The 57,671-nt window shown below is 47.2% G+C and carries 52 protein-coding genes (2 of these 52 cut by a window edge); 45 read left to right on the forward strand and 7 right to left on the reverse strand.

Annotation, left to right across the window (positions count from 1 at the left end):
* The 3 genes from ACWXW9_RS18060 to ACWXW9_RS18070 all read left to right on the forward strand — a co-directional run.
* Positions 1-440: the 3' end of a sensor histidine kinase gene (locus ACWXW9_RS18060; protein WP_494930517.1), read on the forward strand. 1,549 nt of this gene lie to the left of the window's left edge; the window shows 440 of its 1,989 coding nt (coding positions 1,550-1,989); the start codon falls outside the window, past its left edge; it ends in the stop codon at positions 438-440.
* On the forward strand, positions 430-1,257 hold the full coding sequence (locus tag ACWXW9_RS18065; protein ID WP_494930518.1) for a response regulator transcription factor: 828 nt from the start codon (positions 430-432) through the stop codon (positions 1,255-1,257). The genes ACWXW9_RS18060 and ACWXW9_RS18065 overlap by 11 nt, the downstream gene beginning before the upstream one ends.
* A gap of 132 nt (positions 1,258-1,389) precedes the next feature.
* The gene (locus tag ACWXW9_RS18070) at positions 1,390-2,202 is read left to right on the forward strand and encodes a DUF3891 family protein (protein ID WP_494930519.1); all 813 of its coding nucleotides are present in this window, start codon (positions 1,390-1,392) and stop codon (positions 2,200-2,202) included.
* Between the two features lie 114 nt (positions 2,203-2,316).
* Here the strand turns inward: ACWXW9_RS18070 and ACWXW9_RS18075 are convergent, their stop codons facing one another.
* On the reverse strand, positions 2,317-2,454 hold the full coding sequence (locus ACWXW9_RS18075) for a hypothetical protein (RefSeq protein WP_200893397.1): 138 nt from the start codon (positions 2,452-2,454) through the stop codon (positions 2,317-2,319).
* A 256-nt stretch (positions 2,455-2,710) separates the two neighbouring features.
* Here ACWXW9_RS18075 and ACWXW9_RS18080 point away from each other — a divergent pair, with 256 nt between their 5' ends.
* From ACWXW9_RS18080 to ACWXW9_RS18105, 6 genes are all read left to right on the forward strand, one after another.
* The gene (locus ACWXW9_RS18080) at positions 2,711-3,856 is read left to right on the forward strand and encodes a glucose-1-phosphate adenylyltransferase (RefSeq protein WP_494930520.1); all 1,146 of its coding nucleotides are present in this window, start codon (positions 2,711-2,713) and stop codon (positions 3,854-3,856) included.
* Positions 3,857-3,879: 23 nt separating this feature from the next.
* Positions 3,880-4,983 carry a glucose-1-phosphate adenylyltransferase subunit GlgD gene (glgD, locus tag ACWXW9_RS18085; RefSeq protein ID WP_494930521.1) on the forward strand — a complete coding sequence of 368 codons (1,104 nt, stop codon included), beginning with the start codon at positions 3,880-3,882 and terminating at the stop codon, positions 4,981-4,983.
* A gap of 43 nt (positions 4,984-5,026) precedes the next feature.
* On the forward strand, positions 5,027-7,480 hold the full coding sequence (locus ACWXW9_RS18090; protein WP_494930522.1) for a glycogen/starch/alpha-glucan phosphorylase: 2,454 nt from the start codon (positions 5,027-5,029) through the stop codon (positions 7,478-7,480).
* A 134-nt stretch (positions 7,481-7,614) separates the two neighbouring features.
* Positions 7,615-8,223 (forward strand): DUF2062 domain-containing protein, encoded by a 609-nt coding sequence (locus ACWXW9_RS18095; protein WP_431089200.1) that lies wholly within the window; start codon positions 7,615-7,617, stop codon positions 8,221-8,223.
* Positions 8,224-8,408: 185 nt separating this feature from the next.
* Positions 8,409-11,084, forward strand: coding sequence for a YhgE/Pip domain-containing protein (locus ACWXW9_RS18100; protein ID WP_494930610.1), 2,676 nt, complete (start codon positions 8,409-8,411; stop codon positions 11,082-11,084).
* A 448-nt stretch (positions 11,085-11,532) separates the two neighbouring features.
* Entirely contained in the window at positions 11,533-12,507 is a 975-nt protein-coding gene (locus tag ACWXW9_RS18105) for an aldo/keto reductase (protein ID WP_431089198.1), read from the forward strand.
* Between the two features lie 206 nt (positions 12,508-12,713).
* Here ACWXW9_RS18105 and ACWXW9_RS18110 read toward each other — a convergent pair whose 3' ends face one another.
* Complete coding sequence (locus tag ACWXW9_RS18110) at positions 12,714-13,694, reverse strand: DMT family transporter (protein WP_494930523.1); 981 nt, start codon at positions 13,692-13,694, stop codon at positions 12,714-12,716.
* A gap of 193 nt (positions 13,695-13,887) precedes the next feature.
* Between ACWXW9_RS18110 and ACWXW9_RS18115 the strand changes: the two genes are divergently transcribed.
* Positions 13,888-15,099 carry a GTP-binding protein gene (locus ACWXW9_RS18115; RefSeq protein WP_494930524.1) on the forward strand — a complete coding sequence of 404 codons (1,212 nt, stop codon included), beginning with the start codon at positions 13,888-13,890 and terminating at the stop codon, positions 15,097-15,099.
* Between the two features lie 40 nt (positions 15,100-15,139).
* Here the strand turns inward: ACWXW9_RS18115 and ACWXW9_RS18120 are convergent, their stop codons facing one another.
* The gene (locus tag ACWXW9_RS18120) at positions 15,140-16,009 is read right to left on the reverse strand and encodes a LysR family transcriptional regulator (protein ID WP_494930525.1); all 870 of its coding nucleotides are present in this window, start codon (positions 16,007-16,009) and stop codon (positions 15,140-15,142) included.
* A gap of 131 nt (positions 16,010-16,140) precedes the next feature.
* Here ACWXW9_RS18120 and ACWXW9_RS18125 point away from each other — a divergent pair, with 131 nt between their 5' ends.
* Positions 16,141-16,470: an antibiotic biosynthesis monooxygenase family protein gene (locus tag ACWXW9_RS18125; RefSeq protein WP_025685554.1), complete on the forward strand. Its 330-nt coding sequence runs from the start codon at positions 16,141-16,143 to the stop codon at positions 16,468-16,470.
* Positions 16,471-16,568: 98 nt separating this feature from the next.
* On the opposite strand, the gene ACWXW9_RS18130 is transcribed toward ACWXW9_RS18125, so the two are convergent.
* Complete coding sequence (locus ACWXW9_RS18130) at positions 16,569-17,438, reverse strand: DUF421 domain-containing protein (protein WP_494930526.1); 870 nt, start codon at positions 17,436-17,438, stop codon at positions 16,569-16,571.
* Between the two features lie 256 nt (positions 17,439-17,694).
* On the opposite strand from ACWXW9_RS18130, the gene ACWXW9_RS18135 reads away from it, so the two are divergent.
* The 19 genes from ACWXW9_RS18135 to ACWXW9_RS18225 all read left to right on the forward strand — a co-directional run bounded on the left by ACWXW9_RS18135 (position 17,695) and on the right by ACWXW9_RS18225 (position 38,083).
* A complete protein-coding gene (locus ACWXW9_RS18135; RefSeq protein ID WP_494930527.1) occupies positions 17,695-17,964 on the forward strand; it encodes a glutaredoxin family protein in 270 nt (89 codons plus the stop codon).
* A 146-nt stretch (positions 17,965-18,110) separates the two neighbouring features.
* Positions 18,111-19,451, forward strand: a complete 1,341-nt coding sequence (locus ACWXW9_RS18140; protein WP_149094133.1) for an LLM class flavin-dependent oxidoreductase — start codon at positions 18,111-18,113, stop codon at positions 19,449-19,451.
* Between the two features lie 17 nt (positions 19,452-19,468).
* On the forward strand, positions 19,469-19,999 hold the full coding sequence (gene ssuE / locus ACWXW9_RS18145) for an NADPH-dependent FMN reductase (protein WP_494930528.1): 531 nt from the start codon (positions 19,469-19,471) through the stop codon (positions 19,997-19,999).
* Positions 20,000-20,107: 108 nt separating this feature from the next.
* Positions 20,108-20,995, forward strand: a complete 888-nt coding sequence (locus tag ACWXW9_RS18150; protein ID WP_149094131.1) for a LysR family transcriptional regulator — start codon at positions 20,108-20,110, stop codon at positions 20,993-20,995.
* Positions 20,996-21,244: 249 nt separating this feature from the next.
* Positions 21,245-22,105 (forward strand): transporter substrate-binding domain-containing protein, encoded by an 861-nt coding sequence (locus ACWXW9_RS18155; protein WP_494930529.1) that lies wholly within the window; start codon positions 21,245-21,247, stop codon positions 22,103-22,105.
* Positions 22,106-22,182: 77 nt separating this feature from the next.
* Entirely contained in the window at positions 22,183-22,959 is a 777-nt protein-coding gene (locus ACWXW9_RS18160; protein ID WP_494930530.1) for an amino acid ABC transporter permease, read from the forward strand.
* Positions 22,956-23,666 (forward strand): amino acid ABC transporter permease, encoded by a 711-nt coding sequence (locus ACWXW9_RS18165; RefSeq protein ID WP_494930531.1) that lies wholly within the window; start codon positions 22,956-22,958, stop codon positions 23,664-23,666. The genes ACWXW9_RS18160 and ACWXW9_RS18165 overlap by 4 nt, the downstream gene beginning before the upstream one ends.
* Entirely contained in the window at positions 23,663-24,415 is a 753-nt protein-coding gene (locus tag ACWXW9_RS18170; RefSeq protein ID WP_134909884.1) for an amino acid ABC transporter ATP-binding protein, read from the forward strand. Before ACWXW9_RS18165 ends, ACWXW9_RS18170 begins: the two co-directional genes overlap by 4 nt.
* A 15-nt stretch (positions 24,416-24,430) precedes the next feature.
* Positions 24,431-25,447: an LLM class flavin-dependent oxidoreductase gene (locus tag ACWXW9_RS18175; protein ID WP_494930532.1), complete on the forward strand. Its 1,017-nt coding sequence runs from the start codon at positions 24,431-24,433 to the stop codon at positions 25,445-25,447.
* A 56-nt stretch (positions 25,448-25,503) separates the two neighbouring features.
* Positions 25,504-26,661 carry an amidohydrolase gene (locus ACWXW9_RS18180; RefSeq protein ID WP_494930533.1) on the forward strand — a complete coding sequence of 386 codons (1,158 nt, stop codon included), beginning with the start codon at positions 25,504-25,506 and terminating at the stop codon, positions 26,659-26,661.
* Positions 26,662-26,905: 244 nt separating this feature from the next.
* The gene (locus tag ACWXW9_RS18185) at positions 26,906-27,841 is read left to right on the forward strand and encodes a dockerin (protein ID WP_494930611.1); all 936 of its coding nucleotides are present in this window, start codon (positions 26,906-26,908) and stop codon (positions 27,839-27,841) included.
* 369 nt (positions 27,842-28,210) lie between these two features.
* Positions 28,211-29,617, forward strand: a complete 1,407-nt coding sequence (locus ACWXW9_RS18190; RefSeq protein ID WP_494930534.1) for a discoidin domain-containing protein — start codon at positions 28,211-28,213, stop codon at positions 29,615-29,617.
* A 34-nt stretch (positions 29,618-29,651) separates the two neighbouring features.
* Positions 29,652-31,058 (forward strand): discoidin domain-containing protein, encoded by a 1,407-nt coding sequence (locus ACWXW9_RS18195; RefSeq protein ID WP_494930535.1) that lies wholly within the window; start codon positions 29,652-29,654, stop codon positions 31,056-31,058.
* A 216-nt stretch (positions 31,059-31,274) separates the two neighbouring features.
* Positions 31,275-32,210 carry an ArsR family transcriptional regulator gene (locus ACWXW9_RS18200; RefSeq protein WP_494930612.1) on the forward strand — a complete coding sequence of 312 codons (936 nt, stop codon included), beginning with the start codon at positions 31,275-31,277 and terminating at the stop codon, positions 32,208-32,210.
* Positions 32,211-32,423: 213 nt separating this feature from the next.
* Complete coding sequence (locus ACWXW9_RS18205) at positions 32,424-34,145, forward strand: ABC transporter substrate-binding protein (protein ID WP_494930536.1); 1,722 nt, start codon at positions 32,424-32,426, stop codon at positions 34,143-34,145.
* A gap of 84 nt (positions 34,146-34,229) precedes the next feature.
* Positions 34,230-35,183, forward strand: coding sequence for an ABC transporter permease (locus tag ACWXW9_RS18210; RefSeq protein ID WP_494930537.1), 954 nt, complete (start codon positions 34,230-34,232; stop codon positions 35,181-35,183).
* Positions 35,184-35,198: 15 nt separating this feature from the next.
* Positions 35,199-36,125 (forward strand): oligopeptide ABC transporter permease, encoded by a 927-nt coding sequence (gene opp4C, locus ACWXW9_RS18215; RefSeq protein ID WP_494930538.1) that lies wholly within the window; start codon positions 35,199-35,201, stop codon positions 36,123-36,125.
* A 13-nt stretch (positions 36,126-36,138) separates the two neighbouring features.
* On the forward strand, positions 36,139-37,122 hold the full coding sequence (locus ACWXW9_RS18220) for an ABC transporter ATP-binding protein (protein WP_494930539.1): 984 nt from the start codon (positions 36,139-36,141) through the stop codon (positions 37,120-37,122).
* Positions 37,115-38,083 (forward strand): ABC transporter ATP-binding protein, encoded by a 969-nt coding sequence (locus ACWXW9_RS18225; protein WP_494930540.1) that lies wholly within the window; start codon positions 37,115-37,117, stop codon positions 38,081-38,083. Before ACWXW9_RS18220 ends, ACWXW9_RS18225 begins: the two co-directional genes overlap by 8 nt.
* 129 nt (positions 38,084-38,212) lie before the next feature.
* On the opposite strand, the gene ACWXW9_RS18230 is transcribed toward ACWXW9_RS18225, so the two are convergent.
* Positions 38,213-38,800: an LOG family protein gene (locus ACWXW9_RS18230; RefSeq protein ID WP_430039207.1), complete on the reverse strand. Its 588-nt coding sequence runs from the start codon at positions 38,798-38,800 to the stop codon at positions 38,213-38,215.
* Positions 38,801-38,894: 94 nt separating this feature from the next.
* Here ACWXW9_RS18230 and ACWXW9_RS18235 point away from each other — a divergent pair, with 94 nt between their 5' ends.
* The 9 genes from ACWXW9_RS18235 (at position 38,895) to ACWXW9_RS18275 (ending at position 49,858) form a co-directional block, all read left to right on the forward strand.
* Positions 38,895-39,215 carry a MazG nucleotide pyrophosphohydrolase domain-containing protein gene (locus ACWXW9_RS18235; protein WP_025685550.1) on the forward strand — a complete coding sequence of 107 codons (321 nt, stop codon included), beginning with the start codon at positions 38,895-38,897 and terminating at the stop codon, positions 39,213-39,215.
* A 299-nt stretch (positions 39,216-39,514) separates the two neighbouring features.
* Positions 39,515-39,784, forward strand: a complete 270-nt coding sequence (rpsN, locus tag ACWXW9_RS18240; RefSeq protein ID WP_494930541.1) for a 30S ribosomal protein S14 — start codon at positions 39,515-39,517, stop codon at positions 39,782-39,784.
* A 234-nt stretch (positions 39,785-40,018) separates the two neighbouring features.
* Positions 40,019-41,011, forward strand: a complete 993-nt coding sequence (locus ACWXW9_RS18245) for a cation diffusion facilitator family transporter (RefSeq protein ID WP_431089153.1) — start codon at positions 40,019-40,021, stop codon at positions 41,009-41,011.
* Positions 41,012-41,219: 208 nt separating this feature from the next.
* A complete protein-coding gene (locus ACWXW9_RS18250; RefSeq protein WP_494930542.1) occupies positions 41,220-43,133 on the forward strand; it encodes a heparinase II/III family protein in 1,914 nt (637 codons plus the stop codon).
* 16 nt (positions 43,134-43,149) lie between these two features.
* The gene (locus ACWXW9_RS18255; RefSeq protein WP_494930543.1) at positions 43,150-45,072 is read left to right on the forward strand and encodes a glycosyl hydrolase; all 1,923 of its coding nucleotides are present in this window, start codon (positions 43,150-43,152) and stop codon (positions 45,070-45,072) included.
* Positions 45,073-45,126: 54 nt separating this feature from the next.
* Positions 45,127-46,248: a glycoside hydrolase family 88 protein gene (locus tag ACWXW9_RS18260; protein ID WP_494930544.1), complete on the forward strand. Its 1,122-nt coding sequence runs from the start codon at positions 45,127-45,129 to the stop codon at positions 46,246-46,248.
* A gap of 414 nt (positions 46,249-46,662) precedes the next feature.
* Entirely contained in the window at positions 46,663-47,181 is a 519-nt protein-coding gene (locus tag ACWXW9_RS18265) for an RDD family protein (protein WP_494930545.1), read from the forward strand.
* A gap of 416 nt (positions 47,182-47,597) precedes the next feature.
* On the forward strand, positions 47,598-49,565 hold the full coding sequence (locus tag ACWXW9_RS18270) for an ATP-dependent DNA helicase (RefSeq protein WP_494930546.1): 1,968 nt from the start codon (positions 47,598-47,600) through the stop codon (positions 49,563-49,565).
* Positions 49,559-49,858, forward strand: a complete 300-nt coding sequence (locus ACWXW9_RS18275; protein WP_134909852.1) for a DUF6509 family protein — start codon at positions 49,559-49,561, stop codon at positions 49,856-49,858. Before ACWXW9_RS18270 ends, ACWXW9_RS18275 begins: the two co-directional genes overlap by 7 nt.
* Positions 49,859-49,971: 113 nt before the next feature.
* Here the strand turns inward: ACWXW9_RS18275 and ACWXW9_RS18280 are convergent, their stop codons facing one another.
* Entirely contained in the window at positions 49,972-50,334 is a 363-nt protein-coding gene (locus ACWXW9_RS18280) for a hypothetical protein (RefSeq protein ID WP_494930547.1), read from the reverse strand.
* 252 nt (positions 50,335-50,586) lie between these two features.
* Between ACWXW9_RS18280 and ACWXW9_RS18285 the strand changes: the two genes are divergently transcribed.
* From ACWXW9_RS18285 to ACWXW9_RS18295, 3 genes are all read left to right on the forward strand, one after another.
* Positions 50,587-51,510: a PLP-dependent cysteine synthase family protein gene (locus tag ACWXW9_RS18285; protein WP_494930548.1), complete on the forward strand. Its 924-nt coding sequence runs from the start codon at positions 50,587-50,589 to the stop codon at positions 51,508-51,510.
* A 1-nt stretch (position 51,511) separates the two neighbouring features.
* On the forward strand, positions 51,512-52,648 hold the full coding sequence (locus ACWXW9_RS18290; protein WP_494930549.1) for a bifunctional cystathionine gamma-lyase/homocysteine desulfhydrase: 1,137 nt from the start codon (positions 51,512-51,514) through the stop codon (positions 52,646-52,648).
* Between the two features lie 131 nt (positions 52,649-52,779).
* Positions 52,780-53,118: a hypothetical protein gene (locus ACWXW9_RS18295; RefSeq protein WP_494930550.1), complete on the forward strand. Its 339-nt coding sequence runs from the start codon at positions 52,780-52,782 to the stop codon at positions 53,116-53,118.
* Between the two features lie 115 nt (positions 53,119-53,233).
* On the opposite strand, the gene ACWXW9_RS18300 is transcribed toward ACWXW9_RS18295, so the two are convergent.
* Positions 53,234-53,446 (reverse strand): hypothetical protein, encoded by a 213-nt coding sequence (locus ACWXW9_RS18300; RefSeq protein ID WP_494930551.1) that lies wholly within the window; start codon positions 53,444-53,446, stop codon positions 53,234-53,236.
* A 297-nt stretch (positions 53,447-53,743) separates the two neighbouring features.
* Here ACWXW9_RS18300 and ACWXW9_RS18305 point away from each other — a divergent pair, with 297 nt between their 5' ends.
* The 3 genes from ACWXW9_RS18305 to fabG form a co-directional block, all read left to right on the forward strand.
* On the forward strand, positions 53,744-56,494 hold the full coding sequence (locus ACWXW9_RS18305; protein ID WP_494930552.1) for a PHB depolymerase family esterase: 2,751 nt from the start codon (positions 53,744-53,746) through the stop codon (positions 56,492-56,494).
* Between the two features lie 224 nt (positions 56,495-56,718).
* Positions 56,719-57,354: a TetR/AcrR family transcriptional regulator gene (locus ACWXW9_RS18310; RefSeq protein ID WP_494930553.1), complete on the forward strand. Its 636-nt coding sequence runs from the start codon at positions 56,719-56,721 to the stop codon at positions 57,352-57,354.
* Positions 57,355-57,409: 55 nt separating this feature from the next.
* Positions 57,410-57,671: the start of a 3-oxoacyl-ACP reductase FabG gene (gene fabG / locus ACWXW9_RS18315; protein WP_494930554.1), read on the forward strand. Its footprint extends 494 nt past the window's final position; 262 of the gene's 756 nt are visible here — the first part of the coding sequence; its start codon is at positions 57,410-57,412; the stop codon falls past the right edge of the window.

Consider the following 57,671-nt stretch of genomic DNA (forward strand, 5'->3'; position numbering starts at 1 on the left):
TTCATCTGCCGCCAGCGTATATGGAGCAGGAAGTGCTGAAAATGTCGCTACAGCCTGTGGTGGAAAATGCCATCAAGCACGGCTGGAGTGCATTACACAATGAAATGGATGGATGGGAACAGCCTGAACGGACATTCAGCATTACCATAGAAGCCTGCATGATGCAGGAACGATTTGAGCTGCGCATTCGGGATAATGGAGCAGGGATACTCGAGGAGAGAAGACAAGACATTATGTCAGGTCTGGGACAAAAAGATATGAATTCTCGTGAGCCGGGAGTGAATGGAGGGATCGGTTTGCGCAATGTGCATCGTCGCCTGAGTATGCATTATGGCGTCGGGTACGGCATCCGACTGGACAGTATCCTCGGACAATCGACGACAGTGACCCTGATTTTGCCCAGACGTCACATGATGAGAGGGGTGGACAATGGCGACTAGACTATTGATTGCGGATGACGAAAAGAACATTCGAATGGGCCTTCAGGCCATGATTGAACGGGAATTTTCCGGCTTATATGAATGTGCACTAGTCAAGGACGGAAGAGAGGCTTGGCAGCATGTACAGCACTATTCACCTGAGCTGGTCATTACGGATATCCGTATGCCTGTCATGGATGGCATTATGCTGATGCAGCATATCCGCGAGCTGGAGCCGGGACGCAGGCCTATGGTGATCATTCTCAGTGGATATGACGAGTTCCAGTATGCAAGAGAAGCGATTCGCTGCGGAGCACGGGAGTATTTGCTCAAGCCGATTGTCAGGGAGGAGCTGTTCGGTGCGCTGGCAACCTTGAACGAGGAATTGGAGCAGCACGCAGGTCAGGACAGACTGGAACAGAGGAACCCTATCATAAACGATAATATTGTCAGAGTGGAGAAGGATAGACGGGCCGGAAGTATGGATGGTGCTAGTGTCACCGCCGATAGAAGCGGTAGTATGACGCGAGCTATCCAATACATCCATGCTCATTACAGCGAGGATTTGAATATGGCGGTAGTATCCAATTCGGTATCGTTGAATTACACGTATTTTAGTCAGGCGTTCAAAGCCTATACAGGCATGAGCTTTGTTCAATATGTAAAAAAATTGCGCATTGCAGAGGCCAAAAAACTGCTGGGGTGTCAAGGCGGCAAGATTTATGAAATTGCGGCTGCCGTAGGCTTTGACAATGCAAAGCATTTTAACAAGGTGTTTCGTGAGCTGGAAGGGACGACGCCGCAGCAGTTTCGAGTGAGGAAGCTTACGGGTAATTAGAAGTAAGTATGCGGAAAACTTCACTGCCTTTTTACCCTTATCCTGATATAATGAAAATAAGTATAACCATGGCCTTCAATCAGAGATTTTATACACAAATCAGATGAATCGCCGGACGGAAGGGGAGAGCATATGGTTATTTATGAAACGGACCAAGCTTATATGATGACGACGCAACATGACCATGCCCATATTTCAGGTGAGCTGGCTTCACAGTGGGAAGAAAGTGCTTTTAAGAATAGACGACATAAGCAGGATTTTGTGTATGCAGCACGGGAACATGACCGGGGGTGGATTGAGTTGGACGCCGCTCCTTTCTGGAATGATCAGGTGTCTGCCCCCTATACGTTTATTGATTTTCCACTCAATCCACGTTTTGTGTTCTATCGTCTCGGAATTGATGAAGTCGAGCAAGTGAATTCCTATGCGGCACTGCTGTGCAGCCTGATGTACAAGGAGCTCGTCGGACGGACCGAGCATAAGGATGCTCAGGACAAGCAAGTGACGCGTGCTTATCAGGTGGCGGAGGAACAGCGTCGGCACAGGCTCAAACAGGAGATGTCATTTGGTGTAACCTTTGATCATCAGGTGCGGACGGATGTACGCAGAATGTTGTTCTGCGACGAATTGAGTCTGTTTCTGTGCAGCCGTGAGCCGGGTACACCTGCTGCAGATTATGAATGGTTTGCTGACGGATTGAGCTTTCCGGCGGTTCGCCATGAATGTGGGCGAGTCCGTGCCGAGTGGCTGTCGGATCAGGCTGTGGGCCTTTCATTTTTCCCTTTTACTGGAAAGGTGGGAATAACTCATACCTTCAAAAAGGTAGATAAAGAGCAAATTCGCATAGCAGGTCTTTTACACGCCTACCGATCCTCCGAATGGATGCATCGAACCTTTACCGTCGAACATATTATGGAAGTAGAAGAACATCAGGAGAATGCCTGACCATCTTCAAATACTGCTTCGAACGGGCATTGTGTTCGTGGACGCAGAGGAAGTCAGAGCAGAGCCTCCCTGAATGCCTATTCAGAGAGGCTTTCTTTTTCTTGGATTAAAGTTTTACGATTTTGTAGATGTTCTCGCGCGGTTGATCAAGGTCTGCGCCTTGTTCAATACCTTATTGCGCGCCCCTTTATTTTTCATCAGATACGCAACACCCATTCCCAATGCCGCTATGACCCATTTTTTATTCTTCATGATTCATGCCTCCTTATGCTCATGTTGTCATACGCTAACGATTTAAAATCATCCAAAATGTGAAATGATGAACGGGATTTCACGATTTAGTGCTTCATTGCGCCCGTTCCGCATAACTATGATTTTACCCTTTCCATCAAATCTTACCCGTTCCTTCGGCTATGAAACGATTACGACTGCCTATTCACGTTTAATGGATATTATCAAGTATCCTGCCGCAATTGCTTCAGATGCACATGACAGGGAGGTCTTTGTTATGAGAAAGAAGGAAGTAGTTGCCATGCTGCTCGCTGGCGGACAAGGCAAAAGACTCAAAGGACTGACCCGTACACTTGCCAAACCGGCTGTATTTTTTGGAGGAACCTACCGCATCATTGATTTTCCCCTCAGCAATTGCACTCATTCCGGCATTGATACCGTAGGCGTACTGACCCAATATGAACCGCTGGTACTTCATTCCTATATCGGCGTAGGCAGCGACTGGGATTTGGATCGCCTGGATGGGGGAGTTTTTGTTTTGCCTCCCCACGAGAAGGAGAATGGAAACAACTGGTATCGAGGTACGGCGGATGCTATTTATCGGAATCTGCATTTTTTGGATCAGTATGACCCGGAGCATGTACTCATTTTGTCAGGAGATCACATTTATAAAATGGATTACAGTCGCATGCTCGACTATCACAAGGAAAAGGGAGCAGATTGCACTATTTCCGTCATCGACGTCACGATTCAGGAAGCCAAAAGATTCGGGATTCTGAACGCCGATGTTGATTTGAAAATATACGACTTTGAGGAGAAGCCGGAGCAGCCGAAAAGCACGCTGGCCTCCATGGGCATTTATTTGTTCAAATGGGAGGTGTTGCGCCGATATCTGCTGGAGAGCGCGAGCGATGCTGAATCCTCGCATGATTTTGGCAAGGATATCATTCCATTGTTGCTCCAGCATGGGCGGTCGCTGTATGCGTACCCGTTTGCCGGGTACTGGAAGGATGTAGGCACCATTCAGAGCTTGTGGGAGTCCAACATGGATCTGCTGGCTCAGGACCCGCCGCTGGATCTGAATGACTCTTTCTGGCGCATCTATACCCGTAGTCCTAATCAACCGGCCCAGTATATAACCCAACGGGCGATTCTGAAAAACAGCATTGTGAATGAAGGCTGCGTGGTGGACGGAGAGGTCAGGCATTCTGTGCTTTTTTACGGAGTTGAGGTAGGAGAAGGGAGTGTTATTACCGATTCTGTCATTATGCCAAACGTCAAAATTGGTCGCAATGTTCGCATTCACCGGGCCATCGTGAGCGAAAACATCATTATTGAAGACAACACGGTCATCGGATCTGAGGGCAGTTCGGATGAAATTGTTTTGTTCGATCAGGAAAGCCAGCTTCATGCACGAATATAACCCGGATAAGGACGGTGTCCGCTATGAGCCGACTCATTGGAGTCATCAACCTGGATCACGAACTGGATCAGTTGAAGGAATTGACCTATTTCCGGTGCGGGGCCGCAGTACCCTTTGCCAGTCGATATCGGCTCATTGATTTTACCTTATCTAATATGATGCATGCAGGGGTGCATGATATTGCACTGTTCATCCGCCGCAAATACCGATCGCTGCTGGATCATCTGGGTGAAGGTCGGCCTTGGGATTTGGACCGCAGACGGGGCGGACTGTTTATTTTGCCACCGGACTGGAATGATCCGACGGATGCATCCCTTGGAGATTTGCAGCATGTACACAACAATCTGGACTTTTTTCATCGCTCATCAGGTCAGACGATTGTTCACGCCGGAACCCAGCATGTCAACAAGGTTGATATTGAGGATGTATACCGTTACCATCGGGAGAAGAACGCGGACGTCACCCTTGTGTACAAAGCAATACATCAGCTCGAATCTGAGCACGCTCCCTGTGTTCGACTGGAGATTGATGAGGACGGACGGGTGACGGGCATTCATCAGGAGCAGGATCATCATAATATTTATCTGGAAATTTTCGTCATGGACAAAAGCCTGTATCTTGATCAGGTGAAGCATTGCATTGCTCATCAGGATAACCATTTTTTCCGGGATGCCATTCAGAAAAACCCTAGTGGTCTGCGCATTTATGCATATCCCTATGAAGGCTATCATGCCGTGATTAATTCCATTGAGAGTTACTATAAAAACAGCATGAAGCTGCTGGATCAGCAGCAATATCAAGCGCTGTTCCAGAATCAGCCGGTGCATACGAAAATCAAATATGAAGCTCCAACCCGTTATACGGACACTGCCGAGGTGGATCATTCGCTTATCGCCAACGGCTGCACGATTGGGGGCAAGGTGAAGAACAGCATCCTTTTTCGCGGGGTACGGGTGGAGGAGGGCGCACGGGTAAGCAACTCGATCATTATGCAGAAATGTGTGATTCGTAAAGACGCAGTGGTGGAGAATGTGATTTTGGATAAGGATGTGCAGCTTTCACCGGATCGTACCCTGATTGGAGACGCCAGAGTTCCCTATGTCATTGCCAAAAATAGCGTGATTTAAATATAATTGAGCATTTAAAACGGAATAACAGGAGGTCACACCTTTGTTCAGCAATAAAGAAGCATTTAAGCAGGCTTTTCGAGAGCAACTGGTCGGAAGGCTGGGCAAGCCGATGCAGGAAGCTCAGGCGGAAGACATATACAAGGTTTTGGGCGGTATGATCCGCGAACAAGTCGGCAAAAATTGGGCGGAAACGAACCAAGCCTATAAAGAAGGACAAGAGAAGCAGGTCTATTACTTTTCACTGGAATTTTTGATAGGCCGTCTGCTGGGCAGCAATTTGCTGAATTTGGGCGTGCTGGATATGGTCCGGCAGGCACTGGGAGAGCTGGGCTGGGATCTGGAAAAGATTGAAGAACAGGAGGCAGACGCGGGGCTGGGCAATGGCGGTCTCGGCCGTCTGGCGGCTTGCTTCATGGATTCGCTGGCATCCCTTGGCTATGCAGGACATGGCTGCGGCATCCGTTACAAGTATGGCCTGTTCGAGCAGCGTATTGTGGATGGAAACCAGGTGGAGCTGCCTGATTACTGGCTGCAAAAAGGGAACGTCTGGGAGGAGCGCCGCCCCGACAAGAAGGTCGAGGTTCAGTTCTGGGGACGTGTGGAAACTCGGGAGGAGAACGGTCGTATTGTATTCGAGACGCAGGATGCCGAAACGGTCTGGGCAGTTCCGTACGATATTCCGCTTGTGGGCTACGGACATGCGCAGGTGAATACGCTGCGGATCTGGAGTGCGGAATCGGCGCTTGATCCTGTCCGAGGGCCGATTCGAGGCGAAGGCGGTTACTACCGCTTTCTTGACTACAATCGTTCGGTAGAATCCATTTCGGCGTTTCTGTACCCGGACGATTCAAATTATGAGGGCAAGCTGCTTCGCTTGAAGCAGCAGTATTTCCTCTGCTCGGCCGGCTTGCAAAGTATTTTGCGGACGTTTGAGAAGCTTCGATTGCCCTACAGCCAGTTGCCTGACAAAATAGCGCTGCATATTAACGATACACATCCGACGCTCGTAATACCGGAGCTTATGCGTATTTTGATGGACGTGAAGGGCTTGGGCTGGGATGAAGCGTGGGATATTACGACGCAGTCGGTTTCGTATACGAATCATACGATATTGAGCGAGGCGCTGGAGCAATGGCCTGCCAATATGGTGCGGGAGCTGCTTCCGCGAGTTTCTCTTATCATTGAAGAGATTAACAAGCGTTATTGTGCAATGCTGCTGGAACGTTATCCGGGACAGGACATCAAAATTGGTGAAATGGCGATTATTCACGGTGAGCAAATTCGCATGGCCCATCTGGCGATTGTCGGCAGCTACAGCGTTAACGGAGTGGCTGCGCTGCACACGCAAATTTTAAAGGAGCGGGAAATGAAGCCGTTTCACGAGTTGTACCCCGGCCGTTTTAACAATAAAACGAACGGAATTGCCCATCGCCGCTGGCTCATGCACGCGAATCCCGAGCTGGCAAGCTTGTATGATGAAACGATAGGCACACGCTGGAGAACCCGTCCACGCGAGCTGATCGATCTGCTTCGTTACAGCGGGGACGAGTCGTTCAAGGAACGGATACAGGCGATTAAGCGAAGTAATAAAGTCAGGCTCGCCGAGCATGTTTTTGCTAAACAGGGCGTGCGACTGGATACGTCCTCGATTTTTGATGTACAGGTCAAACGATTGCATGGATACAAGCGACAACTGCTTAATATTTTGCATGTGATGCATGTTTACAATCAGCTCAAGCATAATCCTTCTCTGGATGTGGTACCGCGTACGTTTATTTTTGGGGCTAAAGCTGCTCCCGGCTATTATCTTGCCAAGCAGACGATTAAGCTTATTAACAACGTGGCGGACACGATCAATCGGGATGTGGATGTCAGGGACAAGCTGAAAGTCGTTTTTCTGGAAAATTATTCAGTTTCACTGGCTGAGCTGATTATTCCTGCGGCAGATGTCAGCGAGCAGATTTCCACAGCAGGTAAGGAAGCCTCAGGCACCGGGAACATGAAATTTATGATGAATGGTGCACTCACCCTGGGCACGCTGGATGGAGCCAATGTAGAAATGCATGAAATGGTGGGCGACGCCAATATGTTCATTTTCGGACTGAAGGTGGATCAAATCGAGGCGTATTACCGGGACGGACAATATTCAGCACGCAAAACAGCCAACAGTGACGAAAGACTGCGTGAAGTGCTGGATCAACTGGTGAACGACGCTCCTTTTACGCGGCATGAACGGGAGTTTGAGGCTATTTATCAATCCCTGATTGATCATAATGATGAATACTTTGTGCTCAAGGACTTTGCCGCATATGTAGATACTCAGGTGCAGATCGAGCAGGTGTACCGAAATCCGTCTGAGTGGACGCGGCGGGCTATTGTAAACATGGCACATGGCGGCAAGTTTTCCAGTGATTGCACAATTCAGCAGTACGCGGCGGATATTTGGGACATTATACCTCTCCAAAACGAAGTCAACAAGCGAATCTTGTCCTAAAACGGCGAAACAGGCGGAATGGCATTGCTTTTCGAACGCTGAGGGTTATAATGACAGTATAGACATAAGTAAGGATGGGAGGCTGTATATACTCATTCCTGAACTTGAATTGTACTGTTAAAGGAGTCCTCCTATTGATAAAGCTCAATCCGAACAGGCTCAAATCTAAACAATCAAAGAAGAAATATAATGTGCTTCAAAATATATGGCGGGCGATTCGTCTGAATTTCATCAAGCTGTTGCGTGCGCCGGGTGGAGTGAAGAAAATATCTCTGGGCTTTGCCATCGGCTTCGCTCTGGAGATGATTGTCATCTCCACGGCTTCACTGGTATATCTCGTGTTTTACCCGGTTGTTCGGTTGTCCGGCGGTTCGCTGCCTGCGGCAATTGTGGGCAACGTTGTAGGTAAGCTGACCTTTTTGCCGATTGTGCTGATGCCATTCGCCAAGCAACTGGGAGCTTGGGTTTATCCGTCCCATTACCCGGTCCATGTCCGGGGAGGCAGGCTTCACGAGCATTCTTTTATGGAGCTGTTTCATGGAAACTGGTCTGTATTCAGAGACCTGCTACATGGAGGACTGCATATTCTGATCGGCATGTCGATTTTTGGCGTGGTCCTAGGGATTATTTCGTATTTTGTCATTCAATTTCTGTATAACCGTTCGCTGCACAAACGGCTGGAAAAGCGGAAACTGCGTCACGGCGCAGCCTTTTCAGGGGCCAGATTATTAAAAAACGGATAATGTAGCGATAAAGAAGCTCCTTGAGCCTATGAATTAGGTCTGAGGGGCTTCTATTAGTTTGGATTGGGATTTTCATGAGTGCCATCATCTTTCACAATAATTGGCTTCATTCGCTCGAATCGTTTACAATACGTGTGCATACAACACTGGACTACAGGTTAATGTACATACAAGGAGTGGTGAAGTTGCGGAAGATATGGCAAATCTACTTAACAGACTGGAAAAATGTATTCAAAGTATCAACCGGGACTTTATTGGTCATAGGTATCATTCTTTTGCCTTCCGTCTATGCATGGGTAAATTTGAAAGCAATGTGGGACCCTTATGCGAATACATCTGGTATTAAAATTGCAGTAACGAGTCAGGATCAGGGCACTGAGGTGAACGGAAAGAAGATTAATATCGGTGACGAGGTTTTGCATAATCTTCAAAATAACAAGAAATTAGGCTGGACCTTTGTCAATGAAGCGGAAGCGCGAAAAGGTGTGCTGAACGGAGATTATTACGCAAGCCTGCTCATTCCAAAGGATTTCTCCGAAAAAATTACGAGCGTGCTCACGGAAAATCCGCAAAAGCCGGAGATTGATTACGCCGTCAATGAAAAAATCAATGCGGTTGCTCCCAAAATTACTTCTTCTGGAGCAACCGCTCTGACGAATCAGATTAGTCAAAACTTTATTGAAACCGCCAGTCAGGCTGTGCTGACCAAATTGAAGGAAGCCGGGGTGAAGCTGGAGGAGGAATTGCCGACCATACGCAATATTGAGAACCGGGTGCTGGAGCTGAACAACCGATTGCCGGATATCGACAGATTAGGAAAGCAGGCTATCGAACTGGAACAGAATTTGCCGAAAATTAAGGCACAGGGACAAAAGATCATTGCATTAAAGGAGAAAATTCCTGAAATTAACCGCGCTGGCGATCTGGTGCTGAAAATTGAAAAAAACTTGCCCGAGCTGGACAAGGTGGCGGCAGTTATTTTAGATATACAAAAAAGGCTGCCGGACATTCAAAAGGCCGGGGATCGGATCGTGGAACTGGACCAAAATTTCGGTAAGGTAGAAAGCGCATTGGCTACGGCCCTGGAGGATACACAAACGGCGCTCAAGGTCATTAATGCCGCACAAAAAGCGTTGCCGGAAGTACAAAAAATTGCGGATACTGGCAAGGATTTTACAACCGGATTGCTTGATTTTCTGGATAAAAACGATGGTGCGCTGGATTCAATCACCACTGTAGTCAAAGAGGATTTACAGTTGGTACAGCAAATTGCGAATGGAGTTTCGGAGATCACAGGAATCATCCACGGTGTTGATTTTGATCCTAAAGCAGCACAGGCTGCGGTGAATCGGGTTAGCGGAAGACTGACCACTGCCGTGGGAGTGCTGGATCGTATTTCTCAGTTGTTGACCCGTGTTAACGGATATTTGCCGAGTCAGCCGCTGGATTCGCTTATTTCCCGTGTGAGCGGGGTAGAGGATCGATTCCGTCGCTTGAACAGCACGGTTACAAGCATCGGTGATGCCATTCAGCGCGGCGAGAAGCCTGCACAAAATCTGCTGGATGACGCAGACCGCCTTGCTGGAGAAATCAGCAGCGGAATCGACAGCATTCTGGGCAATTATGATACGGAATATGCACCAGCCATTCAAAAGGCGCTGGATCAAATCAAGACCGTTGCCCGCAATTCTGCGAATGTGCTGAATATGGCCCAAGAGCAGCTACCGAATATTGAAAAAATATTAAACGATGCTCAGGCTGCCGCACAATTTGGTCAGGAAGAACTGACCCGTCTTCAGCAGGACCTGCCACAATATCGGCAAAAGTTGCATGAAGCGGCTACGACGATTCAGGGCCGCATGGGCGAATTTACGAATGCTGTAAACAAGGCAGCGGATTTCGTAAATAACGATTTGCCTGGGGTTAAAAGCAAAATTCATCAGGCTGCGGATTTTGTACGTAACGATTTGCCGAGAGCGGAGCAGCAGTTTGTCAAAATGGCTGACCTGATTGAGAACAAGTTTCCAGAGGCCGAACACGCGGTACACCAGGTAGCCAACTTTGTAAGAACGGATCTTCCTGCGGCTGAGGATTCCATACGTCAGGCTGCAGACACGATTCGCAAGCTCAAAGGTGAAAATGCCCTTGGACGGGCCATTGCGCTGCTCAAGGGGGATGTGAAAAAGGAGAGCGATTTTCTCGGCAGTCCGGTGTCGTTGAAACAGGAGCGGATTTATCCGATTCCGAACTACGGTTCTGCGATGTCGCCTTTTTATACTACATTGTCCATTTGGGTAGGTGCGATGCTGCTGGTATCGATGTTCAGGGTAGATGTTGAGGACCCGGAAGGTAAATATAAAAGCTACCAGGTGTACTTCGGGCGACTTATGACCTTCTCCACCATTGGTATATTTCAGGCGCTTAGTGTGTCGCTTGGTGACTTGTTCCTGCTCGGTGCGTATGTGGATGCCAAGGTGGCATTTGTACTGTCCTCCATGCTAATTAGTCTCGTGTTCACGGCCATGACCTATACACTGGTTTCGGTGTTTGGCAATATTGGTAAGGGACTGGCGGTTATCTTGCTGGTGCTCCAGTTCTCCAGCTCAGGTGGCACGTTCCCGATTGCTACAAGCACGCCGTTTTTTCAAGCGCTGAATCCGTTTGTACCGTTCACCTATGCGGTTAGTCTGCTACGGGAAACGGTAGGAGGAATGCTGCCTTCGACGGTGACGCGGGATGTGGTAATGCTGTTTGTATTTATCGGGGTTTGCTTCCTGTTTGGATTAGTGCTTAAGAAGCCGCTCAGCAAGCATACGAAGAAGATGGCTGAGCGTGCGAAAGAGACGAAGTTGATTCCTTGATTGTTAAAAAAGAGAGAGAGTTACGGTGGTTGTAGTGAGCGGCTCCGCGAAGGATTTGATCTTACGATCGCTGTTGCCACGGGATTCTTTGGATTGGATAGGACATGAAAAGGTAAGAATCCCTTGGCAGCTTATGCTTACGATGCGAGCTTTCCAATGGAAAGCTTTCAGGCGAACGCTTCGCTTCTACAGATTCAAAACCTCCGCTCCGCTGGGGCTACCACTGTAAAGTCACTTTCCTTCTAACGGTGGGTGGTAGTATGAGGGGGGATGGCCTCACCTGACGGCTTCGGCAGGGTGTGGGGCTTTTTTGTTTGCGCTAAATAATACCTTTCTATTTTAGGGTGTTTCAAGGTGGTGTTTTCTGGTGAATAAAGTGGGTATGGTCTTTTTTTGGCAGGGGATTTTTACGAAATTTTAAAATTCTTAGGCAAAGGCGGGAGGCAGTATGGAATATTCATATTTGGGAAAGTCAGGCTTGCAGGTTAGTCGGTTGTGTCTGGGGACGATGAATTTTGGACCGGAAACCGAAGAAAAGGAAGCGTTTAAAATTATGGATGCCGCGCTGGATGCGGGCATTAACTTCTTTGATACAGCCAATGTGTACGGACAGGCCCGTAAAGGGTGGACGGAAGAAATTATTGGACGCTGGTTCCAGCAGGGTGGCGGAAGACGCGAGAAGGTCGTGCTTGCAACGAAGGTATACGGGGATATGAAAAATGAGAACGACGGTCCGAACGCAGGATCAGGCTTGTCAGCTTACAAAATTCGTCGTCATTTGGATGCTTCTCTGAAACGTTTGCAGACCGATCATATCGAGCTGTATCAGATGCATCATGTTGACCGAAATGTGTCATGGGATGAGCTGTGGGGCGTTTTTGAGTCGGTTGTGGACCGCGGGCAAGTTGACTATATCGGTTCCAGTAACTTTGCCGGCTGGCATATTGCTGTGGCGCAGGCCGAAGCGAAGGCACGCCGTTTTCTGGGGCTTGTATCCGAGCAGCATTTGTATAATCTGAACGAACGTTCCGCTGAGCTAGAGGTATTACCTGCGGCTCAGGAGCTGGGACTCGGCGTTATTCCATGGAGCCCGCTGGCTGGCGGACTGCTGGGACGTAATGCATTGGCAGGTACCGGCTCACGCAGTGCACGTTCCAAGGAAAAGATTGAACAGAATCGTGGGAAGCTGGAGCAATTTGCAGCGTTGTCTCGCGAGCTGGGCGAAAAGGAAGACGTGATTGCGCTGGCTTGGGTATTGTCCCATCCGGCCGTAACGGCTCCGATTATCGGTCCACGGACATTGGAACAACTGGAGGATGCTCTCCGGGTGCCCGAGGTCAAATTGAGCGAGGATGTGCTTGCCAAACTGAACGAAATTTTCCCTGGTCCCGGCAAACCTGCGCCAGAAGCCTACGCTTGGTAAGCTGAACCCTTTCTATTCAAGCATCATTCCTATTTAGGCATCATTCGTGGAAGCGAAGTGAGCATTGACGGTGAGTGCCAAGGTGACAAGAAGCGAATCGCAAAAAAGCAGCAGAGCAGGAGTAGCCTCCTGAGTCTGCTGCTTTTTTACTAGATTACCCTGTCAGAACCTGAACAATAAGCGATCATGACCAGAATAATCCTGCGCTAAACGTGATCTGTCTTTTTGGGCATTATCCGAGGGATGATTTTCTTATCATGTGTAACATAACTGTGCAGAACCATACCAAGAATAACGATGAACATACCTATCCATGATAAAAGAGAGGGAATCTGTATGGATAATAAGATCAGTTCTCCCATTAATGCGAAAAGCACTTCCAGAGATTGTGTTGCTTCCACCGTTGCTAACTTCTGCATATTTCCCCGAACCTGATCTGTTGCTTTAAAAAACAGGACTGTAGCAATCACTCCTGAAAACACGGCTACCAAAGCGGATTGCAGCGTCTGTTCCTGACTCGGCATTCCCACGCTAAAAACCCCGTATAACGAAAGGAATAACCAGAACGGCAAACTGGCTAATGTCATCCCGAGAACACGCTGATAGGCATCCAATCGCCCTGCACAAACTTCCATCATTTTACGATTACCTAGTGGATAGGCAAATGAAGCGAGTACGACAGGCAGAATGCCGAATACAAAATCCTGGGTAGAAATGGATTGCGACTGTTCGAATTGCATGAGAATAATCCCAAGTAAAATAACCAAAGACATCATAAGTCCCTGAATGGGGATTTTTCCTCGTACATTTAAAGGGCCATTTTCCGTTTGCACAATTTCAGAAAATAATGGAACAAGCAATGAACCGGAAATAATGGTAATTTGCCATGTTCCCGCGATCAGCCAGCCTGGTGAATAAGCCGATGCGAAACACAATGGAGCATAAAACAGTCCAAACCCGACGAAGCTCCATAAAACCCAGATCCCCGGTCGTTCTCTCATGACGTTCCAAAGAGGTTTAAGCTTGCGCTGGGTCAAAACGATGACGAATAAAACGGGGAGCATAAACAGATAACGCAAAGAAGCACTCCATATCCAGCTTCCGCCTGATAACTCCATTGACCGATTGAGAACAAATGTAAAAGCAAAAAAGAAAGCCGCCAATATACCGAGCCAGATTGATTGCAAAACATTCACCTTATTCTTTAAGTATCGTTATTACCATATATTAATAACTTTTTATGATTCATTACAAGGGTTTCTTCCTAGTTGACAAGGCGAAAGGGATACTGTATATTACTGAATGCTAATGATAATAGTAATTATTACTATTTAAATGACGTGAAGATAATGAACTTATATTAAAGGGAGCGTACCACCAATGAATAAGAAAGTAATACCGGTAACGGTGCTGAGCGGATATTTGGGTGCAGGGAAAACAACGATTTTGAATCATGTGTTAAACAATCGGGACGGAATGAAAGTGGCCGTGATCGTCAATGACATGAGCGAAGTGAACATTGATGCCGAGCTGGTCAAAAAAGAGGGGGGCTTGTCCAGAACAGAAGAAAAGCTGGTCGAGCTGTCCAACGGCTGTATTTGCTGCACATTGCGCGAAGACCTGCTGCTGGAAGTCAAGAAGCTGGCGGAACAAGGCGAGTTTGATTATATTTTAATCGAATCCACAGGGATCAGTGAACCTGTACCTATCGCTCAAACCTTTACGTATGCCGACGAAGGGACAGGCATTGATTTGGCTTCCCTGGCAAAGCTCGATTGTATGGTGACCGTGGTCGATGCGAACCGTTTCTGGCATGATTTTGAATCGGGAGAAACGCTGCTGGATCGCAGGCAGGCTACGGGAGAAGACGACACGCGTGATATTTCGGACTTGCTGATTGACCAGATTGAAACCTGTGATGTACTGGTTCTGAATAAATGCGATTTGGTTCAGCCTGCGGAGCTGGACAAACTTGAGGGCGTTTTGCGCAGATTGCAGCCTGAGGCCAGAATCATTTGTACTTCCAAGGGACAGGTCGCTCCTTCAGACATTTTGAACACGGGATTGTTTAACTTTGACAAGGCCAGCCAATCCGCCGGATGGATTCGTGAGCTGGAGCTGGAGAACCATACACCGGAAACGGACGAATATGGCATCAATTCCTTTGTATATCGCCGCAGAAGACCGTTCCATCCTGCCAGATTGGCTGAATTTATGAGCTACTGGCCGGAAGAAGTCGTTCGAGCCAAAGGATTGGCCTGGATCGCCTCCCCTCAGGATTGGGCGGCCAGTATCAGCCAGGCAGGCCCTTCCATTCAATTTGGCCCTGCTGGAAGCTGGCTGGCGGCGTTGTCCGAGGAAGAACGTCAGGAGATCGTCGCGGCTGATCCTGAGGCATTAGATAACTGGGATGAGCAGTGGGGCGACCGCATGAGCGAAATCGTCATGATCGGTATCGGAATGAATCAACCGGAGCTGGAAGAAGAGCTGGATGAATGTCTGCTGAACGATGGCGAAATGGACATGGACTGGTCCGGCTTTGAAAATCCGTTACCATGGCCGGCAACGGATGAATCCTCGTTTGCTAATTAAAAGGTGTATTTAATTTACAGAAAGAGGATATAGTTTATTGTCACATGGACCTATTGATCCATTCAGCAATGAAGTCCATACATTTTTTGGCCGCTGGCGAAACATTTTTTAATGAAGCGGTAGCGATACCAATAGTGCGGGAATGTTTTCCTTCCAAAGGTCGAATAGAGATGTCATAAGGAATGTGAGATAAAATCATTTCAGGAAGAATGCTCACACCTAAGCCGTTCTGTACCATGGCCATAATGGCATGATCATCTTCTAATTCATATTTGATTTTCGGTGAAATATTATACTGTGAAAAAATATTTCGCACATCGGTGTCACAGCCTGCAACAGGCATAATGAAAGGCTCATCTATGAGCTGCTCCACACGAATAGCGGCTTGTTCACCAAGAATATGATTGGAGGGAAGCAGGCAAAGCATTCTTTCTTCTTTTAGTGGCAAGGCTTCTAAAGTGTCTAACGTGGGCAGGTTTACGAAGCCCAAATCAGCCTCGCCGCTGACTAACCAACTCTCAATTTCATGGTAGTTCCCATCGAGCAGTTTCATCTCAATGAGAGGAAACTGCTCGTTAAATTTTTTTATAATACGCGGCAGCCAATGAATAGATACACTTGAGAATGTACCTATTTTTACGGTTCCGATTTCCAATCCTTTAATTAAAGCTACCTCTTGATAGAGCTTTTCATCCATTTGTATAATCTCTCTGAAGTGCATCATTAATCTTTCTCCGTTGTTGGTTAATTTGATGCCTGAACGACCCCTGATCAGGAGTGTTAACCCTATTTCATGTTCCAAAGCAGAAATGGCATGGCTGATTGCTGATTGTGTAAGATTTAGAACTTCCCCTGCCTTTGTGAAACTTCCCATTTCAACTACGCTAAGAAAAACCTTATATTTAAACAACGTGTGCTCACTCCTACCTACTATGAAATATATTCATGTATCGTATCATATAAATTCATTTTTTTTATTTAATAATTATGATTATAATCAAATTAAAGAAAGATTACTTATTTTGTTCTTGGGAGGTACACATGGACTCAATTGCTAAAACTCCACAGCCGCCTTATTATGCGGCCATTTTTACTTCTGAACGTAACGAAGGAGATCGTGGGTACGAAAAAATGGGTGACAAAATGTTGGAATTAGCTGCTAAACAACCTGGTTTTTTAGGCGTGGAAAGTGTTCGTGACTCACAAGGAGTGGGCATCACCGTCTCATATTGGGAGTCCTTAGACGCTATCAGGAGTTGGAAGCATCATGAAACGCACCAAGTCGCACAGGAAAAAGGAAAAGCTGAATGGTATAAAAGCTACGGTCTTAGAGTATGTAAGGTAGAACGGGATTATTTTTTTGAAATGTAAAGTAAGGTAGTTATAAGTTTAAGGGAGCACCTTCATAGCCATTTTTGGCTTTGAAAATGCTCCCTTTTGGATGTTTCAGATCTTAAAATATGAGGTGCTCAGGAATTGGCAGAGCTGATCGGCTTCATATCCTGTATGGCTTCCTTTAGACTTTGGGAGCATTGCTCATACAGTTGTTTTCTTTGCTGTTCACTGGAGTCTGCCGCCAGCTTTTGCAATTCCGTCGTGCATTGTTCCAACAGCGTCAGCACGGCTTGATTAGAATCCTGTACCTTGGACATCTGTACATTATCGCTGTACTGGTCAATGTATAACTCCCCTTGCGGGTCCACCTGCGCGAAAAATACGTCTTTGACCGTCAGGCTCTTTTCTTTCAGCTTTGCATCCAGCCATTGTTGAGTAATTCCCATGTATGCCATTTGCTGCTCCATGAGTTGTCCATCCATAATAATGGCTGTGGGTTCCTTCTCCGGTAGCTGTAGCATATTGAGATCCTTAAGCGTCACAGCCTGCTTATCTTTGGTCAACAGCACATTGATCTCACCGCTGGTCTCCATAATGGCAAATTCCACGTCAGACACCTTGAATACATTTTTACTTCGCAACTGCTCCATGAGTTCATCCAGAGTAAGCCGTTCCTTTCGCAAATTATCCTCTAAAATTTTGCCGTCTTTGATCAGGGTTCTGGTTTTTCCATCGGCAAAATCCCTAACCTTCTTGCTTTTAATTTGCAATACTTCAATTACAAATGTTACCAGAACCCATACTGCCAAGGCTATAAAGCCCAAGTACCAAGTGGATTCTCGCTCCATAGGAATGGTAGCGGCCAGGTTACCTATCGTGATCCCGGTTATATATTCAAACAAGGAAAGCTGGGATACCTGACGTTTCCCGAGAACTTTGGTAATTAAAAATAATATAGCGATAGCCATTAATGTGCGTAAAGCAACCTCGGCCCAATCCTGCATATACTCAACCTCATTTCACTTCATTTCATTTCGCCGCAAGTGCGCTGATATTCCAAGCATGTCCGCACCAAGGTCTGTTTAAACTCCAAGTATTCTTTTTTAGTTCAGCTTAAATAACATTAAAATTTTCTATCGTTGCATTATCAATGTCTATTACGCAGGCGATTGACGGAAAAGGGTGAGCAGGATACATTATAAATATAATTCTCATTTAGTTCATCGGGATTATAAACATTAAGTTCATGGAGGTATGTATATGTCATCCAAACCCAAAGTTGTCTTGTGGAGTAAAACAGGCTGTCATTTTTGTGGAGAGATTAAATCATATCTGGAATCCCAAAATCAGCCTTATGAAAATATTCAGGTAGACGGAAATGATGCTCTGCGTGACGTGCTGGAGACAAAATATGGTGTTCGCTTTGTCCCTGTTGTTGAGGTAGGTGGAAATAACAAATATGAGGCACTGCTCAACCCGGATCTGGAGGAGCTGGGTAAAGTGCTGGAAAGTTACAGTCAAGCGGTATAAGCCAACGGGAAAAAGGTCAGTAGCTACGCTGCCTATACAAAATAAGCAGCGTAGACTGTCCTACAAAGATGTAGCAGCATAGCTGCCTTGAAAACAAATGATTAGCCGTTGGGTAACAATAATTTTCAAGAGAGGTGGAACAATTCATGGCGAAAGACAGACAAATCAAATTTGGTGCCATTATTCACGGTGTTGGAGGAAGCATGACGACTTGGCGTCACCCTGAAGTGCCTGCGGACGCGAGTGTTAATTTTGAATTTTATAAAACACAGGCGCAAAAGGCGGAGGAAGGCAAGTTTGACCTTGTTTTTATCGCAGACGGTCTGTTCATTAACGAAAAATCCATTCCCCACTTTCTGAACCGTTTTGAGCCGATTACGATTTTGTCCGCTTTGGCCGGGGTGACGAAGCATATCGGGCTGGTTGGCACGCTGTCGACTTCCTACAGCGAACCGTTTACGGTAGCACGTCAGTTTTCTTCTATTGACCATATTAGCGGAGGTCGTGCAGGCTGGAATGTAGTGACTTCCCCGCTGGAAGGCTCTGCTCTTAACTTTAACAAAGGCGAGCATCCATCGCATCCACAGCGTTACAAAATCGCGGAAGAATATTTGCAGGTAACCAAAGGACTGTGGGATTCGTGGGAAGAGGATGCGTTCGTTCGTGATAAGGAATCCGGCGTGTTCTTTGACCCTGAAAAGCTGCATACCCTGAACCATAAAGGCGAGTTTTTTTCTGTGCAGGGTCCGTTGAACATTGGACGATCCAAGCAGGGACAGCCGGTTATTTTCCAGGCAGGTTCCTCGGAAGATGGCAAAAATCTGGCCGCCAAGGAAGCGGATGCTGTATTTACGGGACATGAAACGCTGGAGGAAGCGCAGCAGTTTTACCGTGATGTGAAGGAACGGGCGGTACGCTATGGCAGATCCGAAGAGGATATTGTCATCTTGCCGGGAATTTCACCGATTATCGGTAGCACGACGGAAGAAGCAGAGCGTAAGTATGAGGAGATTACCAATTTAGTGACGATTGAGGCTGCGTTAAAATTTTTGGGCCGTTTCTTCGATCATCATGATTTTTCACAATATCCGCTGGATGAGCCATTCCCTGAGCTTGATGGTATCGGCAGCAATTCTTTCCGTAGCGGCACCGATAAAATCAAACGGACAGCCAAAGAGCAAAATCTGACGTTGCGCGAGGTGGCATTGCGTTCGGCAACGCCTAGAACCTCTTTTATCGGTACAGCTGAGCAGGTGGCGGATCGAGTGCAGGAGTGGTTTGAAAGAAAAGGAGCAGATGGATTCATTATCGGCTCTGATGTACCATCGGGTCTGCATGATTTCGTAAATCTGGTTGTGCCTATTTTGCAGGAGCGCGGCATTTACCGTCAGGATTATGAATTCAGCACATTACGTGAAAACCTGGGTGTACCTATTCCTGAGAACCGCTACACAGCAGCTAAATCCAAAGTGAAGGTAGACGCATAACAGAAGGAGGGAAAAGCATGTCCAAGGTTGTCATCCTATCAGGCAGTCCATCTACACAATCCCGTCTATACGGCTTACTTAACTATACGACCGAGCAATTTCAGCAGGCCGGAGCGGAGGTCACAGTGCTGAATGTGGTCGACTTGCCAGCCGAGGATCTGGTTAAGGCAAACTTTAACAGTCCCGATATCACGGCCTCACTTGCGTTAATTGCGGCAGCGGATGCGGTCATCGTCGCTTCTCCCGTGTACAAAGCGGCCTATTCCGGATTATTGAAGATATTTCTGGATTTGGTGCCGCAGGAGGGGCTGAGAGGCAAACCTGTACTTCCTTTATTTATCGGAGGCACGCTGGCTCACCTGCTGGTCATTGATTATGCTTTGAAGCCAGTTCTTAACGCGCTGGGAGGAAGACATATTCTCGGCGGCGTGTATGCGGTAGATCAGTGGGTTGAACGGTTGCCGGATGGAGCATATGGGCTGTCAGAGGAACTGGTTTCACGGCTGGATCGCTCTGTTAAAGAGCTGACGGAGCTATTGAAGTCATAAATATTTTCAATTTTTACATTGACAGGGCGTTCAGTGAGTTTTATGATACAAAAAAACCAAGTTAACGTATTGGATAAATGTATTTAAAACTCACTGGGGGACTTGTGTATGAATATCGAGAATATGGAAGCCTTTGTATACGTGAATCATTATGGCAGTTTTAACAAGGCGGCAGAAGCGTTGTTCTTGTCACAGCCCTCTGTCACAGCTCGGATTCAGACGCTGGAGCGCGAACTGGAATGCAAGCTGTTCGACCGCCAAAGCAAGCAAACCATTTTGACGGAGGATGGACGAAAGTTTCTTCCTTATGCCGAGCAAATGCTGCAAGTGCTGCAACGGGGCAAGCAAAAGCTTCAACAGCGTAAAAAAGCCCCTCAGCAAGTTCGGATTGGCTGCACGATATCGGTGTCGAACTATATCATTCCTGAGATATTAAGGCAACTCCGCGCCCGTTATCCGGAGATTAACTACAAAATTGTGACGGCTACAACGGATCAACTGGTACATAAGCTGTTGAACCGTGAGGTAGACATTAGTTTTGTTCGTAAAGTGATGCATCCGGCCATTCGTACGCTTGCTTTTTATGAAGATCCCATTTCCCTGTATGTATATGACGGTCATCCGTTTATGAAGACAGGAAAGGCCAGCATACAGGATATTCAGCATGAAACGCTGGTATTTTTTGAATGCGGGTCATTGGACTGGATGAGGATTCATCGGTCTTTTGAATCACTGGAGCAGCCGCCGGATATTGCCTTTCAGGTAGATAATGTGGTTACAGCCAAAAAGCTGGTGCTGGAAGAAGCGGGGATTGCCTTTTTGCCGGACGTTTGTGTGAACCGTGAGCTGAAGGATAAGAAGCTGTTCCGCATCCATGTGCCAGAGGTAGCCGGGGTGTCCATGCAGATCAGCATTGTGGCGACCAAAGAAGACTGTGCGGTGAGCTCGGATTTTGCAGATGCATTGACAGAAGGATTTCGGGGTGCTGTTTTGTAAACCGTTTTTTGTAAATGTGAGGAGCTTGCAAAAATCCAGAATGTATGAAATGTTCTTTTCAAATATGCTTTTGATTTTTCAATGGTGTTATAGAAATGTTCTATTGCCTGGTGGATTGACGTAAATGAGCGCAGGTGTTAAATTAGTCACATCCTAAAACCGATTAAACTCATAGGAATTATTAATTAATGTGGCAGCTACCATGTATGTCGCAAACTGCTGATATACAAAGAGACGAGGGGGATTCATATGAAAAAGTGGTTTGCAATGTTATCCGTTATGGCGATTATTCTGGTGTTGGCAGGCTGCGGCTCTTCTGATAATGCGTCTAACGCGTCTGGCGCGTCCGGTTCGAACGGAGACGTGAAAAAAATTATTGTAGGTACAGGCACTCAATTTAAAAATGTATGCTTTATTGACGAAAATGGAAATTTAACAGGCTTTGACGTTGAGCTGATTAAGGAGCTGGACAAGCGCCTGCCTCAATACGAATTTGAATTCAAAACGATGGACTTCGGCAATCTGCTGCTGAGTCTGGATGCCGGTAAAATTGATCTGGTATCGCATCAAATGGAAAAAAACCCGGAGCGTGAAGAGAAATATCTGTTCAACAAAAATCCGTACAGTATTTTCCTGAACAGAGTCGCTGTAGCGAAGGATAACAATACCATTCAATCGATTGATGATCTGAAAGGCAAAAAGATACTCACCAGTCCGACCAGTAATGCGGCATATGTATTGAAGGAATACAACAAAACACACGGGGATGCTCTGAACATTGTTTATACAAGCGGTGCAGCCAATGATACGGTGCAACAGATTACGAGCGGCCGTATAGATGCTACCATTACGACAGACTTTGCGAACCGCTTTAACACCGATGAAAAAGGAGAAGTAGCCCTGAAAACCGTCGGTGATCCTTTGACTCAATCGGATGTATTGTATGTACTGAACAAAAATGAGCAAGGATTGGCAGATGATCTGGATAAAGCTATTCAGGAAGTGAAGGACGACGGTACATTGTCGAAGCTGAGCATCAAATGGCTTGGAGAAGATTTCACGAAGTCTCTGGATGATGTGAAAAAAGAAGGCACAACCAGCAAGAAATAGCGATAAGCTTGAATATTTCAGCGGTCAGGGTACCCCGTGTATTCTGACCGCTGATATATAGGAAAGGAGGCAGGCATATGAGCAGAGAGTTTAATATCGATTATGTTTTTAGCTTTATTCCGAAAATGCTGTCTTATTTACACATCACATTGTTTATTGTGGCAAGCTCGCTTTTGTTAGGGTTAATCATCGGCCTGTTGGTTGCGCTGCCTCGTATGTATAATATTCCTTTTCTCAAACGTGTCTCTCAGGTGTATGTTTCATTTTTTCGTGGAACGCCTATTCTGATCCAGCTCTTTCTGGTGTATTACGGCCTGCCCGAGCTGTTGAAGCTGGTAGATATCAATTCCTCCAGATGGGATGTGTTGTGGTTTGCCGTAGCGACCTATGCACTAAACAGCGGGGCCTTTATTTCCGAGATTATCCGATCGGGAGTAGAGGCGGTAGATCGGGGACAAATCGAGGCAGCACAGTCGGTCGGCATGTCAGGCTATCAGACTTTTACACGTATCATATTGCCGCAAGCGCTGGCAGTTGTGGTCCCGGTATTCTCCAATCTGATGATCGGCAATTTGAAGGATACTTCGCTGGCGTTTACCATCGGAGCTATGGAGATGACGGGGAAATCGCAGACACTGGGCGCGGCTACCCAGCATTTTGTTGAAACCTATATCGCGTTATCTCTTATTTACCTGGTCGTCAGTCTGATTTTGCAAAGACTGTTCAAGGTACTGGAAAATACGCTTCTCAAGCATGAGCATCGGGACACAGTCCAAAGCGAGCCTAAGAAACGAAAAAGTTTTGTGGTTCATTATCTGAACCCCCGTTTGAGTAAAGGAGGCAAGAGCATATGAGTCTGGATTTTGGATTTATATATACGGCCTTTCTGGGATTGTTCTCGGCGTTGCCCAACACTTTAATCATTACGGTGGTTTCCGTACTGGTGGGACTGGTCATCGGCATTATAACGGCTCTGGCCCGAATTTATAAGGTGCCTGTGTTGTCCCAGATTTCCCATGGCTACGTCACCTTCATCCGTGGTACGCCGATGCTGATGCATTTGCTGCTTATTTATTTCAGTTTACCTTTGTTCATTGATGCGGGAGCCAAGCATTTTGGCTGGTCGTTTCACTCTAAAGATGTTCCCTATATGGTTTTTGCACTCATTTCGTTCTCGATTACAAGTGGCGCGTATATGTCCGAGGTGGTCCGTTCCGGGATTCAATCGGTGAACCGGGGGCAAATCGAGGCGGCTTATGCGGTTGGCATGACGACGTGGCAAGTGTTAAGAAGTATCGTGTTTCCGCAAGCGTTCGTGGTCAGTCTGCCGAACCTGACGAATTCCGTCATTGGAATGCTGCATGGCTCTACCTTGGCCTTTACGGTTTCGGTCACTGAAATCCAGGCTCAGGCTGAAATTTTAGCATCTACAAACTGGAAGTACCTGGAGGTTTATATCGCGGCAGCACTGATTTTCTGGGGTTTGACGGTGCTGATTGAACGAATTTCCGACTTGGTGGAGAAAAAAATCAATGTGTTTAATGGAGGGAGAGCATCATGATCCGTCTGCAAAATATCACGAAATCGTTCGGCAAGCATGAGGTGCTCAAAGGCATTGATTTGACCGTGAATAAGGGAGAGGTTGTCGTCATTCTCGGACCGAGCGGCTCGGGTAAAACAACGTTGCTGCGCTGCATCAATTATCTGGAAAAACCGAATGACGGGGAGGTCAGCATTGGCGATTTTACGGTAAACTGCAAGCGACCTGCGAAGAAGGATGTTTTGGCCCTGCGCCAAAAAACGGCTATGGTCTTCCAGCAATACAACCTGTTCAAGCATAAAACGGCGCTGGAAAACGTGATGGAAGGGCTTGTCGTCGTCCGTAAGGTGAAGCATGAGGAAGCGAAGAAGATCAGTATTGAAGTGCTCGAAAAGGTCGGATTGGGCGAAAAGCTGGACCATTATCCGAGCCAGCTATCCGGTGGACAGCAGCAGCGTGTCGGCATTGCGCGCGCTTTGGCGCTGAACCCGGAAGTGATTTTGTTCGATGAGCCGACATCCGCGCTAGACCCTGAGCTGGTAGGTGAAGTGCTGTCGGTTATTCGCAAGATTGCGAAGGAAGGTATTACGATGATTGTCGTCACGCATGAGATGGGCTTTGCACGGGATGTCTCCAACCACGTGGTATTTATGGATGGCGGCCACATTATCGAAGAAGGCAGCCCGGACGACATTTTCAATCATCCCAAAGAGGAACGCACGAAGCAATTCCTGAAACGGATTACACCGGAATATAACTATTCAATTTAGACGGGAGAGGGAGACATGAGTATTAAAATCGGAGTATTGGATCAAAGCCCTATACACGAGGGGGAAACGGCGGCACAGGCTCTGCGTAACACGATTAAGCTGGCACAGCGTGTAGAGGAATTGGGATTTTCACGCTTTTGGGTATCGGAGCATCACGATTCCGAGCAGGTTGCAGGCTCTTCGCCGGAGGTACTCATTTCTCATTTGCTGGCACGCACCGAGCGCATTAAAATCGGCTCTGGCGGAGTGATGCTTCAGCATTATAGTTCGTATAAAGTGGCGGAAAATTTCAATGTGCTGGCGTCTCTTGCACCAGGTCGCGTAGATTTGGGCATTGGACGTGCGCCGGGTGGTCTACCGAAATCCACACAGGCGTTACAATGCAACGTGCATGATACGCCTTCTCTCGAAGAAAAGATTGATGAAGTGAGCCGTTATATTCATAATATTCCGCCCGAAGAGGGACCGCTAGCAGGGCTACAGGCTAATCCGATTCCGGAAATACCAGCGGATATTTATGTTTTGGGTACAAGTACAGACAGTGCTGGAATTGCTGCACGTTCGGGGTTGCCCTACGTCTTCTCGCAATTTATCAACAGTAACGAACAGGTTGCACTGGATGCATTCCGCACGTATCGGGAGTCCTTTGACTATAGTCATGGACGTGAGCCGAAGGCATTTTTTGCGCTGGCGGTCATCGTAGCGGATACTTCCGAGGAAGCTGCGGAGTTGGCAGGTGAGCACAAGTTGTACAAAATTCATCTGGCCAGTGGCAAAACGGCTACGGTGGGCACGCTGGAAAGTGCAGAGGAGTTCGGTAAGCAATCGGGTGAAGAATATACGATTGAAGTTACACAAGCGCAAATTAACAAGGGAAATAAAGAGGAAATCTATGCTACTTTGACGGAAATTCAAGCTAAATATCAGGCTGATGAGCTGATCGTAACAACAGGAATACGGGATATCGGAAAGCGCGTCCGCTCATTTGAGCTGCTGCATGAAGCTTTTGCTGGTCTGCCTGTACAGTCCTAGGTGTTGTTGGCTTGAGAAAGTTGTAACCATTTTGGATTTACGAAGGAGGAATAGGGATGAGTGGATCAACCGGGACGAAGGAGCAGGTTTTGGAGCAGAAGTTGGTAGACATTCGTCGCCATCTTCACCAGAATCCCGAGCTGTCTAACGAGGAGGTTGAAACTACCGCCTATATCCGTCGTCTGCTGGAAGAACAGAACATAACCATTCTGGATGTGCCGCTGCGTACCGGACTGGTGGCGGAAATCAGCGGGCAGCAGGAGGGGCCGATTGTGGCGCTTCGCGCGGACATTGATGCGTTGCCGATTCAGGAGGAGACGGGCTTGCCCTATGCTTCACTGCATCCGGGCAAGATGCATGCCTGTGGGCATGATTTTCATACGGCATCCCTCTTCGGAGCTGCCGTATTGTTAAAAGAGCGGGAGCGGGAGCTGAAAGGCACGGTTCGCCTTGTGTTTCAGCCAGCGGAGGAAAAGGCGAAGGGCGCAGCCCAAGTACTGGACAGCGGTGTGCTGGCAGGCGTGCAGGCCATATTCGGCCTGCATAACAAGCCGGACCTGCCTGTAGGCACGGTCGGCATTAAGGAAGGCCCGCTGATGGCGGCGGCAGACGGCTTTTACATCGAGGTAGAGGGCCTGAGCACGCATGCGGCTGTGCCGCAAGCAGGGATTGACCCCATCGTCGTGTCGTCGCACATCATCACGGCGCTGCAATCCATCGTGAGCCGGAGCGTCAACCCGCTGGACAGCGCGGTGATTAGCGTGACGAAGCTGCACAGCGGCAACGCCTGGAACATCATTCCAGACCGTGCCCATCTGGACGGCACGATCCGGACGTTCGATGAGAACGTGCGCGCACAGGTGGCTGAACGCTTCGAGCAGGTCGTAAAGGGCGTCGCCGATGCTTTTGGCACAAAAGCGAACATTCGCTGGATCGAGGGCCCGCCCCCCGTGCTGAATGACGGCAAGCTGGCCCTCCTCGCGGAGCAAGCGGCCCAAGCGGCCGGACTGGAGGTCGTTCGTCCCGTGCCTTCCTCGGCGAGCGAGGATTTCGGGCTTTACCAGAAGAGCATCCCCGGTGTGTTCGTCTTTGTCGGCACTTCGGGGAGTCAGGAATGGCATCATCCAGCCTTCGATCTGGACGAACGCGCGTTGCCGGGAACGGCGAAGCTGCTGGCTTCACTGGCAGAATCGGCATTAGTATCCATAGAGTAGAGGTGTGAGTCTACTCTTTCAATGCTAGACCCCTTCTTATGTAGAGAAGGGGTTTTTAATTTGTCAAACGATCAAAAGAATTACCTTTTTCTAAATTATAAAGGAAAATATTGACGGTATATCATCCTAATGATAATATAAAATTGTATTTTTTTTCAAATCAAAAGAAAGGAGAGAGATAAGAGATTTCGATTGCCATTTTATGAAGTCAACAATCAAATACAAAGGTATGGAGGTTAAAGAAATGCCGAAGAAAAAAGGAATGATGATGGCTTCTTTTTCATTGGTAGTAGCTGCTTCTTTACTGGTTGGCGGGGCTAATGTTGGTGCAGCAGCCTCTAATTTGGAAAGCACTTCTGAAATAGAGTCCACAAGTGTTAACTTGGCTGCTGCAGATATACCTGCAAAATTTAAGCCGTCGGTAGAATGGGTTTGGAAGAACAGAATCGTCAAAGAAGGCTCAACCAACCGTAAAAATTTGATTTTTGATCAAATATATGCGGGAAAAGGAACGCTGAATTATGTAGTGCGCTGGCAATCTCCCAAAAATCTCACGCTTCAACAACGCAAAGATATGGCTTCCATGCTGAGTCGCCAAGTCAATAATTGGAATAAGCAGTTGAAAGGGTATGATGGCTGGCCTTATGACAATATTACAGTAAAAATAGTAGGCTGGGCCGTTGCAAATCCGTCTCAGATTCTTAACAAACAATCAAATGAAATCGTTTACACTGACACAATCACAGATGATTTAAGCAAAACGAACCCGAGTATTCCTGCTAAACTCCCAGTTGCGCCTGACGCACTATCCAGATTTGAACATTTTAATGATCCCAACTATGCTTATCCCGGCGGATTGGACAAGCGGTTTGATATGTATCTATGGGGAACAGCTAATTTCGGCGGTGGGGCCGGCGGTGACTGGGGACAACGCATGTCTGATGATTATATCCTGAGCACCCTGAACTCTGATGAAGTCCATATTACAGAGCATGAAATGGGTCATGGATTCGGCCTGCCTGATTTCTATGAAGAAAATGACCGTCCACCCGGCGGGTTCCCGACACCCACAATTATGTGGGCAGGAAATTCTTCCAAGATAACAGAGTGGGATACCTGGATGTTGCGTTATACCTGGAGCCAGGTCAAGAAGGATACCTCTCGTTTTCCTACCCGATAAAAGATACGTAGAATAGTGCAAAAAAGCTGATGAATAGGACCGTTTCTTCCAAAATCAAATTCTGTGATGGAATTGATTTTAGTGAAGAAGCGGTTTTTTTATTTCATAAAATACCAGTTTTTTGCACATGAAGGGGTGATATCGTTCCAATATACGATCAAAATACCTAATTTAAATCATTAAGGAAAATATTGACGATGCAATTATCCAGTGATAATATAGTTTGTGATTATTTACAAAAAACGACAAGGAGGATTGGTAGATTATCGTTGTTCTTATAGATCAATACATAAACACGAAAAGAGGTGATTGAATTAATCGTTTCAGGAAAACTACCGTAATCATATAAAAAGTTATGGAGGTATATGTATGTTGAATAGAAAAGGTATGATGATGGCTTCCTTTTCAGCGGTGATCGCCAGTTCATTGCTGATGGGAAATGCTAGTTTTGTATCAGCAGATTCTCATGTGAATGGGAGTTCTATAGTTGCGGCAACAGGTGATTCGACACTGGCTGATATGCCTGCTTATCTCAAATCATCGGTGGAGTGGGTTTGGAAGAATAGAATGTTGACCGAAGGCTCAACTGCTCGTAACAACACGATTTTTGATCAAATCCATGCGGGAAAGGGTACACTGAATTACGTCGTACGCTGGCAATCTTCTAAGCCGGTTACACTACAACAACGCCAGGATATTTCTAGTATGCTAGGCCGTCAGATGAACCATTGGACGGAGCATCTCCAGGGATATGACGGCTGGCCCTACAAGGATATTAAAGTAAAAGTCGTAGGCTGGGCTGTTGCCGATCCCTCACTGCTGCTGGATAAGCAGCCTGACGAGGTCGTTTATACAGATACGACTACAGACGAGTTAGCTTCCGAAAAACCGGAAATTCCTGCTGTACTCCCGGTTGCACCTGCAGCCTTGTCCAGATATGAGCACTATTGGGACCCGAACTATTCTTATCCTGGTGGATATGATAAACGTTTTGATATGTATTTGTGGGTAACCGAAAATTTTGTAGGAGGAACCGGTCAGGATTGGGGCCAACGTGTGAATGATGATTATCTTTTTAGCACTTTGAACTCGGATGAGATCGAAATCACGGAACATGAAATTGGACATGGCTTTGGCTTAACTGATTTTTATGAAGAACACGAGCGTCCACCGGGTGGCTTCCCAACGAACACCATTATGTGGGCTGGTGATTCCGATCATATCACCGACTGGGATATTTGGATGCTGCGGTATACCTGGAGTCAGCTCAAAAAAGATACGTCTCGTTTCCCAAACACGACTAAAGGTGACGAGGGTCCTATCGAAACATCACCCGATGATATCGTGAACATTGGCCCTGCTGCAACGGCCAGCACTTCTTATACTTCACCTTGGGAAAATGTGAGCGCACTCAATGACGGCTTTGATCCAACCAGCTCCGATGACCGAAGTCATGCCGTGTATGGCAACTGGCCTGAAACGGGAACGCAATGGGTTCAATACGATTTTGATCAAGAACATACGGTATCTCAAACGGATATCTATTGGTTCAAGGATGGCTCCGGCATCGATGTTCCCAAGTCTTACAAGATTAAGTATTGGAACGGTCAAGGCTGGTCTAATGTCAAGCAGGCCAAAGGATTGGGTACAGCGGTAGATCAATATAATACCACCACTTTTACGCCTGTAAAAACAACGAAATTAAGAATTGAAATGGTATCCAAAGGTTCTGCATCCACGGGAATTTTAGAGTGGAAAGTAGCGGCTAAACAATAAATAATATTTTGAAATGATTATGGAGGGGAAATGAATGGTGAAGAAAAAAAGAATGATGGCGGCTTCTTTTTCTGTGGTGATTGCTAGTTCATTACTGATGGGAAATGCTAGTTTTGTATCAGCGGATGCGCATATGAATGGGAGTGCCGTGGCTGCGGCAACAAGTAATTCGACATTGGCGGACATGCCAGCTTATCTCAAATCATCGGTGGAGTGGGTTTGGAAGAATAGAATGCTGACCGAAGGCTCGACTAACCGTAAAAATTTGATTTTTGATCAAATTTTTGCGGGAAAAGGAACTCTAAATTATGTAGTGCGTTGGCAATCTTCTAAGCCAGTTACGCTTAAACAGCGTCAAGATATAGCTAGAATGCTAGATCGTCAGATGAACCATTGGACGGAGCATCTCCAGGGATATGATGGATGGCCCTATAAGGATATTAAAGTTAAAGTGGTAGGCTGGGCTGTTGCTAATCCGTCACTGCTGCTGGACAAGCAGCCTGACGAGGTTGTTTATACGGATACTATTGCAGATGGATTAGCTTCTGAACAACCGGGAATTCCTGCTGCGCTTCCCGTTGCACCTAATGAAATATCCAGATTTGAGCATTTCTCAGACCCCAACTATTCGTATCCAGGTGGATTGGATAAACGCTTTGATATGTATCTTTGGGCTACAGAAAATTTCGGTGGGGGAGCCGGCGGTGACTGGGGACAGCGTATGAATGATGAATACGTTCTGAGGACAGTGAACGCTGATGAGATTGAGATTACAGAACATGAGATTGGGCATGGCTTTGGATTAAACGATTTCTATGAAGAACACGAGCGTCCACCGGGTGGCTTCCCAACGAACACTATTATGTGGGCCGGGAATTCCAATCATATCACCGACTGGGATATTTGGATGCTGCGTTATACCTGGAGTCAGATCAAAAAAGATACGGCTCGTTTTCCAACCACGACTAAAGACGACGGTGGCCCAATTGAAACAGATCCTAATGAAATCGTGAACATTGCGCCTGCGGCAACAGCTAGCAGCTCTTATACTTCATCCTGGGAAAATGTGAGTGCGCTAAACGATGGCTTTGAACCTGCCAATTCCAACGATAGAGGTCATGCAGTGTATGGCAACTGGCCTGAAACGGGAACACAATGGGTTCAATATGATTTTGATCAAGAACATACGATATCTCAAACGGATATATATTGGTTCAAGGATGGCGCTGGCATTGATATTCCCAAGTCTTACAAGATTAAGTACTGGAACGGTCAAGGCTGGTCTAATATCAAGCAGGCCAAAGGATTGGGAACTGCGGCAGATCAGTATAATACGACCACTTTTACGCCTGTAAAAACAACGAAATTAAGAATTGAAATGGTATCCAAGGGTTCCGCATCTACCGGAATCCTGGAGTGGAAAGTTGCGGCTAAGCAATAAGTCATTCTAAAGGCTGTCTCTTGCGATATTGCAGGAGACAGCCTTTTCTAATTCATAGCTGGAACAACTGGAGTCTGATCATATCAGGCTTTTTTTGCATCTTGATTATGTCGCTTGTTTCGTTCATATTTGTATGCAAGGATCACAGGGAATGAACGGATGTACAATAATATGTATAATGAACGTCAGACATGAATGAAAAGAGGACGGAAAGTGATGACCTACGACGTGAAAGCCCCTTACGATGTACATGTGGGATTTGGACCGATGTTTGAGCTGCTTAGCAGTTTGCATACTTTTATTTGCCGCAAGGCATACAAGAAGACGGATTTGTCATCCGGGTGGGCCGAGCAGGTACGTGGCAAGCTGTCGCCAGGACTGTCCGAGCTGCTGGATTCCATGGAAATCAATGCAGACTGGAAGGTCATATACGGACTCGTCTGTATGCTTTCCGATGAAGGGGGCAGTGACGAGGTTATAGATCGTTTGGAGAGCCGGACAGCACTGGAACTGCATGAGCAGGCATTAGCCTATGGTATCCCGTTATCTGAGGATATGGAGAAGCTTCGCAGTCTTGCTTTACGGCTGCTATCTGGTTGGTATGAGGAATACTTTCGCTATACTGACGCTAACATTCTGATTGGGCTGGGACAGGAAGCCGAGCAGAGAAATAAGGAGAAGGATACCTATAGCACTTTGGAATGGGTGGATCGTATAACCAATGGCTTCCAGTTTGAGCCTTCCGATGGACTGACGCGGATACTGCTGGTACCGCATTACCATTTTCAGCCGCTTAATATCATTTACCGTTTTGGATCGCTCCTGCTGTGTCATTATTCGGCGGGCATTTATTTTCAGGAGGACGATTTTTTATCTCCACAGGAATACCGGATGATTCGAAGCTTGGGGGAGAAAAGCAGGCTTAAGATTTTAAAATATTTACACCAAAGCGATGCACCGCGCACCTTTATTGAAATTGTCCGTCACCTCAAGCTATCGAAGGGCATTACGCACGACCATATTTTCAAGCTGCGTGCCTCCGGCTTCATCCATGCCCACTTTGATAGCGAAACGTTGCTCGGCTATAGTTCAAGGCTTTCAGCGGTGAATGAAATACATAGCAGTATCCTCGGCTATATGGAACGGAAATAAGCTGCGGCGTACCCATAGACTTTAATACTTTAAACGAATAGACGTCGGTCACCTGGAGATGGAATCCAGATGATCCGGCGTTTTTTTGTCTAAATATAAAAAAAAGTCGAGTTCTCCCTTTACAGAACTGCATTAGATTCCTATAATGGGATTTATCTTATTAATTACAACTTGTTTGATCGGAATTTAACTAATTAACGCGGGGGGATTATTTTGAAAAAAGGAATCATTCTACTAAGCAGTCTACTACTAGCAAGTTCAGCCTTACTAGCGGCTTGCTCCAGCGGTGGATCGGACAGCGCTAACAGCGCCACTCCGCAGAGTAATGATGCTGCACAGACGGCTGCTACTGTACAGCCTTTGACAAGTCTGGTACAGGCATCCGATTTGACCAAGCTGCCGGATGTGTCCAAAAAGAGAAGCGATACAATTATTGTCGGTCTGACCGACCCGGCTGGGGTGTTCACTCCTTATTTCAACCAAAGTGGCTATGATGGCAACGTGATTTCGCAGTTGTGGACTCCGCTGGTCACGGTAGATGAGAAAGGGCTTCCACTACCGAATCTGGCTAAGAGCTGGGATATCTCCAAGGATAATCTGACGTACACGTTTCATTTGGTTCCCGATACGAAATTCAGCGACGGTTCCCCTCTGACGGCAGAGGATGTCGGTTTTACATGGACGCTGATTTATGACAAAGCCTATGCCGGAGACAGCCCCATCCGCAAATTGAATATTAAAGGCGGCAAGGCCTATACCGAGGGCAAATCGAAACAAATTGACGGGATCAAGGTCATTGATCCGCAAACGATCTCGGTAACGCTGGAAAAGCCAAACGCGTTGGCGCTGACAACTCTAGGCTCCGATGTCTTGTCCAAAGCCTACTACGGCAAGGATTACAAGTTCGGACAACTGGATTACTTTAAAAACCTGCATGGTAGTCCTTTGGGTAACGGCGCTTACAAGCTGGAGAAATTCATTCCGGGGCAAGAGGTTCGTCTGGAAGCCAATGATAACTTCTTCAAAGGCAAACCGAAAACACAGCATTTTATCTACAAAACCGCGGAAGGCGATGCTTGGCAGTTTATTGAGACAGGCGATACCGACTTTGCCCAATTCACCGCGACTCAGGAAAACATTGATAAATTGAAAGGGCTTGGCTTTTTGAACATTTTGCCCTATACCCCAAGCACTTACGGATATATTCAATTAAATCTGGAGAATGAAAAGCTGAAGGATAAGAAGATTCGTCAGGCGTTGACTTATGGTCTGGATCGCAAAACCATTTATGTAGATGCAGCGCAGGGTGCAGGAGCGGTGGCTAACATTCCGTCTTCTCCTATTTTTTGGTCCTACACGACAGACGGGGTAAATCCGTACAATTATGACCCGGAAAAAGCGAAAAAACTGCTGGATGAAGCAGGCTGGGTAGCAGGCAGTGACGGTATCCGTGAGAAAAACGGCCAGAAGCTGACCATTCACATGCTGACCTCCAAACGCCCGGAAACAGATACGTTTATTGCAATCGCGTCTGAAAATTACAAGGAGATTGGCGTTGATTTCCAACCGGAAATTTTCGCAGACTTTAATGCAATGGTCGCCAAGGTAGATGGTAAAGATTACGATATGGCATCCTTCTCCACCCCAATGCTGACCGACCCGTCTGACGGGATAGAGCAATTCGTCGATGGGGAAATCAAGGGGTATAACAATCCGAAGGTAAAAGAGCTGTATGAAAAAGGCTTATCCACGACGAATATTGAGGAACGCAAAAAAATATATAAAGAACTGTACTTACTGCTTAACGATGAGCTGCCCGTCATTTTCACGAACTATAAGAAAACAGTGTATGCCTACAATGGCCGCATGGAACATGTAAAGGTCAGTCCGTTCATTGGCTTGTCCGGCAATCTGTTTGAATGGTCCCTTAAATAAAGCCATGCTTGCGGGCCCCTTGTGAAGAATCGTCAGTTCCGATCAAGGGGCCTCCCAAATGGGGTGAAATGAAAGGAGTCTGTCATGAGCTCGTTTTTAACGAAAAGACTGACGTATATGATCATTATTTTATTGGCCGCTTCGATGATGATTTTTTTTCTGTACGCCATGACACCGGGGGATTTCATCAGCGGCGATCTCAAGCTGTCGCCAGAGAGGAAGGCGGAGCTGAGGGAAATATACGGACTGAACAAGCCCATTCTGGAACGCTACGGAAGCTGGCTGTGGAATGCGCTGCATGGCAATTTTGGTTATTCACTTGCCCAGCAAAAGCCAGTGCTGACCTTGTTTAATGAATATATCTGGAACTCGTTTTTACTAGCGATTGTATCGACCTTCCTGACGTGGGTTATTGCTGTCATTATTGGTGTGGTTGCTGCTTATAAGCAGTATTCATGGTTCGATACCCTCGTTATGGTGGTGATTTTTGCCGCCATGTCTGTTCCATCCTTTTTTATCGGGCTGTATCTGATCAAGGTTGCAGCGGTCGATCTCAAATGGCTGCCGCCGGGCGGCATGCTCAATACGGGCAGTAACGCTACAGGCATGGAGTATGTGAAGGAGGTCGTTCAGCATATGACCCTGCCGGTGACCGTCATGACACTGCTGGGACTGGGTTCGCTGACCCGTTATTTCCGCAGCAATATGATCGACGTGATCCAGCAGGACTATATCCGCACGGCTCGTGCGAAGGGCTTAAAGGAAAGAAAGGTACTTTTTACACACGCGTTGAGAAATGCGTTGCTGCCTGCAATTACGCTGATTGGCTTCGAATTGCCCGCGTTGTTTGGCGGATCTCTTATTATTGAAAAGATTTTCAACTGGCCGGGAATTGGTCAGCTGTACATGTTATCCTTTTCGCTTCGGGATTACCCGCTGCTCATGGGCTTCACGATGCTGATTGCTATTTTGAGCGTCATGGGGACACTACTGTCCGATATTCTGTATCGTATCGCGGACCCGCGTGTAAAGGTGTAAGGAGGGGGCTATGGAATGTCATCCGTTAGCAGTAATTTGAGCAAAAGCAGCGGTAGACTGCGAATAGCTGCAAAATCTTCAATGTGGCGGCAAGCGCTGCGGCAGTTGTTCAGAAACAAGCTGGCTATGGCCGGGCTGCTCGTCGTTGTTTTTATGTTTTTGCTCTGTTTTATCGGCCCGTTATTTTCTCCCTATGCCGATAACAAAACGAATATATTAATCATGAACAAGGCACCGAACCTTCATCACTGGCTGGGAACGGATAAGCTGGGAAGGGATGTGCTGACCCGCGTGATGCAGGCAGGCCAAATTTCCCTCACCGTGGGACTGGCTTCTATGGTATTGTCTGTCTTTTTGGGAGCTACGCTGGGCGTCATATCGGCGTATTTTCGTGGAATTGCAGATCAGATCATTATGCGGATCGCTGATTTGCTGCTGACCATTCCGAGTTTGCCGCTGCTGTTCATTATGGGCGCACTGTTGTCTGACTGGAAGGTTCCGCCAGATCAACGTATGTATATCGTTATGCTGATGCTCAGTCTGGTCAATTGGCCGGGGATCGCGCGGATGGTGAGAGGTCAGATGCTTAGTTTGCGGGAGCGTGAATTTATGCAGGCTGCAACAGTGCTGGGACTGTCGAACCGACGCAAGCTGTTCAAGCATCTATTTCCTAATATTATGCCATTACTGATTGTTATCGCCACTTTGAACATTGGTGGAGCTATCCTGAGTGAATCTGTACTTAGTTTCTTCGGCCTTGGTGTGCTTCCTACAACACCGACTTGGGGCAACATGATTGATGCGGCCAACAATGTGCTGGATTTTCAACAGCGTCCTTGGATGTGGATACCGCCCGGCCTTTCTATTTTTGCTACGGTCATCGCCATTAATATTTTTGGTGACGGACTGCGGGACGTACTTGACCCGAAACATAAGAGGTAGGTGATCATACACCATGAACAATTTACTTTCGATTGAGCATTTAAGCACTCATTTTTATACCGAAGAAGGCACGGTCAAGGCGGTGGATAATGTCAGCTTCCGTGTGAAGCCGGGCGAGACGGTATGCATTGTCGGCGAATCAGGCTGTGGCAAAAGCATTACCGCGATGTCAATCATGGGCTTGATCCAGAGTCCCGGCGGTAAAGTGGCAGGCGGAAGTATTCGCTTTGAGGATACCGATCTGCTGGGGCTTAGCAGAAATGAGATGCGCACGATTCGCGGTCATGAGATATCTATGATTTTTCAGGAGCCGATGTCCTCGCTGAATCCGGTCATGACCATTGGGGAACAGTTATCCGAACCGCTGATCGAGCATTTGAAAATGGGGCGCAAGGACGCGCACAAGCGGGCGCTGGAGCTAATCGAACAGGTAGGCATTGCCCGACCCGAGCAGATTATGAAAAGCTATCCGCATGAACTGAGCGGCGGAATGCTACAGCGCATTATGATTGCCATTGCCGTGTCCTGCGGACCCAAGCTGCTCATTGCGGATGAGCCGACTACGGCGCTGGACGTGACGATACAGGCGCAAATCCTCGACATGCTGCGTGAATTCAAGGCCCAATCCAATATGTCGCTGATGCTGATCACCCATGATCTGGGCGTTGTTGCAGAAATGGCGGATTACGTGATTGTGATGTATGCAGGCAAGATTGTTGAGGAAGGCGAAGTGGTACAGCTATTTGATCATCCCAAGCATCCCTATACGCAAGGATTGCTAAAATCCAAGCCCGTGCTGAACCAGCGGCAAAAGGAGCTGTATTCCATTCCTGGGCAAGTGCCTAATCCGATGGAGCTCACCACATCCTGCTATTTTCATGACCGCTGCGGGCATTGCATGGACATATGCCGCGTGAAGGAGCCTGTATTAAAAGAAGTTTCAGCACAGCAGAAGGCATCCTGCTGGTTATATGAGGAGGCGGTTGTTCATGGCTGAGCCATTGCTGGAAATCGACCGCTTAAAAACGTATTTTCCGGTCAAGTCCGGGTTTTTGAACCGTACCACAGGGCATGTGCGGGCGGTGGATGATATCAGCTTTACGATCCGTCAGGGGGAAACCTTCGGTCTGGTGGGCGAATCGGGCAGCGGCAAAAGCACTGTGGGCCGCACGATTGTCAGATTGACAGACAAGACGGATGGCACCATTAAATACAAAGGCGTCGATCTGCACAGCCTATCCGCAAAAGGGATGCAGGAGCTTCGTCCTAAAATCCAACTGATCTTTCAGGACCCGTACAGCTCGCTGAACCCACGCGTGCGCATCGGAGATGCCATCGGGGAGGCGTTGCTGGATCACGGTATAGCGACGAAGGAGGAGGTCCGGCAGATTGTGCTGGACGTGCTCAAGCTATGCGGATTGTCGGAGTATCATATTGACCGTTTTCCGCATGAATTTTCGGGAGGGCAGCGCCAACGGATCGGCATTGCCCGCGCGCTGGCGCTCCAGCCGGATCTGATCATCGCAGATGAGCCAGTATCGGCGCTGGACGTGTCCATTCAGGCGCAGATTATTAACCTGTTCTCCAAGTTGCAGGCCGAGCGGGGGCTGACGTATTTGTTCATCTCGCATGATTTGAGCGTGGTGGAGCATCTGTGTTCTCGCATAGGAGTGATGTATCTAGGCTCCATGGTCGAAACGGCTTCGCGTGACGAGCTGTTCGGGAATCCGCTTCATCCGTATACGAAGGCGCTGCTGTCGGCTGTACCGATCCCGGTGCCGAAGCTAAAAAGAGAGCGGATTTTGCTCAAAGGGGATATCCCAAGTCCGGTTAATCCACCTTCCGGCTGCAAGTTCCATACCCGTTGTCCCTTTGCGATTGACCGCTGCTCCAAGGAAGTGCCTCTCTATCGTGAGGCTCGACCAGATCATTGGGTGGCTTGCCATTTGGCTGAATGAATAGAGCTGGGACACAAGTTTTTAAAGCCGCTGAAACGGCAGACCGTTCACTATATTAGATCGGTTCTGCTGTTTCAGCGGCTTCTTTGGATGTTATGAATATATTGATATTAGACGGGATACGACAAGTTACCGGGTTTGTTTTTCTTCAATAATGTAAGTTTTCTGGGTAGGCGGTTCATATGTACTAAATTGGTCAAGTAAGCCCTTAGGGTCTGTATCCACAAGTGCCATTGTACGGTATTTTTCATGCAGAAATTGCTCCGCTGACATATGATTAAATAATGAAACGAGAGGATCATAAAAAGAGTTAATGTTTAAGAGTCCGCAAGGTTTATTATGGAGTCCTAGTTGAGCCCATGTGAACATTTCAAAAAATTCTTCCAACGTTCCTGGCCCGCCTGGCAAGGCAATAAAGCCATCTGCCAACTCAGTCATTTTAGCTTTTCTCTCATGCATGGAGTTTACAATGATAAGTTCTGACAAGTTCTTATGGGAGATTTCTCTGTTTTCCAAAAAACTTGGTATGATGCCGATTACATGTCCACCCGCTTCTAAAACCGAATCCGCAACAGCTCCCATGATGCCAACACTTGCCCCGCCATAAACAAGCGTGATATTGCGTCTGACCAATTCTCTACCAAGGGATTTGGCACCTTCTCTATAAACATCGGCTGCTCCATTACTTGACCCACAAAAAACGGCTATTTTCTTCACTTTGTAACGCCTCCTCGTAAAATTTTCACCATCATATTATATCTGACTTTCATTATTTGATAAACTTGAGAAATGAAAATGGAGGCTGATGAAAATGAATATTGCTGAGTTCCAAGAGTGGGTAAAAGATTACTATGAAAGCAGGGGCTGGTCAGAGTTAGATATTTTTATTCGTATCGGCTTTTTAGCAGAAGAAACGGGCGAGGTGGCACGAGCGATAAGAGCTTTGGAAATCGGTAGAGATAGACCTGACGAATCAAAGGGCTCATTTGAAGAAAACAAACAGGAACTTATTGAAGAATTAGGAGATGTATTAGGTAACCTAATTGTAATAGCGAATAAATATGATATTCCTTTAGAAGAAGTATTTCACTCTCATAAAAAGAAACTATCAGAACGTTATTCTAAAATTTAATTTCTTTCATTTACGAAAGAGCAATGATAACACGATGATACCTCAATAGCGGCGGCAGTCTGAAACTTTTATGTTCAAATTTCAGACTAATGCTGTTTTTTTTCATTCGGTTAGTTTAATCCATTATGTTCATAGGACATCAGATTGGGTTGACAACTCACCCGAAACAGCGTTATATTAAATAGTAATCGTAACAATTACTATTTAAATGAAAATCATGTCCATTTCCGTGTTCGTCCATCCAGTGGCAGGGGTGGAGAGCCTTCATGATTGGCATATATCACAAGGAGGAGCTTTACATGGCTAAGAAGTCGAAAGTAGTAAAAGAGAAGAAACGTCAGGAAATTGTAACTAAATATGCAGACCTGAGACGTGAACTGAAAACAAAAGGGGACTACGAAGCATTACAGAAGCTTCCGCGTGATTCTTCCCCGACTCGCCTGAAAAGCCGTTGCGAGCTGACAGGCAGACCGAGAGGTTACCTGCGCAAATTCAAGCTGTCCCGTATCGCGTTCCGCGAACTGGCTCATAAAGGCCAAATTCCAGGCGTTACGAAAGCCAGTTGGTAATAAGGTATCCGTGCTCTTAACCTGATCCAATGTATCGGAGAAGGGCAAGCATAGAATGCTTCGCGTCATGGGATGACGTGGAGCATTCTTTTTTATGGCATTTATATTACTGTTTGTATTGATTTCTCCCCGTATGGTTAGGTAAAATATGGACGGGTTAAAAATAATACATAACAAAAGATTACATAATGTGGCGATATCGGATTATGTATACCTCAGGAGGAAAGCTACAGGATGGTTGAGCAGCAGAAAAAGGATTCATTTTGGAGTCTGGTGAAAAAGGGGAACAAATCCTCGGGCTCGGCGGCGCTGGGTAATACCGGCATTGCGCTAATTAAGGGGATTGCTTTTGCCCTGACAGGCAGCGGCTCCATGTTTGCCACGATGATGCATTCGATTGCAGATGCGGTGAACCAGGTGTTTGTATTCGCGGGCAGCGTGCTGGCAGAGAAAAAGCCGACAAAGCGCTTTCCTACCGGTTTTGGACGGGTGATTAACCTGTTTTGTATGGTCGCTGTTATTGTTGTAACGATCATGGCCTATGAAACCGCGTTGGAAGGCATCCATTTGTTGCAGCATCCGGCTGAATCCACGCATGGATTTTGGATTAATGTGGTGGTCCTGATTTTGTCTCTGGTGGTTGACGGTTTTGTATGGAGCAAAGCGATGAAGGAAGTGCTGCATGAATCCAGAGTTGAGGCGAAAGGGTTCGGCATTTTCACCTCTGCGTTTCGCAATGTGGGACGTGCTGCACCGCCAACTCGTCTGGTATTTTATGAGGATCTGGTAGCAACAACGGGTGGTGTGCTTGCCCTACTGGCTGTTGTGGTCACATCGCTGACAGATTTTAAACTGCTTGACGGAATATCGAGTATTCTCATCGGCTGTCTTATGGTAGGCGTTGCGTTTCGGGTCGGCTACGACAATATGGTGGGCTTGATTGGGGTATCTGCTCCCCCTGATATCGAAGAACACGTGGCTTCCATTATTCTTGCAGATACGCATGTGACGGATATTTACCAAATGCGTATTTTGCAGGAGGGACGCTATTATCACGTAGAAGGGCTGATCGAGCTTACACCGGGAATGACACTGGCAGATGCGGACGATATCAAATTCAGAGTCGAGGATGCTTTGTTACGTGATCCTAATATCTCAGACGCCGCGCTTGGTATTCTGGAGGATGACGGGATTAAAAACTGGAAACCGGAAAAGCCAAAGGTCTAGAAACGATAAATCCAGTCCAATCTGGACTCAGTCTGGCAAAAGAGTAGAACAAGAACTTCCATGACCACAGCAACGTGGGTTGGAGGTTCTTTTGTGTTTTGCGGTATTGTTTTTCTACCCCTTTGAATTTAGGGTGATTGTTAGATACAATGAAAGCGTTAACAAAATAGAAGCCGAAATGAATGTGTCTCATGGGGAGGAAATGCAAATGAGTCTTCTGAAGGAGGCTTGGCCTGCTTCGCAGCTCGTCACAGTGCTGACTGGCGGCGTGCAGGATGCAGCAAGGCGACGCTTAAGGCGTGAGTGGACAAAAAGGCTGCGGGCGACTGTCTCTGAGCCGATATATACCAGGCTTTGGAAGGATATTGAGCGTGTCTGTGAGAATAACCGGCAAACATCATGGCCGACGCTTCCGTTGACTCTGTTCAGGCAATTTGCGAATACAGGGGAGCGCAAGCCGTATGAGGATGTGTACTTTGAACGGCGTGGACGACTGGTTGCCCTCGTGCTGGCAGCCGTTGCCGAGCCAGAGCCTTGGCGGATCAAAGAGGTGGAACGCGGTCTGTTGGACATCTGTGGGGAGTATACATGGGCACTTCCTGCACATGTCAGGGAAGAGGATACGGTCACGCCGCCTTGGCAGCAGGTGGATTTATTCGCTTCCGAAACCGCGCAAACGCTGGCTGAAATCATACTGTTGCTCGGCGAGCAACTGGATAGCCATGTGGTCGCTCAGGTGCGTGGTGAGGTAGAACGGCGTGTTGTAGAACCTGTATTTTGGGAGCCGCGTCACTTTCAATGGGAAACAGCGGATCACAACTGGGCGGCTGTATGCGCTTCCGGCTGTGGAATCGCCGTGTTGCTGCTATCAGAAGATGACCCGCGCCAAGCTGCGGCTATTGAGAAAATGCTAGGTGCGCTGGATTGCTTTCTTGCAGGGTACAAGGAGGACGGCGGCTGTCCCGAGGGTGTTGGCTACTGGGTGTACGGCTTCGGCTATTTTATCTATTTTGCCGATATGCTGGGTGAGCTTACCGAAGGTGCTGTGGATATCCTCAGCTCGGAAAAGATTAGGCAAATAGCGGCCTTTGCGGAGCGGGTTCATCTATCGGACGGCGTTTTCGCCAATTATTCGGACAGTAGCGAAACCGAACGTCTTCCTTCCGGACTCATCTCTCGTGTAAATGCTTTGCAAGGACGACCGTCCACACTGCCATTCCGCGTACCGGGTCTGCTGGAGGATCCTTGCCGTCGTTGGGCGCATGTATTGCGCAATTTGGTCTGGACGGATCCTTTGGCCTTTGGGAACAGTGAGGCTGTAGTCGATTATTTGCCACAACTCGGGTGGTTGATGTGCCGCAGTCACAGCCACAGCATATCTGGAACTCCGACAGTTGAACAGGCCGCTATATTTGCCTTTTCATCTAAGGGTGGACATAACGATGAACCGCACAATCATAACGATCTGGGACATTTTATCCTTCATGGCGGCGGCGAAAATCTGCTGTGTGATCTGGGAGCCGGCTTATATACGAAAGCCTATTTTTCACCGGGGCGAGAGTCGATCATCAACATTTCTTCCGGTGGTCATTCTGTGCCTGTCATTAACGGGACCATGCAGCAATCAGGTGCGGAGGCACAGGCGGTTGTGCTGGATATTGCCTTGGAAGAGCAAGGGGCGGCACTGGCGGGGGCGAGGCTGAAGCTGGATTTGACATCCGCGTATCCCGTAGAAGAATTGGCGCTGTTCACTCGCTCATTTGTCTGGAATGTATTGGAGGGAAACGAGAGGGCGAGGCTTACCGTCACAGATCATTTTGAGTTTGTAGCGTCTTCGGACGGGAGCATACAGCCGTGGGATGTGCAAGAGAACTTGATCAGCCGTATTCAGCCTTACACGGGCACGGGCTTCGTGGAGTGGAAGGGAGCGAATACATTGGTCAGGCTGGATTATGATGCCAGGTTGCTGCGTCTGGAGGTAGAGGCTGCGCAGCATATGGATCATGACGGGGTACCGTTTGTGTTTTACAAAACATCGTTAAGCCTGGTCCCGGATCGCTGTGGCGGCACTACAATCGTGGATTGTGAGCTATTTTTCACCATAAATCAATCTTCATTTTGAATGGGAGGCAGACAGGATGAATAAGCTGCATACAGGCAGCGTGTATCCTTGGCAGACGGAGCTGGAGGAATTTATAGAGCAGTTGGATGAACAGTTGGAAAACGGGCTGAATCGAGTGGATGACGGCTGGACTCACCAACGTAAGCTTGCCGTGCTGGAAAAGCTGGTTCGTGCTTATACTCCGCATCAGGATGAAAATGGGGCCATTATCGACCCTCATTCTGATAGTGAACGGTATTACTCGACTCCATCTTATGCTTTGGCAGCGGCGGTACTGGTCAAAGAAGGTCGGCATGACTTGCTCGAATCCGCTGCGGCGGCTCTAACACATAGCATAGCATGTGTGGTGGAGGAAAGGGCCCCGGATCACCATCCGGACTTTTTTCCGATCATGATGATGGGGGCGTATCGGCTGCTCAAAAACCTGCTGCCAGAGCAGGCCACAGCATGGAAGCAGCAGTTGAGCCGGATTCAGCCGGAAGACACCTACATTTTTACGATGAGCAAAATGAAAAATCCGAACCGCATGATCAACTGGAACGCAATTATGATGTCCGGTGAGTTTATGCGTGCGGCGGAAGGAATTGCTGCGGATGCTGAATGGATGGAGACGTATATCCGCAGTTATCATTTGCCGCGCTTTACCGGATTGGGCTTGTATGAGGACGGTCCGCTGGATCGGCCCAATAGCCCCTTCGCCTACGACATCGTCACACGCTTTCATCTGGGAGTGATGCTGGAAAGCGGATATGATGGCGGCTGCGCCACTGAGCTGCGCGACCATCTTCGCAAGGGGGCGCTCAGTTCGTTGCTGGCGTTATCCCCACACGGGGAAATTCCGCCGCGTGGAAGAAGCGCGCAGCATCAGTGGAACGAAGCGGCAGCGGCCTTCGTTTTCACGACACATGCGCAGCAGGCTTTTGCAGCGGGCGAGCACGGGCTGGCAGGCGCATTCCGGCGGGCAGCGGACCTGTGCTGGCAGGCAATTGGCCGCTGGCAGACCGACGAAGGCAAGCTGCATATCGTCCGCAACCATTATTCGTCCGAGGCGCGGCATGGCTTCGAGGTGTATTCGAACCATACCTGCTACAGCCTGTGGACGGCCGCTGCACTGGCTTACACACTTTTGCACGGAGCGGATGTGGAGCGCATTTCACCATCCTTAATTCCGGCGGAAATCGGCAGCCGAGTGCTGGAAACGGACGGCTGGTTCCAGACCGTCATTGCGACCGTAGATGGACAGCAAATGCTTGTGCAAACATCGGTCAATGACCCGTACAATATTCCCGGCATCGCGCGTATCCAGCGTTCCACGCTGCCGCCGCTCATCGGTCCGTCCTCGGCGGGGCATGCAGACCGCGGCTTTACGGGCTTTGCAGAAGGGGATATTTTCCCGCTCAGCTATTCCCCGGCCTGGCAAACGGAGGACGGGAAATGGCACAGCCTGTCGGAGGGCATTCCTGGCACGCTGGAGTTCGACCGGGATGGAGGCATTGATCCGCTGGACGGCGGAGGATCGGTACAGATGGAGCAAAGCTCCGCATCCAACGGAGCGACTGATTTTACATTGTTGTGGAAGGGTCCATTCCCGGGCGTATGGGAAATTCGAACGCATTATCGGCAGGTACCCGGCAAAATTGAAGTGACATATGAGCTTAAAGGCAATATTCAGTCGGTAGGGGCGCTTATTCCTTTAATGGCCTATGACGGCCAGGAACGCAGTACCATTCATCATGTGATGTCCACAGGTGAAGAGAAGGAAAGCATTCGGGTGGAGTACGCAGGTGCGAGCCTGGAGGTTATTCCAGCAACGGAAGGAACGAATGTTGTGTGGCCGGAAGAACTGGCTTCTGTGGCCTGTCGGAATGGTTTGCTCAAGGGAGCGCGTTTGGAATGCGAGGGTAGTCGTATTTCCTTTATCATTCATTTGCCGGCATAAATTAGGCCGGAACAATAGAGTTTTTAACATGTGGAAAAGGGAGAGTGAAGAGCAATGACTGAAACAGAAGCATGGCTGGAACAATCGTGGGAGCTGGCTTTGGATAAAACGCTTGCCTTGGCGGCAAGACTGGGAAACTCCTTTCCACATGTTGCAGAAGGTGGACGTTATGATCAGCGTGAGGAAGAATGGTGGACGGCCGGCTTTTATCCGGGTTTGCTATGGCTGATACATCGGGCGCGCCCTGATAGCGAAGCAGCCAGAATTGCACAGCAGTGCGAGGAACGTCTGGAAAAGGTGCTCTACAACAGTGAAGCCGTAGACCATGATCTTGGCTTTATTTGGCTGTTGAGCGGTGTGGCAGCCCATCGGTTGACTGGAGATCCAGAATCCAGAAGACGTGGGCTGTTAGCCGCTAACCTGCTGGCTGCGCGTTTTAACGTGAATGGCCGTTTTATTCGCGCTTGGAATTTCCACGCCAAGGACATGGATACGCGGGGCGTAGCGATTATAGACAGTATGATGAATCTGCCTCTGCTCTATTGGGCTTCAAAGGAAAGCGGAGACCCGCGTTTTGCCGCTTTGGCTGTACAGCATGCCGATACCGTAGCGCGTGAGTTTGTCCGTGCTGACGGTTCGATTGCCCATGTGGTCGAGTTCGACCCGGAGATTGGAAAAAAACACGCCGAGCACGGCGGACAGGGGTTTGCACCCGGCTCTGCCTGGGCACGTGGCACGGCATGGGCTTTGTACGGTTTTACGCTTTCGTACGGGTACACACGCGATTCGCGTTATTTGAAGGTGGCCGAGAACACGGCAGATTTTTTCCTGTCCCAACTGGGGGATGCTTGCCTGCCTGTGTGGGATTTTAGAGCGGAGGAGGGGCACCGTGAAGCTTGGGATTCGTCTGCTGCTGCGATTGCAGCGAGTGGCCTGCTGGAGCTGGCAAAATACTCGACGCGTGCGGAGCATTTTACGACAGCAGCAGAATCCATTCTCAAGGGCTTGCATGAGACATGTACAGCATGGGAGCAGGATCATGAGGGACTGCTCATGAATGGAACTGTGCACTATCCCGAGCAAAAATACATTAACGTTCCCATCATCTACGGCGATTATTTCTTTGTCGAGGCACTGGCAAAACTGCGTGGAGAAGAAGGCTTGTTTAGTGTGTAATTCGGGATTATCGGGGAATCGGGATGCGGAAAATCTACGGCAGGCCGGACTATTATTTGCGTAGGAGCCTTGTAGGGCCGGTGAAGGCAGCGTATATGTAATTTTCAATTACATATACGCTGTTTTTTTATAACCGAATAGCTGATTGCAATTCGATGCTAAAGAACTACTTCTAGCAGGAGAGAGGGCATAGCTGTGTTTAATTCATATTGAATCAGAGCAAAAATATTGCAGATAAGCTCTTGCTCTTATAAAATTTTTCATTTTAATGTATGGACATAAGTCTTATTACTTATTTGTGATAATTTATTCGTAAATTGACAAATAAGGTAGGCATCCGTATGATAACTTCTTGGACAAAGGGATAAATTGGGTTCTAAATAAATCTCATTTAAAAAGGAGTTATGCATCACCATGGAAATTGCTAATGATAGTGAAAAACAGATATACGGAGGGTTTTGGAAACGGACGGCTGCATTTTTGATTGATCTGATTATTTTAATTGTAATGGTTCTTTTAGTAAGCGGAGTATTTTACACGATGCCATTCCTGCTGGACACGGAGGAGGTTGGCTTCATAAAAGCATTATATATGTTGTGGCCGCTACTCTTTTGGCTCATAGTGCCGTGGCTGTATTGTGTGCTTTGGGAGTCGTCAAATGCACAAGCAACGCCGGGCAAGCTTGCGTTTTCTCTAATTGTCGTGAACGAGGAGGGAAAACGACTTGGGTTCATGCACGCTTCGGGGCGTTATTGGGTTAAAGCCATATCAGGTGCGATTGCACATATTATATATATCGTTGTTGCTTTTACTCCAAGAAAACAGGGATTACACGATTTCTGTGCCAAAACCTTGGTTGTGAATAAAAAAGAGCTGCAACGACATGAACAGCATCCGTCTTTATCTCCAGTATCTACGAATATCATGAATTGATGAACAGCGAAATTTGGAAAACGATTCCTGGAACAAATTCCTGATTTGATGAAGCAAAATGTAAACAAGAAACCAGCTAGTGCCTGAGAAGCATTAGCCGGTTTCTTTGTTTTTCATTTTGCCAGGAAAAGTTCCCTTGGTTCCTATCTCTTTATTAGCTCTCTCCACAAAATGCCAATATAATGGCCGTTTGCAGCGTAGCGGAGGATTTGAATCTGGAGAAGCGTAGCGATTGTAAGATCAAATCCTACGCGCAGCGCCCTCACACAGCAGAACCCCTGTGTCCTGTCGATTATAGAATTTCACGTCGAAATAAAAAAATGTAAGCTGTTCGCACAGTTTCCATGTTCTTTTTAGCTTGTTTTGCGTTATAATGAAAGGATGCACATTATGAACGAATTGGAGGCACAGCCCGATTGACTACTTATCCTTTTGCCTTTGATCCGTCCAAGCCGTTTATTGAGCAGGCAAGTGACTGGATTGCGGATGTATTTTATGAAGTTTTGCCTGAAGTCGGCTTTGAGGTTCGGGATGAACAAATTTATATGGCATTCCAGTTGGAGCGTGCCTATAAGGAAAAGAAAACGATTTTCGCGGAAGCAGGTGTGGGCACAGGCAAAACGCTGGTGTACCTCCTGTACGCTATTGCATATGCCCGGTACATGAGAAAGCCCGCGATTATCGCATGCGCGGACGAGTCGTTGATTGAACAACTGGTGAAACCGGAGGGAGATATCGCTAAGCTGGCGCGGCATTTGAGCCTGACGATTGATGCCCGACTTGGTAAGTCGCCGGATCAGTATATTTGTCTGAACAAGCTGGATAATGTACGAAGCGGATTGGATGATGACGCGGATGTGTTCCGCGATATCTATCAGGACCTGCCGGATTTTGTCCATTTTCCGGATACGCTACAATCCTTTACCCCTTACGGGAACCGCAAAGAGTATCCCGAGCTAACGGACGGACAGTGGAGCAGACTGGGCTGGGATGTATTTCAAGATTGTCTCGTTTGCCATCAGCGGCATCGTTGTGGACAGACGTTGTCCCGTGATCATTACCGCAAAGCAGCGGATCTGGTTATCTGCTCTCATGATTTTTATATGGAGCATGTATGGACCTATGAAGCGAGAAAGCGTGAGGGCCAGTTGCCGTTACTGCCAGAGCACAGTTCTATCGTCTTTGACGAAGGGCATCTGCTGGAGACAGCGGCGCAGAATGCACTTACTTATAAACTGAAGCACGCTCAATTCGAGGCCATTATTACCCGTCTGCTAGAGGGGGAAGTGCGAGAATCGCTGGCAATGACGATTGAAGATGCGATAACCCAAAGTGAGGTTTTGTTCGCTGCGCTCGATAAGAACAGTCAGCCTGTACAGGGTTCTAATCGCAAGGAGTTTACCTTGAATGAGTCGCTGATTCGAGAGGTAAACCGCTTTGGCGATCTGATCGGCACGATTGAAGAAGAGCTTGTATTTGAAAGCGGGTTATTCTCTCTGGATGAGTACCAGGTCAAAATCGTGGAAGAACATCTGGAAATGATTCAGACGGCGTTGGCCTTGTTTAAGCGCCCGGAACTCCTGATTTCGTGGGTAATGGAGGATCAGGATGGATTAACGCTTGTGGTTATGCCCAAGATGGTAAAAGAGATTCTCAAAGAACGGGTATTTGCACAGCATATACCGATTGTATTCTCCTCAGCTACACTTTCCGTGGAGAACTCCTTTGATTATATGGCGCAAAGTCTCGGTATTGAGAATCCGCTCACGTTTTCCGTTGCTTCACCGTATGATTACAACGACCAGATGCAAGCGGCCTTGTATCCATTGCAGGTGGGGCATGATCCAATCCAGAGAGCGTTGGCCCTGCTGGAGAAATCGCAGGGAAGAGCGCTTATCCTGTTTCCATCACAGGAGGAACTGGTTGCATTCAGAACGGGTCTCGCGGCTTACCGTGAAGCGTCTGCTTTTCGTTTTTTATATGAAGGATCGGCTGAAATCAGCCATCTGATCTCATCTTTCCAAAATGATGAGGAAAGCGTCTTGTGTGCTGTTACGTTATGGGAAGGACTGGATATTCCGGGCCCGTCTCTGTCGCACGTCATCATCTGGTCGCTGCCTTTTCCTCCGAATGATCCGGTTTTTACGGCACTGCGCAAGGATGCGACAGATCCGTTTATGGAGATAGATATGCCTCACATGGCGCTCAGACTCAGACAAGGCATCGGGCGATTAATTCGCTCGCGAAATGATCGGGGCTGGATCTCCATCATGGGCCAGGATCTGAACCGCCAAGAAGTACGTACACAGGTTTTACAACTACTGCCTGTGGGCGTAGAATGCACTGTAATCGAAGGAAATCCGGAGGGAATGAAGACATGTTAAATTTTACATCGTACACGGTAGATCAGATTAAAGACGCTTTTGGTATTTTGAGTGGGCAGCGTTATGAATTTATAATTGATGTAGAGGTTGAAGAGGACGACGAGCTTTACACCGAAAACGGGCTGTATATTCGCACGCTTTATTTAGTAGACGAAGAGAAAACAGGAATATTGAAATACGAGCTGATTGAAAAAGTAACGAACCGTTACATCGAGCTTGAATTGGAAGAGGATGAGTTGCAGGCTGTTGAGAGCTTCTGCAAAGAGCATGTGCAGGACGGAGCCGTAAAGTAACGAAATAGAACGCTTGGGTGTGATAGCCCCCGTATAACGAAGCATGTAAAGGAGTTCTGATGTAATGGATCAGGCTCCTTTTTTCATGCTCATTCCAGAAATATTCGTCTGTCTCAGCGCAGTTTGTCCCATACATTCACCATAAACAGCAGAACCCCGGCCGCCAGTAGTACCCACCCTATGATGATCAAAATCCCAATATCAGGCACCCCATACTTTTTCCCTGCAATCGCTAATACTAATAACGGAAGGCCGATATTATGCAGCCAAAAATGGGCGCGTGCCAGTGCGGTAACCGAAAGCGCAGGAAAGGCGACATAGATCAAACCTATAATTCCGAGAGCCGTCCAACCGAGCAAATGAATATGAGACTGAACGCTGGACAGGCTGTAATCGCCCGACACGCCAATAATCATATTAAGCAGCGCACCGAGGGCGAAATACACAGCAGCTATTTTAATGAAATGCTTTCCCATATGAAATCCCCCTTATAATTGTAGGCATTGTGTAACACACCATCTATCATATCGGGGAAGAAGGCTAGGGGTGTGGGTGCTGTGAAGGATGCCATTTGACAAATGATTGAAATAAACATAAAATCTTATTGCACCAATACACACCGTATTACTATGCTTTTTCGGGGGATGACGGCGAGCTTCTCCGGCAATAGGTCTGTATTTTTTGACCATTGGTTTATTAGGATTCGTCATTAAAAGGAGCTTGAAATCATGAATGTATATCATAATACGCTGGAATTAATCGGGCGCACGCCGCTAGTAGAACTGCACAGCTATTCTCTGCCGAAGGGGATTCGTCTGTTCGCCAAGCTGGAGTTTATGAACCCCGGCGGCAGCGTGAAGGACCGGGTGGGCAAGGCTCTGATTGAAAAAGCCTTAAAAACCGGTCAGTTGAAGCCTGGCGGAACTTTAATTGAAGCCACAGCAGGCAACGCAGGTATTGGTCTTGCTATGGCAGCGCTCCATTATAATATTTCTGTTATTTTTGCGGTGCCTGAAAAGTTCAGTCAAGAAAAGCAGGATCTGATGAAGGCGCTGGGAGCACGTATCGTTCATACCCCGACAAGTGAGGGGATGAAGGGAGCCATCGAGAAAACGAAGGAGCTGGCTGCTGAATTTCAAGATGCCTATTTGCCGCGTCAATTCAGCAATCCGGATAATCCAGAGGCTTATTACACGACGATGGGACCGGAAATTTGGAACGATCTGGACGGAAAAGTAGATGTATTTGTAGCAGGAGCAGGTTCGGGGGGGACCTTTATGGGAACCTCGCGTTACCTTAGGGAACAAAATACATCCATTAAAACCGTAATCGTGGAGCCGGAAGGTTCCATTTTGAACGGCGGAGAATCGGGTTCGCATAAAACGGAAGGGATTGGTATGGAATTGATTCCTGAGTTTATCGATAAGGGTTATTTTAATGCCATTCACACGATTAGCGACGTCGATGCGTTTGACCGTGTCAAGGAGCTGGCAGCGCGTGAAGGACTTCTTGTCGGCAGTTCTTCCGGGTCGGCATTACATGCCGCTTTACTGGAAGCAGAGAACGCAGCGGATGGCGCACATATCGTCACCATTTTCCCGGATAGCAGTGAACGTTATCTGAGCAAAAAAATATATGAAGGCGGGATATAAAATGAAACGTAAAACAAAGCTGATTCACGGCGGCCTCCCTACCGATCCGCATACAGGTGCAGTTAACGTCCCTATTTATCAGGTAAGCACATATGAGCAAGAGGAAATTGGCGTTCATAAGGGCTACGAATATTCGCGTACAGGCAATCCGACCCGCTTTGCGCTGGAAGAGTTGATCAAGGAGCTGGAGGAAGGAAAACGCGGTTTTGCTTTCGGCTCGGGGATGGCGGCGATCCATGCGGTATTTTCACTGTTTAATGCAGGGGATCATATTTTGTTGACCGATGATGTATACGGGGGCACCTACCGTATTGTAAGCAAGGTGCTTAACCGGATTGGCATAGAGGCTACTTTTGTGGATACGACCGACCTGGAGGCCATCTCCAAAGCGATCCGACCAAATACGAAGGCACTGTATGTAGAAACGCCGACGAACCCGCTGCTGAAAGTTACGGATATCCGTGCGGTTTCGGAGCTGGTGAAAAAGCATGACCTGTTGCTGATCGTCGACAATACATTTGCCACTCCATATTGGCAGACACCACTTACGCTTGGAGCCGATATCGTCATTCACTCGGCTACCAAATATTTGGGCGGCCACAGCGATGTTGTAGCTGGTCTGGCTGTTGTGAACAGCGACGAGCTGGGAGAGCAGCTTCATTTTCTGCAAAACGCCATTGGTGCTATTCTCGGCCCGCATGATTCCTGGTTACTGATCCGCGGTATTAAAACATTGGGTCTGCGTATGGAAGCGATTGAGCAAAATGCGAAGGAAATTGCAGCCTTTTTGGAAAAACATCCGAAGGTTAGCAAAGTGTACTATCCTGGACTGGAAAGCCATGCGCAGCACGAGCTGTCCAAAACTCAGGCCGAAGGCTTTGGCGGCATTATTTCCTTTGATGTAGGTAGCGATGCTAACGCGGTTGCACTACTGAAAAAACTGAAATATTTTACGCTGGCTGAGAGTTTGGGAGCGGTTGAAAGTCTGATTAGTGTTCCGGCCCGCATGACACATGCATCTATTCCGGTAGAACGCCGCGCAGAATTGGGAATTACTGAAGGACTGGTACGGATCTCAGTAGGAATTGAAGATCTTGAGGATTTAATCGAAGACTTACAGGCGGCATTGCAAGGCTAAGAATCATTTGAAAAGTAAGGGGTGGCTGAGGCCGCCTCTTTTTTTTTGAAAATGTGGAAGAAGGTATTGATTTCCCTAGATAACCTAGTATAATACTTGGTAATAGGGTGCATCATAAGGAGAGAGACAATATGCAACTGATAAAAACACATAACTACCTGCAAGTGGATGACTATTTGGATCTACTTAATTATGCGAAACAATTGAACGATACAGAGTGGCAGCAAGAGCTTAAAGAAGCCTTACAGCATCAATTGCTGGAGAATGGCAGAGAGACTAAAGATTCTGAAATCAATGCGCTTTGGCAGCATTTTGACCAGATCAACGATAGATTATTGGAGTTGTTTGATCTTTTACGAAATAGTAATAATTCGGTAGAGAGAAATTCGTGGAGCGAACAGATTTGGGAACTGAAGCTGGAACGCATCAAGTTAGAAAAGCAAATTCAAGCGAGTTATGCACATTATTAAGGGTTCGGCATACCAATAAATATAACAAAACTAGATAAAAAAAGGCATGCAGCTGTAACTGCAATGCCAAGAATTCGCGAAAATCAGTTAAAAAATAATGCTCAATACAAAGAAATTATTTTGAAGTTTGTTTCATGTCGCGCATCATTTTCATCATCATCGTCATCATTTCGTCGCATTCTTGCATTTTAGTCATCATCATATCCATGTTCATGTCCATCATATCCATATCCGACATTTTTTCCATGCACATGTTCATGCTTTTCATTTTAGCCATCATGTCTTCCATACACATCATCATCATCATTTCCATACACATCTTTTCCATTGTTTTCCCTCCTCATCATTTGGAAATAGTAACTTCTTCCTAAACATACTATACCCTAGTAGAGATAGCAATAATCATGACAGCTAAAAACAGGTTTATAAGTATAGAAATTTTCAATAACGAAGTTAAGCACTCTGCTTTCTTCGTTTTTTTGTTTTTTAAGAATAGCCTCTTTTTTTGGGAGGAAGAAAGGAGTACGCAAAGGTGATAACGAATAGCTTTATATAGTTAAAATGAATGTTAACGGAATATTATCGCGACGTCTCTGAGGAAACAAAAACCTGGAGGGGGAATGTTATGAGGTTCACGCATCTGGAAAAAGCGACAACTGTGCTGTTGGATTATCCGGTTCGTATGACGTCTGCTTATGCAGTCGGTCCGGTCAAGCTGCCGGAAAATTGCGGTGTGGGTAGGGCATGGTCCGATCATTTTACCCCTGAGGAATGGGATTTGGAAAGGGCTTGTAATGAAGAAGGGCTGGAGCTTTCGGCTGGAGGAAAGGTAGCGTGCCGTTTATTAACTGAGTTGGACCCTCGAAACGCCGAATTGAATTTAGGTGTCTTTCCGCCTTTGACTGAGCAAGAAAGGCTTTTGCTGGTTTCGAATCTCCGCTGCGTGGTAGCACAGGAAGTTATTTTCAGACCGTTTGAAGGAACAGGACAAATTTGGGTGGACGGCATATTGGTATATGCGGAATCCGGTCCTTTGCGCTTGGTTCTGGAGGAAGGTAATCATACAGTGGTGGTCGTTGCAGCCTTTATTCCCGGTGAAGCTCGCTCTATTCGGATCAGTGGAACTCAGACGTGTGACAGCGTAGATGTGGCGGAACTGCATCAGGAATTCGTAGAGCGCAATATACGTTTTCATATGGCATGGCTGGAGGTGGAGAAACCCGCTGGCAGGGAGGGAGAAGACAGTCCGGTCTCGTTTTATTTGCTGCGCAAGGATCGTATAGATCTTCCTGAAGATCAGCCGTTATGGGTCGAGGTAACGAATGATGAGGGAACGCTGCTGGATCGGTTTCAAGCGGTTTGGGAGCAGGAGCAGCAATATGTCTGGAATGAGGAAGTTACCGGGAATACGGGGATGCTGCATTTTACGGTTACATATCAGGACCGTGAGGCAAGAGAGCATTACTTTGTGTACTCGATGCTTGTGCGGCCTTTGTCGGCGGTTGTGGAGGACTTACAAGAAGAGTACGACCAGTATAATCGAGCTTATAATATAGATGCTTCCGGCTCTGCGAGGAATTTACAGGCAAAAGGCTTGTTGGAGGAACTGAAAAGGTTAACGGCTTTGCCGGAAGACCCTTTTGAAATCTGGGATTATCGCATAGTGCGGGAATATATCAAGCTGCTAAAACGGATTTTCACACATGCGTATACGGAACGGCCTCAGCGTCCATCTCGGGAAGATAACATCCTTTTGTGCCCTGACGGGATTGGCGAAGGCTTTTTTGTCTCCCGTTTGGACCACAGCCTTCAACGCTACACGATACAGCTTCCCCGAAACTATTCGGCGGATCGGCAGTATCCTCTGATCGTCCTGATGCCGGGCAAACGGTATGAGCTGGGTCTGCCGGATTTTCAAAAACGGGGCTTTGGACGGGGCTGGGAGGAAGAAGCGATATTCGTCACTTTTTCGTGCCGTGGAGTTACGCTGGGCAGTTACATTGGCGAAGCCGCTTTTTTGGAGGCGCTGGATGTCATTCTGCAAGCGTACCGGGTGGATGAAGACCGAATCTATCTGACGGGCTATTCTAACGGCGCATACGCTGCCTGGGCGATGGCACAGGCGTATCCTTCGCGTTTTGCGGCTATTGCTGTCATTGCTGGCGCACCGCATCCGAAGCATCTGATGAACTTACTGAATATGCCCATATTCAATGTGGTTGGAGATCAGGATTACTTGTTTGCGCAAGCTTATACGGCTCCTGAAACCGACCTTTCATCCGACCATTATAAAGGAGTAGTGGAACGGTATGCCAACCATTGGGACACGCATGAACTGAGGCTTTTGGACGGTGTACTGAGCTGGCTTATGCAATGGAAGAGAGTGATGGTACCTCAGCGTATTGCCTACCGAACGGAACGGGGGAGACATAACCGGGCTTATTGGCTGGAGCTGACGCAAGTAGATGAAACAGAGGAATACGCCGAACTGTACGGTGAATTGAGCAAAACGGGTAAACTGGATGTTAGAGCCGTCCACGTCGATGAATTTATTATTCACCTCTCACATGAGATCGTACCATTGGAGCTTGTCCATGTCCGTATTGGAGCACGGGTTTTCGTGTTGGATTTACTAGAATATAACCGCTTTCGCTTTGTTAAAATAGAGTCGCGGAAACGCCCCTCACCTGAATATCGATTGATTGCTGAACGGGGTAGAGAAACGTATGGGAGTTCTGGAAAAGAAACGGATGACGAAACGGCAACGTTCAGGTTAAAAAGCGCAGGTCGGAATCCTTCTGGCCATGGTATGGGAGTGCTCGACGTTTATATGGGGCGCCTGCACATTGTCCTTCCGTCCAGCTATGCTACACCCGAAGAAGAGCAGGCGGTAAAACGGACGGCGAAGGCTTTGGCCAGCCCACGCACAGCAACCTGGAATCCGTATATCGGTGTTCATTATCCTGTTGTGGCTTCTCATGCTATTTCGGAGGAAGAGTTGGCTGACAGTAACGTTATCTGTATCATCTCGGGCTTGTCCAGACATGAGCTGCTTCAGCGGCATCAAGCCCATTTGCAGATCACCTGTACGGAAAAAGGGTATATACTGGACGGCGATTTTACGGCAGGCGAGTATTGCCTTTCGTATATCCAGCCTGCCCCGTGGTCCACAAGCCAACAAATGCTTGTTGTGGCGACAAATTCTTCCCGCATGCTAGGTAAAAACCTGTTCACGCGCAGACTGATTATGCCCGGTTATTTTAACGGTCTGCACCCGTATTTGAACAAGGATATTATCGTGTATGACAGCAAGGGTGTACGTGCTTTTAATTTTACTTCTAATAAATATGCGTTCCACAAGCTGCAAGGTCAATAAAGAAGACAGCTAATTAGACACGATAATCCTAAAATAAAAAAACGCCCGTAGTTGGGGAGGGGGACTGACCCCTTAACGTGAGACAAATCAAAACTCCTTCAAAAGAGCTCAACCATGTCGAGATATGGAAGTAGCCTTGTGCGTCCACTTTATTGACAAAGCTAAAAATGTGAATATTATCAATGTGGGCTCGAAGTATGAGGAAGGAGGACCTATGAGAGACAATGTTACAAGCTTTTGTAAAACTTAATGTAGATCGTCAAGAGAGGGTATTGGATGCTGCAGCAAAAATTTTTGCACGGGATGGATATCATGCAGCAAGTATTCTGCAAATTTGTGAAGAGGCCCAATTTTCCAACGGTGCGATTTACAAATATTCCAAAAACAAGGAATATTTATTTTTTGGAGTGTTAGATCGATGTGCAGACTTGATGGTTAATGAGATTGTTACAATCTATGCATCAAATAATAATACAGTATTAGCGATAAAACTGCTCCTACACGCTATTGAGAAATTAGCAGAAAATTATAAAGACTATTTGACTATTTATGCTGACTTAGGTTCCAGTTCACACACTGTATTCGCTGCAGAAGCTTCAGAGAAGTTTGAGGTAGAAGTCAGTAAATATCTTAGGTGCGTTGTTGAAGATGGAAAGTGTCGAAATGAACTCTATACACAGTTAGATGATAACTTGCTGACCTTTTTCATTGGTAATTATCTTATGTTGTTTCTTTATTCATTAGTCTCTGAATATCATCATAAACGTTTTGAATCCTTCTTCTGTCCAGGGAAAGGCACATTAAGTGCACAGGAAAAGATTAATCTAGTCATGCAATCTATTAATATTATTATAAGATAATTTTTTTGATCTATTTAGAGAGCGAATGCTCTCTCTCCGAAGGAGGGAAAACATAATGGAAAATTCATTTGAAAACAAGTCGGTTATTGTAACTGGTTCGAGTAAGGGGATTGGTAAAGGAATCGCCAAAGTCTTTGCTGAAAAGGGAGCTAAAGTAGCCATTATTTCTCGTAACCTAGATGAGGCCGAGATATGCGCTGCCGAAATCAGAGCATCCGGTGGATACGCGCAAGGCTTTAGAGGTGATGTCACGGATCGATCTTCTATGGAAATGATGGCACATTCAGTATCGGTGGCCTTTAGCGGCATTGATGTGT

Source organism: Paenibacillus sp. LT-B23 (assembly GCF_059417685.1).

Excerpts from the sequence above, each read along its gene's own strand:
- ACWXW9_RS18185 (WP_494930611.1), top strand. The coding sequence starts at position 26,906 with ATGCCGAAGAAAAAAGGAATGATGATGGCTTCTTTTTCATTGGTAGTA.
- ACWXW9_RS18190 (WP_494930534.1), top strand. The coding sequence starts at position 28,211 with ATGTTGAATAGAAAAGGTATGATGATGGCTTCCTTTTCAGCGGTGATC.
- ACWXW9_RS18170 (WP_134909884.1), top strand. The coding sequence starts at position 23,663 with ATGATCCGTCTGCAAAATATCACGAAATCGTTCGGCAAGCATGAGGTG.
- ACWXW9_RS18075 (WP_200893397.1), bottom strand. The coding sequence starts at position 2,454 with ATGAAGAATAAAAAATGGGTCATAGCGGCATTGGGAATGGGTGTTGCG.
- ACWXW9_RS18115 (WP_494930524.1), top strand. The coding sequence starts at position 13,888 with ATGAATAAGAAAGTAATACCGGTAACGGTGCTGAGCGGATATTTGGGT.
- ACWXW9_RS18250 (WP_494930542.1), top strand. The coding sequence starts at position 41,220 with ATGAGTCTTCTGAAGGAGGCTTGGCCTGCTTCGCAGCTCGTCACAGTG.
- ACWXW9_RS18275 (WP_134909852.1), top strand. The coding sequence starts at position 49,559 with ATGTTAAATTTTACATCGTACACGGTAGATCAGATTAAAGACGCTTTT.
- ACWXW9_RS18290 (WP_494930549.1), top strand. The coding sequence starts at position 51,512 with ATGAAACGTAAAACAAAGCTGATTCACGGCGGCCTCCCTACCGATCCG.
- ACWXW9_RS18125 (WP_025685554.1), top strand. The coding sequence starts at position 16,141 with ATGGACTCAATTGCTAAAACTCCACAGCCGCCTTATTATGCGGCCATT.
- ACWXW9_RS18070 (WP_494930519.1), top strand. The coding sequence starts at position 1,390 with ATGGTTATTTATGAAACGGACCAAGCTTATATGATGACGACGCAACAT.
- ACWXW9_RS18065 (WP_494930518.1), top strand. The coding sequence starts at position 430 with ATGGCGACTAGACTATTGATTGCGGATGACGAAAAGAACATTCGAATG.
- ACWXW9_RS18305 (WP_494930552.1), top strand. The coding sequence starts at position 53,744 with ATGAGGTTCACGCATCTGGAAAAAGCGACAACTGTGCTGTTGGATTAT.
- ACWXW9_RS18310 (WP_494930553.1), top strand. The coding sequence starts at position 56,719 with ATGTTACAAGCTTTTGTAAAACTTAATGTAGATCGTCAAGAGAGGGTA.
- ACWXW9_RS18295 (WP_494930550.1), top strand. The coding sequence starts at position 52,780 with ATGCAACTGATAAAAACACATAACTACCTGCAAGTGGATGACTATTTG.
- ACWXW9_RS18245 (WP_431089153.1), top strand. The coding sequence starts at position 40,019 with ATGGTTGAGCAGCAGAAAAAGGATTCATTTTGGAGTCTGGTGAAAAAG.
- ACWXW9_RS18080 (WP_494930520.1), top strand. The coding sequence starts at position 2,711 with ATGAGAAAGAAGGAAGTAGTTGCCATGCTGCTCGCTGGCGGACAAGGC.
- rpsN (WP_494930541.1), top strand. The coding sequence starts at position 39,515 with ATGGCTAAGAAGTCGAAAGTAGTAAAAGAGAAGAAACGTCAGGAAATT.
- ACWXW9_RS18150 (WP_149094131.1), top strand. The coding sequence starts at position 20,108 with ATGAATATCGAGAATATGGAAGCCTTTGTATACGTGAATCATTATGGC.
- ACWXW9_RS18130 (WP_494930526.1), bottom strand. The coding sequence starts at position 17,438 with ATGCAGGATTGGGCCGAGGTTGCTTTACGCACATTAATGGCTATCGCT.
- ACWXW9_RS18155 (WP_494930529.1), top strand. The coding sequence starts at position 21,245 with ATGAAAAAGTGGTTTGCAATGTTATCCGTTATGGCGATTATTCTGGTG.
- ACWXW9_RS18165 (WP_494930531.1), top strand. The coding sequence starts at position 22,956 with ATGAGTCTGGATTTTGGATTTATATATACGGCCTTTCTGGGATTGTTC.
- ACWXW9_RS18175 (WP_494930532.1), top strand. The coding sequence starts at position 24,431 with ATGAGTATTAAAATCGGAGTATTGGATCAAAGCCCTATACACGAGGGG.
- ACWXW9_RS18300 (WP_494930551.1), bottom strand. The coding sequence starts at position 53,446 with ATGGAAAAGATGTGTATGGAAATGATGATGATGATGTGTATGGAAGAC.
- glgD (WP_494930521.1), top strand. The coding sequence starts at position 3,880 with ATGAGCCGACTCATTGGAGTCATCAACCTGGATCACGAACTGGATCAG.
- ACWXW9_RS18255 (WP_494930543.1), top strand. The coding sequence starts at position 43,150 with ATGAATAAGCTGCATACAGGCAGCGTGTATCCTTGGCAGACGGAGCTG.
- opp4C (WP_494930538.1), top strand. The coding sequence starts at position 35,199 with ATGTCATCCGTTAGCAGTAATTTGAGCAAAAGCAGCGGTAGACTGCGA.
- ACWXW9_RS18195 (WP_494930535.1), top strand. The coding sequence starts at position 29,652 with ATGGTGAAGAAAAAAAGAATGATGGCGGCTTCTTTTTCTGTGGTGATT.
- ACWXW9_RS18285 (WP_494930548.1), top strand. The coding sequence starts at position 50,587 with ATGAATGTATATCATAATACGCTGGAATTAATCGGGCGCACGCCGCTA.
- ssuE (WP_494930528.1), top strand. The coding sequence starts at position 19,469 with ATGTCCAAGGTTGTCATCCTATCAGGCAGTCCATCTACACAATCCCGT.
- ACWXW9_RS18265 (WP_494930545.1), top strand. The coding sequence starts at position 46,663 with ATGGAAATTGCTAATGATAGTGAAAAACAGATATACGGAGGGTTTTGG.
- ACWXW9_RS18105 (WP_431089198.1), top strand. The coding sequence starts at position 11,533 with ATGGAATATTCATATTTGGGAAAGTCAGGCTTGCAGGTTAGTCGGTTG.
- ACWXW9_RS18200 (WP_494930612.1), top strand. The coding sequence starts at position 31,275 with ATGACCTACGACGTGAAAGCCCCTTACGATGTACATGTGGGATTTGGA.
- ACWXW9_RS18160 (WP_494930530.1), top strand. The coding sequence starts at position 22,183 with ATGAGCAGAGAGTTTAATATCGATTATGTTTTTAGCTTTATTCCGAAA.
- ACWXW9_RS18235 (WP_025685550.1), top strand. The coding sequence starts at position 38,895 with ATGAATATTGCTGAGTTCCAAGAGTGGGTAAAAGATTACTATGAAAGC.
- ACWXW9_RS18135 (WP_494930527.1), top strand. The coding sequence starts at position 17,695 with ATGTCATCCAAACCCAAAGTTGTCTTGTGGAGTAAAACAGGCTGTCAT.
- ACWXW9_RS18280 (WP_494930547.1), bottom strand. The coding sequence starts at position 50,334 with ATGGGAAAGCATTTCATTAAAATAGCTGCTGTGTATTTCGCCCTCGGT.
- ACWXW9_RS18220 (WP_494930539.1), top strand. The coding sequence starts at position 36,139 with ATGAACAATTTACTTTCGATTGAGCATTTAAGCACTCATTTTTATACC.
- ACWXW9_RS18260 (WP_494930544.1), top strand. The coding sequence starts at position 45,127 with ATGACTGAAACAGAAGCATGGCTGGAACAATCGTGGGAGCTGGCTTTG.
- ACWXW9_RS18140 (WP_149094133.1), top strand. The coding sequence starts at position 18,111 with ATGGCGAAAGACAGACAAATCAAATTTGGTGCCATTATTCACGGTGTT.
- ACWXW9_RS18180 (WP_494930533.1), top strand. The coding sequence starts at position 25,504 with ATGAGTGGATCAACCGGGACGAAGGAGCAGGTTTTGGAGCAGAAGTTG.
- ACWXW9_RS18225 (WP_494930540.1), top strand. The coding sequence starts at position 37,115 with ATGGCTGAGCCATTGCTGGAAATCGACCGCTTAAAAACGTATTTTCCG.
- ACWXW9_RS18210 (WP_494930537.1), top strand. The coding sequence starts at position 34,230 with ATGAGCTCGTTTTTAACGAAAAGACTGACGTATATGATCATTATTTTA.